This is a genomic window from Winogradskyella costae (assembly GCF_013403865.1).
Lineage (GTDB): Bacteria > Bacteroidota > Bacteroidia > Flavobacteriales > Flavobacteriaceae > Winogradskyella > Winogradskyella costae.
Genome location: NZ_JABFDK010000013.1, coordinates 1 through 57671, shown reverse-complemented (window position 1 = coordinate 57671; position 57671 = coordinate 1). Strand labels below are relative to the sequence as shown.

At 32.8% G+C, this 57671-nt stretch carries 62 protein-coding genes, 1 tRNA gene and 1 riboswitch (1 of these 64 running past the window's edge); of the genes, 20 read left to right on the top strand and 43 right to left on the bottom strand.

All coding sequences use genetic code 11. The annotated features are described in order from the left end of the window. The 6 genes in view from scpA to HM986_RS17065 are tightly spaced (at most 57 nt apart) and all read right to left on the bottom strand, a layout consistent with a single transcriptional unit that may run on beyond the window. Positions 1-1887 carry the 5' portion of a methylmalonyl-CoA mutase gene (gene scpA, locus HM986_RS17090; protein ID WP_179336262.1) on the bottom strand. It extends 237 nt beyond the left edge of the window, so only the first 1887 of its 2124 coding nucleotides appear in the window; the start codon lies at positions 1885-1887; its stop codon lies off the left edge, out of view. A gap of 54 nt (positions 1888-1941) precedes the next feature. After that, a complete protein-coding gene (locus HM986_RS17085) occupies positions 1942-3321 on the bottom strand; it encodes a methylmalonyl-CoA mutase subunit beta (protein ID WP_179336261.1) in 1380 nt (459 codons plus the stop codon). Next, positions 3314-3640 (bottom strand): FtsB family cell division protein, encoded by a 327-nt coding sequence (locus HM986_RS17080; protein ID WP_179336260.1) that lies wholly within the window; start codon positions 3638-3640, stop codon positions 3314-3316. The genes HM986_RS17085 and HM986_RS17080 overlap by 8 nt, the downstream gene beginning before the upstream one ends. After that, the gene (gene udk / locus HM986_RS17075; RefSeq protein ID WP_179336259.1) at positions 3640-4245 is read right to left on the bottom strand and encodes a uridine kinase; all 606 of its coding nucleotides are present in this window, start codon (positions 4243-4245) and stop codon (positions 3640-3642) included. Before udk ends, HM986_RS17080 begins: the two co-directional genes overlap by 1 nt. 57 nt (positions 4246-4302) lie before the next feature. Then, complete coding sequence (locus tag HM986_RS17070; protein WP_179336258.1) at positions 4303-4746, bottom strand: c-type cytochrome; 444 nt, start codon at positions 4744-4746, stop codon at positions 4303-4305. Beyond that, positions 4743-5843 carry a PQQ-dependent sugar dehydrogenase gene (locus HM986_RS17065; protein ID WP_179336257.1) on the bottom strand — a complete coding sequence of 367 codons (1101 nt, stop codon included), beginning with the start codon at positions 5841-5843 and terminating at the stop codon, positions 4743-4745. Before HM986_RS17065 ends, HM986_RS17070 begins: the two co-directional genes overlap by 4 nt. A 104-nt stretch (positions 5844-5947) precedes the next feature. Between HM986_RS17065 and HM986_RS17060 the strand changes: the two genes are divergently transcribed. Next, a tRNA-Pro gene (locus tag HM986_RS17060) sits at positions 5948-6022 on the top strand. A gap of 167 nt (positions 6023-6189) precedes the next feature. Here the strand turns inward: HM986_RS17060 and HM986_RS17055 are convergent. The 9 genes from HM986_RS17055 to HM986_RS17015 all read right to left on the bottom strand — a co-directional run bounded on the left by HM986_RS17055 (position 6190) and on the right by HM986_RS17015 (position 16552). Continuing rightward, positions 6190-7164 (bottom strand): T9SS type A sorting domain-containing protein, encoded by a 975-nt coding sequence (locus HM986_RS17055; RefSeq protein WP_179336256.1) that lies wholly within the window; start codon positions 7162-7164, stop codon positions 6190-6192. Then, the gene (locus HM986_RS17050) at positions 7161-8447 is read right to left on the bottom strand and encodes a YncE family protein (protein ID WP_179336255.1); all 1287 of its coding nucleotides are present in this window, start codon (positions 8445-8447) and stop codon (positions 7161-7163) included. The genes HM986_RS17055 and HM986_RS17050 overlap by 4 nt, the downstream gene beginning before the upstream one ends. 21 nt (positions 8448-8468) lie before the next feature. Then, entirely contained in the window at positions 8469-9557 is a 1089-nt protein-coding gene (locus HM986_RS17045) for a YncE family protein (RefSeq protein ID WP_179336254.1), read from the bottom strand. 3 nt (positions 9558-9560) lie between these two features. Further along, positions 9561-11396 carry a TonB-dependent receptor plug domain-containing protein gene (locus tag HM986_RS17040; protein WP_179336253.1) on the bottom strand — a complete coding sequence of 612 codons (1836 nt, stop codon included), beginning with the start codon at positions 11394-11396 and terminating at the stop codon, positions 9561-9563. A gap of 33 nt (positions 11397-11429) precedes the next feature. Beyond that, positions 11430-11660, bottom strand: a riboswitch (cobalamin riboswitch). Positions 11661-11828: 168 nt separating this feature from the next. Beyond that, positions 11829-12311, bottom strand: coding sequence for a DUF4625 domain-containing protein (locus tag HM986_RS17035; RefSeq protein ID WP_179336252.1), 483 nt, complete (start codon positions 12309-12311; stop codon positions 11829-11831). A gap of 57 nt (positions 12312-12368) precedes the next feature. Continuing rightward, positions 12369-13151: a DUF4625 domain-containing protein gene (locus HM986_RS17030; protein WP_179336251.1), complete on the bottom strand. Its 783-nt coding sequence runs from the start codon at positions 13149-13151 to the stop codon at positions 12369-12371. A gap of 52 nt (positions 13152-13203) precedes the next feature. After that, positions 13204-15573, bottom strand: a complete 2370-nt coding sequence (locus HM986_RS17025) for a TonB-dependent receptor (RefSeq protein ID WP_179336250.1) — start codon at positions 15571-15573, stop codon at positions 13204-13206. Between the two features lie 246 nt (positions 15574-15819). Then, the gene (locus HM986_RS17020; protein ID WP_179336249.1) at positions 15820-16113 is read right to left on the bottom strand and encodes a hypothetical protein; all 294 of its coding nucleotides are present in this window, start codon (positions 16111-16113) and stop codon (positions 15820-15822) included. A 58-nt stretch (positions 16114-16171) separates the two neighbouring features. Continuing rightward, positions 16172-16552, bottom strand: a complete 381-nt coding sequence (locus tag HM986_RS17015) for a MerC domain-containing protein (RefSeq protein WP_179336248.1) — start codon at positions 16550-16552, stop codon at positions 16172-16174. A 131-nt stretch (positions 16553-16683) separates the two neighbouring features. On the opposite strand from HM986_RS17015, the gene HM986_RS17010 reads away from it, so the two are divergent. Beyond that, a complete protein-coding gene (locus HM986_RS17010) occupies positions 16684-17058 on the top strand; it encodes a Fur family transcriptional regulator (protein ID WP_179336247.1) in 375 nt (124 codons plus the stop codon). Here HM986_RS17010 and HM986_RS17005 read toward each other — a convergent pair. From HM986_RS17005 to HM986_RS16980, 6 genes are all read right to left on the bottom strand, one after another. After that, on the bottom strand, positions 17055-18080 hold the full coding sequence (locus tag HM986_RS17005) for a cytochrome-c peroxidase (RefSeq protein WP_179336246.1): 1026 nt from the start codon (positions 18078-18080) through the stop codon (positions 17055-17057). The two genes, HM986_RS17010 and HM986_RS17005, sit on opposite strands and share 4 nt — an antisense overlap. A 78-nt stretch (positions 18081-18158) precedes the next feature. Continuing rightward, positions 18159-19028, bottom strand: coding sequence for an MbnP family protein (locus HM986_RS17000; RefSeq protein ID WP_179336245.1), 870 nt, complete (start codon positions 19026-19028; stop codon positions 18159-18161). A gap of 65 nt (positions 19029-19093) precedes the next feature. After that, positions 19094-19387 carry a hypothetical protein gene (locus HM986_RS16995; protein WP_179336244.1) on the bottom strand — a complete coding sequence of 98 codons (294 nt, stop codon included), beginning with the start codon at positions 19385-19387 and terminating at the stop codon, positions 19094-19096. A gap of 76 nt (positions 19388-19463) precedes the next feature. After that, positions 19464-21455 (bottom strand): TonB-dependent receptor plug domain-containing protein, encoded by a 1992-nt coding sequence (locus HM986_RS16990; RefSeq protein ID WP_179336284.1) that lies wholly within the window; start codon positions 21453-21455, stop codon positions 19464-19466. A gap of 2 nt (positions 21456-21457) precedes the next feature. Next, a complete protein-coding gene (locus HM986_RS16985) occupies positions 21458-22381 on the bottom strand; it encodes a hypothetical protein (RefSeq protein WP_179336243.1) in 924 nt (307 codons plus the stop codon). 301 nt (positions 22382-22682) lie between these two features. Beyond that, positions 22683-23048, bottom strand: coding sequence for a hypothetical protein (locus HM986_RS16980; protein ID WP_179336242.1), 366 nt, complete (start codon positions 23046-23048; stop codon positions 22683-22685). 249 nt (positions 23049-23297) lie between these two features. Between HM986_RS16980 and HM986_RS16975 the strand changes: the two genes are divergently transcribed. Continuing rightward, complete coding sequence (locus HM986_RS16975; protein WP_179336241.1) at positions 23298-24251, top strand: bile acid:sodium symporter family protein; 954 nt, start codon at positions 23298-23300, stop codon at positions 24249-24251. A 45-nt stretch (positions 24252-24296) separates the two neighbouring features. Here the strand turns inward: HM986_RS16975 and HM986_RS16970 are convergent, their stop codons facing one another. Both HM986_RS16970 and HM986_RS16965 read right to left on the bottom strand, forming a co-directional pair. Beyond that, entirely contained in the window at positions 24297-24449 is a 153-nt protein-coding gene (locus tag HM986_RS16970; protein ID WP_179336240.1) for a hypothetical protein, read from the bottom strand. A 12-nt stretch (positions 24450-24461) separates the two neighbouring features. Beyond that, positions 24462-25847, bottom strand: coding sequence for an NAD-dependent succinate-semialdehyde dehydrogenase (locus HM986_RS16965; protein ID WP_317167407.1), 1386 nt, complete (start codon positions 25845-25847; stop codon positions 24462-24464). A gap of 176 nt (positions 25848-26023) precedes the next feature. Here HM986_RS16965 and HM986_RS16960 point away from each other — a divergent pair, with 176 nt between their 5' ends. Genes HM986_RS16960 through HM986_RS16950 form a run of 3 tightly spaced genes read left to right on the top strand, consistent with a single transcriptional unit; the run spans position 26024 to position 26915 of the window. Continuing rightward, positions 26024-26356 (top strand): YtxH domain-containing protein, encoded by a 333-nt coding sequence (locus HM986_RS16960; protein ID WP_179336238.1) that lies wholly within the window; start codon positions 26024-26026, stop codon positions 26354-26356. A gap of 3 nt (positions 26357-26359) precedes the next feature. Then, complete coding sequence (locus HM986_RS16955) at positions 26360-26707, top strand: hypothetical protein (protein ID WP_179336237.1); 348 nt, start codon at positions 26360-26362, stop codon at positions 26705-26707. A 1-nt stretch (position 26708) separates the two neighbouring features. Further along, positions 26709-26915: a DUF6327 family protein gene (locus HM986_RS16950; RefSeq protein WP_179336236.1), complete on the top strand. Its 207-nt coding sequence runs from the start codon at positions 26709-26711 to the stop codon at positions 26913-26915. A gap of 23 nt (positions 26916-26938) precedes the next feature. Here the strand turns inward: HM986_RS16950 and HM986_RS16945 are convergent, their stop codons facing one another. Further along, the gene (locus HM986_RS16945) at positions 26939-27961 is read right to left on the bottom strand and encodes a helix-turn-helix domain-containing protein (protein ID WP_179336235.1); all 1023 of its coding nucleotides are present in this window, start codon (positions 27959-27961) and stop codon (positions 26939-26941) included. Between the two features lie 257 nt (positions 27962-28218). Between HM986_RS16945 and HM986_RS16940 the strand changes: the two genes are divergently transcribed. The 8 genes from HM986_RS16940 (at position 28219) to HM986_RS16905 (ending at position 35117) form a co-directional block, all read left to right on the top strand. Continuing rightward, a complete protein-coding gene (locus tag HM986_RS16940; protein ID WP_179336234.1) occupies positions 28219-28653 on the top strand; it encodes a hemerythrin domain-containing protein in 435 nt (144 codons plus the stop codon). 285 nt (positions 28654-28938) lie between these two features. After that, positions 28939-29388, top strand: a complete 450-nt coding sequence (locus HM986_RS16935; RefSeq protein WP_179336233.1) for a ferritin-like domain-containing protein — start codon at positions 28939-28941, stop codon at positions 29386-29388. A gap of 194 nt (positions 29389-29582) precedes the next feature. Continuing rightward, positions 29583-30287, top strand: coding sequence for an SOS response-associated peptidase family protein (locus HM986_RS16930; protein WP_179336232.1), 705 nt, complete (start codon positions 29583-29585; stop codon positions 30285-30287). 415 nt (positions 30288-30702) lie between these two features. Then, a complete protein-coding gene (locus HM986_RS16925) occupies positions 30703-30864 on the top strand; it encodes a DUF1328 family protein (RefSeq protein ID WP_047547597.1) in 162 nt (53 codons plus the stop codon). Positions 30865-31418: 554 nt separating this feature from the next. Continuing rightward, positions 31419-32402: a thioredoxin-disulfide reductase gene (trxB, locus tag HM986_RS16920; protein ID WP_179336231.1), complete on the top strand. Its 984-nt coding sequence runs from the start codon at positions 31419-31421 to the stop codon at positions 32400-32402. Positions 32403-32547: 145 nt separating this feature from the next. Next, positions 32548-33138, top strand: coding sequence for a YceI family protein (locus HM986_RS16915; RefSeq protein WP_179336230.1), 591 nt, complete (start codon positions 32548-32550; stop codon positions 33136-33138). Between the two features lie 39 nt (positions 33139-33177). Next, positions 33178-34455 carry a hypothetical protein gene (locus tag HM986_RS16910; protein WP_179336229.1) on the top strand — a complete coding sequence of 426 codons (1278 nt, stop codon included), beginning with the start codon at positions 33178-33180 and terminating at the stop codon, positions 34453-34455. 62 nt (positions 34456-34517) lie between these two features. After that, a complete protein-coding gene (locus tag HM986_RS16905; RefSeq protein ID WP_179336228.1) occupies positions 34518-35117 on the top strand; it encodes a YceI family protein in 600 nt (199 codons plus the stop codon). Positions 35118-35122: 5 nt separating this feature from the next. Here HM986_RS16905 and HM986_RS16900 read toward each other — a convergent pair whose 3' ends face one another. The 5 genes from HM986_RS16900 to HM986_RS16880 form a co-directional block, all read right to left on the bottom strand. After that, a complete protein-coding gene (locus tag HM986_RS16900) occupies positions 35123-35959 on the bottom strand; it encodes a GIN domain-containing protein (protein ID WP_218841462.1) in 837 nt (278 codons plus the stop codon). A 256-nt stretch (positions 35960-36215) separates the two neighbouring features. After that, complete coding sequence (locus tag HM986_RS16895) at positions 36216-36944, bottom strand: head GIN domain-containing protein (protein ID WP_179336227.1); 729 nt, start codon at positions 36942-36944, stop codon at positions 36216-36218. 102 nt (positions 36945-37046) lie between these two features. After that, positions 37047-38861 carry a PspC domain-containing protein gene (locus HM986_RS16890; RefSeq protein ID WP_179336226.1) on the bottom strand — a complete coding sequence of 605 codons (1815 nt, stop codon included), beginning with the start codon at positions 38859-38861 and terminating at the stop codon, positions 37047-37049. Continuing rightward, entirely contained in the window at positions 38858-39199 is a 342-nt protein-coding gene (locus HM986_RS16885) for a PadR family transcriptional regulator (RefSeq protein ID WP_179336225.1), read from the bottom strand. The genes HM986_RS16890 and HM986_RS16885 overlap by 4 nt, the downstream gene beginning before the upstream one ends. A gap of 161 nt (positions 39200-39360) precedes the next feature. Further along, complete coding sequence (locus tag HM986_RS16880) at positions 39361-39807, bottom strand: DUF4870 domain-containing protein (protein ID WP_179336224.1); 447 nt, start codon at positions 39805-39807, stop codon at positions 39361-39363. A gap of 146 nt (positions 39808-39953) precedes the next feature. On the opposite strand from HM986_RS16880, the gene HM986_RS16875 reads away from it, so the two are divergent. From HM986_RS16875 to HM986_RS16865, 3 genes are all read left to right on the top strand, one after another. Continuing rightward, positions 39954-40409 carry a DUF4442 domain-containing protein gene (locus HM986_RS16875; RefSeq protein ID WP_179336223.1) on the top strand — a complete coding sequence of 152 codons (456 nt, stop codon included), beginning with the start codon at positions 39954-39956 and terminating at the stop codon, positions 40407-40409. 172 nt (positions 40410-40581) lie between these two features. Further along, positions 40582-41406 (top strand): TIGR00266 family protein, encoded by an 825-nt coding sequence (locus HM986_RS16870; RefSeq protein WP_179336222.1) that lies wholly within the window; start codon positions 40582-40584, stop codon positions 41404-41406. 226 nt (positions 41407-41632) lie between these two features. Then, positions 41633-41830 carry a hypothetical protein gene (locus HM986_RS16865; protein ID WP_020896136.1) on the top strand — a complete coding sequence of 66 codons (198 nt, stop codon included), beginning with the start codon at positions 41633-41635 and terminating at the stop codon, positions 41828-41830. Positions 41831-41906: 76 nt separating this feature from the next. On the opposite strand, the gene HM986_RS16860 is transcribed toward HM986_RS16865, so the two are convergent. Further along, positions 41907-42845 carry a hydrogen peroxide-inducible genes activator gene (locus HM986_RS16860; protein WP_179336221.1) on the bottom strand — a complete coding sequence of 313 codons (939 nt, stop codon included), beginning with the start codon at positions 42843-42845 and terminating at the stop codon, positions 41907-41909. Between the two features lie 103 nt (positions 42846-42948). On the opposite strand from HM986_RS16860, the gene HM986_RS16855 reads away from it, so the two are divergent. Beyond that, positions 42949-43428, top strand: coding sequence for a Dps family protein (locus tag HM986_RS16855; RefSeq protein WP_179336220.1), 480 nt, complete (start codon positions 42949-42951; stop codon positions 43426-43428). Positions 43429-43504: 76 nt separating this feature from the next. Here HM986_RS16855 and HM986_RS16850 read toward each other — a convergent pair whose 3' ends face one another. The 7 genes from HM986_RS16850 to HM986_RS16820 form a co-directional block, all read right to left on the bottom strand. Next, entirely contained in the window at positions 43505-43921 is a 417-nt protein-coding gene (locus HM986_RS16850) for a DUF2141 domain-containing protein (protein ID WP_179336219.1), read from the bottom strand. 165 nt (positions 43922-44086) lie between these two features. Continuing rightward, the gene (locus HM986_RS16845; RefSeq protein WP_179336218.1) at positions 44087-45418 is read right to left on the bottom strand and encodes a DUF58 domain-containing protein; all 1332 of its coding nucleotides are present in this window, start codon (positions 45416-45418) and stop codon (positions 44087-44089) included. Between the two features lie 43 nt (positions 45419-45461). Next, positions 45462-46460 carry an AAA family ATPase gene (locus tag HM986_RS16840; protein WP_179336217.1) on the bottom strand — a complete coding sequence of 333 codons (999 nt, stop codon included), beginning with the start codon at positions 46458-46460 and terminating at the stop codon, positions 45462-45464. Next, entirely contained in the window at positions 46439-47665 is a 1227-nt protein-coding gene (locus HM986_RS16835; RefSeq protein ID WP_179336216.1) for a DUF4350 domain-containing protein, read from the bottom strand. The genes HM986_RS16840 and HM986_RS16835 overlap by 22 nt, the downstream gene beginning before the upstream one ends. Further along, positions 47662-48396 (bottom strand): DUF4129 domain-containing protein, encoded by a 735-nt coding sequence (locus HM986_RS16830; protein ID WP_179336215.1) that lies wholly within the window; start codon positions 48394-48396, stop codon positions 47662-47664. The genes HM986_RS16835 and HM986_RS16830 overlap by 4 nt, the downstream gene beginning before the upstream one ends. Then, on the bottom strand, positions 48397-49284 hold the full coding sequence (locus tag HM986_RS16825) for a hypothetical protein (protein ID WP_179336214.1): 888 nt from the start codon (positions 49282-49284) through the stop codon (positions 48397-48399). Positions 49285-49286: 2 nt separating this feature from the next. Next, on the bottom strand, positions 49287-50294 hold the full coding sequence (locus HM986_RS16820; protein WP_179336213.1) for a stage II sporulation protein M: 1008 nt from the start codon (positions 50292-50294) through the stop codon (positions 49287-49289). Positions 50295-50329: 35 nt separating this feature from the next. Between HM986_RS16820 and HM986_RS16815 the strand changes: the two genes are divergently transcribed. Both HM986_RS16815 and HM986_RS16810 read left to right on the top strand, forming a co-directional pair. Further along, positions 50330-51046 carry an RDD family protein gene (locus HM986_RS16815; protein ID WP_179336212.1) on the top strand — a complete coding sequence of 239 codons (717 nt, stop codon included), beginning with the start codon at positions 50330-50332 and terminating at the stop codon, positions 51044-51046. 292 nt (positions 51047-51338) lie between these two features. Beyond that, the gene (locus tag HM986_RS16810; RefSeq protein ID WP_179336211.1) at positions 51339-51965 is read left to right on the top strand and encodes a trimeric intracellular cation channel family protein; all 627 of its coding nucleotides are present in this window, start codon (positions 51339-51341) and stop codon (positions 51963-51965) included. 558 nt (positions 51966-52523) lie between these two features. On the opposite strand, the gene HM986_RS16805 is transcribed toward HM986_RS16810, so the two are convergent. The 6 genes from HM986_RS16805 to HM986_RS16780 all read right to left on the bottom strand — a co-directional run bounded on the left by HM986_RS16805 (position 52524) and on the right by HM986_RS16780 (position 57153). Further along, the gene (locus tag HM986_RS16805) at positions 52524-53087 is read right to left on the bottom strand and encodes a hypothetical protein (RefSeq protein WP_179336210.1); all 564 of its coding nucleotides are present in this window, start codon (positions 53085-53087) and stop codon (positions 52524-52526) included. A 139-nt stretch (positions 53088-53226) separates the two neighbouring features. Then, on the bottom strand, positions 53227-53466 hold the full coding sequence (locus tag HM986_RS16800; RefSeq protein WP_179336209.1) for a PLD nuclease N-terminal domain-containing protein: 240 nt from the start codon (positions 53464-53466) through the stop codon (positions 53227-53229). 160 nt (positions 53467-53626) lie between these two features. Beyond that, positions 53627-54550 (bottom strand): hypothetical protein, encoded by a 924-nt coding sequence (locus tag HM986_RS16795; RefSeq protein WP_179336208.1) that lies wholly within the window; start codon positions 54548-54550, stop codon positions 53627-53629. A gap of 171 nt (positions 54551-54721) precedes the next feature. Further along, on the bottom strand, positions 54722-55939 hold the full coding sequence (locus tag HM986_RS16790; protein ID WP_179336207.1) for a CotH kinase family protein: 1218 nt from the start codon (positions 55937-55939) through the stop codon (positions 54722-54724). Between the two features lie 184 nt (positions 55940-56123). Next, positions 56124-56732: a porin family protein gene (locus HM986_RS16785; protein WP_179336206.1), complete on the bottom strand. Its 609-nt coding sequence runs from the start codon at positions 56730-56732 to the stop codon at positions 56124-56126. Beyond that, a complete protein-coding gene (locus HM986_RS16780) occupies positions 56722-57153 on the bottom strand; it encodes a lipocalin-like domain-containing protein (protein ID WP_179336205.1) in 432 nt (143 codons plus the stop codon). The genes HM986_RS16785 and HM986_RS16780 overlap by 11 nt, the downstream gene beginning before the upstream one ends. Positions 57154-57671 lie beyond the last annotated feature (518 nt).

Sequence of the window (57671 nt, the reverse complement as noted above, 5' to 3'; positions counted from 1 at the left end):
TTCAACGGCTTGCTTTGCAGCTTCTTTTGGTGTTTGAAAGAGCGGTCCAATGTCTACATCAAACCCTACATCTGCATAGCTCGTAGCGACAACTTTGGCACCTCTATCATGCCCGTCCTGTCCCATTTTGGCAATCATAATTCGAGGTCTTCGTCCGTCTTGTTCTGCAAATTGATTCGCTAATTCTCTTGCTTTTTGAAAGCTTTTATCGTCTTTTATTTCTTTACTATACACCCCTGAAAATGATTTAATTTGTGCTTTGTATCTGCCAAATTCAACTTCTAGTGCGTCGCTTATCTCTCCTAAAGTGGCGCGTTTTCTTGCAGCATCTACTGCTAAATCTAGTAAATTTCCTTCACTTGTCTTTGCAGATTCTGTTAGTTTTGATAATGCTTCTGTGACAGCGGTTTTATCACGACTTGCTTTTATGCTGTTTAAGCGTTCAATTTGCTGTAGTCTTACGGTTTGGTTGTCTACCTCGAGAGTGGATATTGGGTCTTCTTGTTCTAAGCGGTACTTGTTAACCCCAATAATAATGTCTTGTGAAGAGTCTATTCGGGCTTGTTTGCGAGCCGCAGCTTCTTCAATGCGTAGTTTGGGTATGCCAGCCTCGATAGCTTTGGTCATGCCGCCTAGTTCTTCGACTTCCTGTATTAGTTTCCATGCTTCTTTTGTAATGTCGTTAGTCAATTTTTCAACATAATAACTACCAGCCCAGGGATCTACGGTTTTTGTGATGTGCGTTTCTTGTTGTAAATATATCTGTGTATTTCTTGCGATACGAGCTGAAAAGTCTGTTGGCAAGGCAATAGCTTCATCTAAAGCGTTAGTGTGTAGGCTCTGTGTGCCTCCAAAAGCGGCAGCAGAGGCTTCAATGCAGGTTCTGGCTACGTTATTAAAAGGATCTTGCTCGGTAAGACTCCAACCAGAGGTTTGGCAGTGGGTTCTAAGTGCTAACGACTTCTGATTCTTTGGGTTGAATTGCTTTACGAGTTTAGCCCATAGCATTCGTGCAGCACGCATTTTGGCAATTTCCATAAAGTGATTCATGCCAATTGCCCAGAAAAAAGATAACCTCGGGGCGAAGGTGTCAATGTCCATGCCGGCTTCAAGTCCCTTTCTGATGTATTCTAGTCCATCAGCTAAAGTGTAAGCTAATTCGATATCGCAAGTGGCTCCAGCCTCTTGCATGTGGTAGCCTGATATGCTGATACTGTTAAACTTTGGCATATTATTACTTGAGTATTCAAATATGTCAGAGATAATTTTCATGGATGGAGTAGGTGGGTAGATGTATGTGTTTCTAACCATAAACTCCTTTAGAATATCGTTCTGAATTGTTCCTGCGAGTTGGTTGGGTTTAACTCCTTGTTCTTCAGCTGCTACAATGTAAAACGCTAAAATGGGTAACACAGCCCCATTCATTGTCATGGATACTGACATTTTATCTAGAGGGATTTGATTGAAAAGAATTTTCATATCCTCAACCGAGTCTATGGCCACGCCTGCTTTTCCGACATCTCCAACGACACGTTCGTGGTCAGAATCATAACCTCTGTGTGTAGCTAAATCAAATGCTACTGATAATCCTTTTTGTCCCGCGGCTAGATTTCTTCTATAAAAAGCATTGCTTTCTTCGGCTGTTGAAAACCCTGCATATTGTCTAATAGTCCAAGGTCTGCGAACAAACATAGTTGAGTATGGTCCCCGAAGATTTGGCGCGATACCTGCAATAAAATTAAGGTGTTCTAAGTCTTGAATATCGTCTTTTGAATACGTTGATTTGACTCTGATATTTTCGGCTGTAAGAAAGTCTTTTTCTTCGCTTTGTTTCAAAGTTTGCGCTTCGTTTTTTAGTGCTATATGTTGAAGATTTTTTCTAGACATTCTTGATGTGTTTTAGAGATAAAAGAGAACTATAGGTTTTGTCAATACTGAGTTTTACTCGGTGCTTAATCTTTTGATTTCCAATTTTTCAGATAATCTTTTCTCAATAATTGGTTCAATCAATGTTTTGCGCTTTTCGATTTTTAAAAATGGACTAATTTCTAAATTAGATTTCATTTTGTCAGCGTTATTAGGATGTTTGTTTGTGCCTAATAAGATTAGTTTTTCAGCGTCAAAATCGGCCTGTTCTTTAGCAGCACTTTCTTTAATTTTCCTTTGAATTGTCCCTTCTTTCAATTGACTTAAAAAACCTCCGTTGGATTCAATATCTTTAAATAACTCAAGGGCTTTTTCAGCTAATTGTTCTGTTAAACTTTCGATGTAATAAGCTCCGTCTGCAGGGTTATTTACTTTGTCGAAATAGCTTTCATTTTTTAAAACTAAAAGCTGGTTTCTGGCAATACGATCTCCAAATTCATTTGGTATATGGAATAAGGCATCGTACGGTAAGTTACAAATTTCATTGACTCCACCAAGAATAGCGCTCATGCATTCGGTGGTTGTTCGCAGCATGTTAACGTTGTAATCGTATATGGTTTTATTACGTTTACTAGGTGTCGCAATTATTGTACAGTCTTCATTGACGTGATACTCGGAAGCTAGTGTGGTGTATAATTGACGTAAAGCTCTAATTTTTGCTATTTCAAAGAAGTAGTTTGAACCAATTGATGTATTGAATATTATGTTTATTTCGTTTAAGGACGTGTCTTTAGATCCGTCATAGTGATTCAAATACTCATTTGCATGAGCTAAACTGTATGCTAATTGCTGAACGCTAGAAGCGCCAGCATTTTGATATATACCCAAATCGATACTGATTTGATGGGTTGATTTTACAATAGTTTTTAGGTTAATGAAATCATCGTTAAGATTGTTGAACCAATTTCCTGTTTTAGCTAAATTACCTATGATGTCTGTGTGGATATATATTTGAGGCGCTTTAAAAGTACTAGAGGTAGTGGTTAATAAATCGTTAATGAAATCTTCTGAAAGAAAATTGCAGGTAATATGCACCTTTACGGTATCTAAATCGATATTTTGGAGCAAGTCTTCTGTTGAGGTGTCCTTGGAGGCTATATTAAATAAAATGCTTTCAGCTCCACGATAAATAGCATCTATGGCTTTTAAATTAGCTACGTTAGCGTCTGTAACTTCAATAGATTGTGCTATTTTCCATTTGGTTGCATTACTTTTTGAGACTTCGGGTAGGGTTTCAAATTCATCAGCATGATAAAATGGTTTAACATCAATGCCTTCATTGGTTTTCCAGATTAGGGTATCGTTGTAATCTGCACCTTTAAGATCGACCTGTATTTTTTGCTTCCATGCTTTTGAAGACACGGAATCAAAATCTTTAAATAATGATTTACTCATCTTGTTTGTTTTTTGGAATACTGTCTTCGTATTCAATAATGAAAATATCTTCGTTAGATTTCTTCATGTAGTAAGTTTCTCGTGCTGTACGCTCAATACCTTCGTCTGTACTTAATTCTTTAATGGCTTTGTTGTCTTTTGCCATCTCATTTTTATAGTGCTCTTTTTGGTATTCTAACTCGTTTATATCCGTATTTAATTCATGGTGAAATAACCACGAATGTGCATCAAAAAACAACATCCAAACCACGAAAACGACAAGAACTATAACATAGATATTCTTAAATGGCTTCAGATATTTTATATTGAATTTAGACATTATAAGCGTTCGTTAATTATTGTTTTAACGATATCTACAGCGACCGTATTGTATTTATTATTTGGTATAATAATGTCTGCGTATTCTTTCATAGGCTCAATAAACTGCTGATGCATTGGTTTTAATGTCGATTGATAGCGTTGGAGTACTTCGTTGATGTCACGGCCTCGTTCTGTGATATCGCGTCTTAAACGTCGTATTAGGCGCTCATCGGAATCTGCATGAACATATATTTTAATATCAAAAAGGTCTCGTATTTCAGCATGAGATAATATTAATATCCCTTCTACAATCATAACCTTTCTTGGTTTGGTAACAATTACATCCCCTGTTCGGTTGTGTTTAACAAATGAATACACGGGTTGATTAATGCTATGCCCTGCTCTTAATTCTTTGAGGTGTTGCTCTAGTAATTCAAAATCTATAGATCTTGGATGATCAAAGTTAATTTTAACACGCTCTTCAAAACTTAAATGAGAGGTATCCTTGTAATAGGAATCTTGGGATATTACTCCAACTTCACCTTCAGGTAATTCTTTTAAAATAGTGTTTACAACCGTCGTTTTTCCGCAGCCTGTACCACCTGCAATTCCTATAATAAGCATATTTAATTTAGTTTGTTTGAATGCTACAAATTTAATTATTTATGTAGTATAGTTCGTTTATAATTTGGAAACTTTCTCTGGTGTTACAAAGTTGTTAATCGCATTTCCCCAGCTATTATTGACGTAATTGATAACATCAGCGACTTCTTTGTCTGAAAGACCTAATGGCGCCATTGTGCTATTATAGGTGATGCCGTTCACTACAATTTTGCCAGATATACCGTATTTAGCAGCTTTGATGCTTTCGTTTTGATTTTCTCTCAAATAATCTGAGTCTGCCAATGGTGGAAACGCCCTAGGTACTCCTTTACCTTCTGGTAAATGGCAAGTGACGCACATATCATTATAGATAATTTTGCCACGTTCAATGCTAGCAATGAGTTTAGGATTATCTTGACTGACTTTTGTATAATTTTGAGCTGTAGTATTGGACTTTTTTGTATTTGAATTACATGATACAATCGTTAGTATCAAAATTCCGAGAATAATTATGTTTTTCATTTTCTTATCAATTTTACAATTCCTAAATTTTCTATACCAACGTAAATAAAACCATCCGGACCTTGTTCTACACATCTCACTCGTCCTAATCCATCTAGCAAGCGTTCTTCTTTTATGACTTTATTATCTTTTAAAGTGCACATATCTAAATATTGAAATTTTAGAGAGCCTACAAGTAAATTTCCATCCCAATCACCATACTTGTCACTTTTAATAAACGCCATTCCGCTTGGTGCAATTGAAGGATCCCAATAATGAATGGGTTGTTCCATGCCTTCTTTTTCGGTAATATCGGTAAATTTTGTACCAATATAATTGACTCCGTAACTAATTACAGGCCAACCGTAATTTTTGCCAGCTTTGATAATGTTTATTTCGTCACCACCTTTTGGGCCATGTTCGTGAGTCCATATTTGTCTTGAATCTGGATGGATTGTCATACCTTGAGGGTTTCTATGACCATAAGAATAAATGGCTGTTTTTGCATTAGTTTTATTAACAAAAGGATTGTCTTTTGGAATAGAGCCGTCATCATTAAGGCGATAGATTTTTCCGCCATCTCTAGTGATATCCTGTGGGTTCTCATCTCTATTTCCTCTTTCTCCCACGGAAAAGTACAAATAACCGTCATCATCAAAAGCCAAACGAGAGCCAAAATGTTGACCTTTAGTGGTGTCAGGAGAAGCCTTATATAAAACTTGTAAATTTGTTAAACTATTATCTTTTAGTTGGGCTCTTGCGATAGTTGTATTTCCACCTGAATCATCACCTTCAGAGGAGGCATAGGAAAAATATATCCAACCATTTTTATCGTAATTAGGGTGTAGAATAATATCCAATAAACCGCCTTGCCCACGAACATATATTTCTGGCAGTCCGGAAATATTTGTTTTTGTTTCATTCTTAAAATGAATAAGCTCACCAGATTTTTCGGTAATTAGCATCGAATTATCAGGAAGAAATGCAAAACCCCAAGGAATATTAAGGTCTGAGACTATAACTTCGTGTGTGTTTTCTAAATTTTTAGGATTTTGATCTTGTGCACAAGCTATTGTGCTAGAGAGGATTAATCCGATAATGATAGTTTTCATATCCATAGATTATTATCTAAAAAAAGATTAAGACTTTAAAGTTAGACAATTGTTGTTGGATTGTAAAGAAAAATTATATATTTGCAGTCCGAAATAGGGAAACCAAAATTCGGGGTGTAGCGTAGCCCGGTTATCGCGCCACGTTTGGGACGTGGAGGCCGCAGGTTCGAATCCTGCCACCCCGACTACTTTATCCCAAATAAAGAAACTCTGTAAGTCTAAAGATTTACAGAGTTTTTCTTTTTAATGTGATTCGGTGATTGTTAATGGGTAATATGCTTGTAGTTAACAGGTTTTTATATAAAAAAATGCTTTCCAAAGTAAAAAGGAAAGCATTTATATAAAATATCTACTAGTTTCTAATGAGTCGATGTTGACTTATTTTTCCATTTAGTGCAATTCTAACTAGGTAGATACCACTTTTAAGCTCTGATATTTGAATAGGATTATTGGAATCAACTTCTTTTGAAATTACCATTTTACCAAGTATGTTATAAATACTCACATTAACCTTTTCGGCAGAATTGATGTAAAATTCATTGGAAGCAGGATTCGGATATATAGAAATTGCTGAATATTCTTGATCATCAATACTTAATGATTGTTGATTAATAACACCGATGCCATCTAAATCAAATCCACTAGAATAAAAAGGGGTCGAAAAAGGGTCATTAATGGCGTTACCAAAACTATCATATCTCGCATAAGCAGGATCTATACTTCCGACAACATCTATAATTTTAATGTGTGTAATATTATTTTTGTTTAATAAAGCGTCCTCCTCTAAATCTGATAAGTCAAATGGTGTGCCGAATAATCCTCTATATTTTCCTGCGAGATTGTTGATATAAGTAGGGTCAACACTTCCAAATCCACCAACTTGTGTTTCTGATTGCGTTTCGCTATGAGAAGGAAATCTAAAATAATTAACACCATCTGAGCTCACTTCAACAAAAGCTAATTCTAGAAATGTATCACTAAAACTATTCTCAAAAACAGCAAAATCAAAGCCATCTTCATCAGCTATTGGTGTTTCAAACGTTAATATTGCTTCACCGGCATCTCCTAAGCTTACGACATTATTGGTTGCTATACCTAAGGCATCTTCGGCAACTCCATAAGTTGCATAATTACTACCTTCATGTTCTTGTGAAGGATTAGAAATGTTTACATACCCACGTTGTAGTTCTATACCAGTTGCCCAAGCTATAAAAACATCGCTGTCTGCAGCAATTGCTGTAGATCCAGTTTGTCCTGCGGCAGGAGCATAACTTTGCGCTTGTAATAAAAAAGTAGAAAACAGAAAGAGAAGGAGTGTTTTTATCATTTCACAATTAACTTTAAAGTTGTTGAATTTCCTTTTACTTCCACATTAACTAAGTACATACCTGTTTCTATACCGTCTAAAGCTATTGGCTGTGTATTTGTGTATTTTACAGCTTTTACTAATTTACCAGAGACATCATACATTTTGATATTCGCATTTTCAGTAAGGTTTAATTCAAAACTTCCTGATGCCGGATTAGGATATAAGGTTGTTGTTTCAAAAGCAAAATCATTGACACTTAAAGTTCCTTCGTTTTTATAAACTCCATTTGGTAATGGTCCTACAGTATATTCTGTTAGTAAACTTCCACTTTCATCATATACAAATACTTTTCCTGAACTTACATAGTCTATGGCATCTAATAAATAGAGTTTATCGTCAATCTTATCAAAACCATAAGAGAGTTGTGCGTTATTAGATGAGTTAAATGCTACAGTTGGAAGTGTCGTGTCTGTTGAGGCCATTTTATAAATGTTATTATTTAAAACATAATATAAATCAGTAGCATCTACTGCTAAAAAACTTGGATGTTCCGAAGTTTGAAAATCGATTGTAACATGGTTTTGGAAATCTGACAAATCTATTTTATGAATACTACCGAGAGTTTCATCACCTGTCCAAGCTTGTTTTCCACTTGCAAGTACATATAGGTAATCATCGTCAACTTTTATTGTTGAAGGCACATCTCCTACAGTGATTGATTCCACAGTACTCGTTGCTATATCAATTACGGAAATAGAATTACCATATCCGTAGCCACCTTGATGCGCTACAAACAGTTTTCCATCTTTCTGTACAATTTCTTCAGGACCTTCAGCTACAGAGATTGTTTCAGTAACATTATTTGTTGTTAAATCTATTACAGCAACAAAGTCATCGGTAGTATCAAATGGATCTCCCCAATTGGTGACATAGCCGTTTCCGTCATAAAAAGCAATATTTCGTGGTAATTCCATTTGATCAGTAATGCTAGCAGAAAAAGCAAAAGTCGTGCTGTTCATTACTTTTATTTCGTCGCTATAATGAAGTATTACATATGCAAAATCTCCATAGAAGCCCATTCCTTGTCCTGTATCTCCTAAGGTCATACTAGGATTTTGAGTGGTGAAAATATTATTTTCTAATGTTCCACTTGCATCAATATGTGAAACGGAAGCCGTATTTGTACCAAATAAACCTTCGTTTAAAATAAAAACACCATTAGAATAATCTTGTGCATAGCTACTAGCAGAAAGTAGAATTGCGGTTAAAATGTAAAATGTTTTTTTGTAATTGTTTTTCATAATTTAATTGTTTTTAGTTAGTTATAGATTGTTGAAGTAAAATGCATTTGGAATAATTTGAACTGAAAATTGGTTTTGTAAATCACCATTTAGATTGTAAATAAATGCTTCTCCGTTAGAAGTGTAATCTTTAGCATCAGCGATATAGATAGCGCCTTCATGCACCTCAAAACCATAAAGAATCTCAACACCATCTGCTGCTGTTGAAAAAGAAGGGGTTTCTGGAAGCTGAAAAACATTGCTGTCTAAACTGTATACAGCATTATCTATGGTGTAATACAATATTCCATTTTCAAATTCTAAATGACTAGGGTGTTGCTCTGTTGAAAAATTAAGAGTCGTTATGTCATTAATATCAGGTAGATTGATCTTAAAAAGTTTTGCAAGGGTTTCATCTCCTGTCCAAGAAGCTTTACCAGAGCAAATCACGTAAAGAAAACCGTTGTCAATTACCATTCCGTCGGGTACATCTGCAACAGTAATAGTTTTCAAAACATTTTGTGATGCGACATCAATAACACTTATAGTGTTGCCATAGCCATAACCTCCTTTGTGAGTTACGTAAAGTTTACCGTTATCTAGTAGTATCTTTTCAGGACCTTCCGCTACTGGAATTGTAGCTTCTATAAGATTTGTATCTAAATTTAAAACAGCAACATAATCGTCATTAACGTCATTTGGATCTCCCCAATTGGTTATATAACCTTTATTGTCACTAAATTCAATATATCTAGGATTTACAATCATATTGCTGACTGTTGCTATATATTCAAAAGTATAACGGTTAACAACTTCTATAGTAGCCGAATTATTTACTACGAGATATGCATTTTCACCATAAAACCCCATGCTTTGCGCTGTATCACCAAGACCCATTCCGTTTACTTCAGAATAAATAGAATTATAAACTTCACCTGTGTTTTCAAAAAATGAAACCGAAGCATTAGAGTATCCAAAACCACCTTCATTCAAAATAAAAATTCCATCGGTATAATCTCCAGATGGCGGTTGTACGGAAATAGGATCGTCTCTATCATCACTAGTACATGATGTCATAGTGATTAAAACTAACATTAGCAGACTTGCGAGTTTGTAAAAATATTTTTTCATTATTTAAAATTTTAGATGTAAATAGAAATTGAAATTCCGACCAGGCATTGGGCGGTTGAGAACGCTTTCGTAAGATTCGTTCCAGAAGTTTAATATTTGCGCTCCTATTTTATAGTCACGATTTTTTCCTAATGTGTATTCGGCTCCTAAATTAGCAACCATATAGCTGTCTAAAATATGTTCGGTAGCATGATCTGTGGTGGTAAAAACCTCATCGTTATTAAGGTATTGATAGTAGGCCGAAATTCTTTTATAATTATACCCAAAAGAAGTCGTGAATTTGTAAAACGGAACATAGATGAGCTGTTTCCCTGTTTCTTTATTTTCTGAAACAGTATAAGCAAAGGTTGCTGAACCCGTAAATTTGTGATTTCCAAATGATTTCTGAGCTGTAATGACAGATTCTAGTCCGTAAATCTGAACTTTATTAGTGTTCTCTGGTCTAAAAATACCAGAGCTGTCAGGCACCCAGCGTAATAAGTTTTCTACGTAATTATAATAACCTGTTAAGGAAATAGAAAGGTTTTTAAAATTGAAATTATTGCTAATTTCACCTTGATAAGATTCTTCTGGTTTTAAGTCCGAATTTCCAACACCTTGCCAATACAAATCATTATAAGTTGGGATTCGGAAGTTTTTAGACGTATTAACTTTTAGTTGATAAAAATCAGTAAGCTTTGTACTAAAACCTGCAGAATATAAAAGTGGATTTCCATATTGTTCATTCGTTTCTTGGCGTAATCCGAGTTCATAAAGAAACGTTTCTGAAAGTACATGTTTAAAACTGATTAAGGCAGCAGATAAGTTGCGTGTTTCTGAAGCAATATTAGAACCTTGACCATCATTGTGAGTGTAATTAACTCCTGCTGTAAGCAATATCTTATTAGAAAGGGCAAAGTCTAGGCCGTATTTAGAAATAAAACTCGTCACTTTTCCGTAGGTGTAAAAGTCATTGTCTATGTTACCGAAATAACGGTATTCTTCTGTTGTGGTTGCTATTTTTAGATTGGACTTAAACTTACTGAAATGACTTTCCCATTCTACAAGAGAGCGTGTGTTAAAATCAGTATATTTTGTTTTTAATGCGTTTGGTGTTGGTACTGAAAAATTTCGTCTACCATCATAAACATTCGCAAAAACTTTTAGGGTGTTATTTAAATTTAATTTCGAAGTTGCCGCTAAACTAATGTTAGTATTATGATACTGACCGTTAATATTGATGCGGTCTGTTTCTGGGTAGGGATAATCATTATCAGAAGCATTTCTGGCAATGCCTAAAAGCACACTAAATTTTTCTGATGAATAATTAGTTTGGTAATCTATGCCATAGGTGTTAAACTCTCCGTAGTTAGCAAAAAGTTCATTATGAAATCCTTTATTAAAACCGAGTTCATTTACCAGATTTATAGAGCCGCCAATAGCGCCACTTCCATCAGCAACACTAGAGCCGCCTGGTTTTATTTCTATTTTATTATAACCACGTGTATTTATGGTATTAAAATCGGTTTGTCCGGTGGTTTGTGAGTTAATGTTAATACCATTCCAAAGTACCGAAGTTTGTGATGCTGTTGTACCACGAAAAGAGGGTGAAGAAACCATACCTAAACCATTCTCCTTAAAATAAACCGTGCTATTAAAGTTTAGAAAATTAGTTAGAGAAGCTTGGTTTTGTTTTAAGACACTATCTTTTACAATAGTTACATTTCTTGTATAGGTAGAATCTTTAAGTCGGTAAGCAATAAGGCGTACCTCTCTCAAAGCCGTGATGGAGTCGGTTTGCGAATGAAGCATAGAACAAAAACCTATGCAAAACAAAATGGTGCATACAATATATCTCATAAACCCGTGCCTTTTACCCGAAAGCTACTGTGTTAATTGTTGGTAAAATTGGCAGGTCTCCTGACTTGTGTCCTACTAATGTTCCTTCCCATTCAAAAAAGAACAGTGGATGTTGAAGATTTTCATTAGAGGCATCCCAAAATGGGACTAAACTTACAGTTGCGGGAACAGCTCAGGATTATTAAGCTAATTACTTTTTTACCTGATTCCCTTTTAATCATGTCTATAAAATTATAAACATAAACCAATAAGGTGCAAAGATAAATAATTGCATTTTAGTTATATCAAAAATTCGTCTTTATTAGTGAGAATATTCAGTTTAATTAATTGGCATAAAAAAAGTGCTGACAGGTATTACGTCAGCACTTAAAATAACATCAAAAATCTAACCCAATTTTAATGTAATTTTCTAGGGAATCAAGTTGAAAACATCTAGTCTATAATTTTTATATCAATAGAGGTTCTACTTTGCCAACCAGTTACATCTGTCACGGAGTAAGCACAGTGGTAATCTCCGGTGTCAATATCATTAGGAATAGTTATGCTGATATTAATTTCATAAGTTGTTAATTCACCTTCAATATTAAAATTCTCCATATATATTAAAGGATTTACAGCTTCTTTTAGAGGCTCTAAATTACATGTTTCACCTTGGTCATCATGCGTGTGATGGTCAAAATTATGGTGAAGATCTAAGCTGTAAGAAGCTAACGCTCTGTTGTCTGTTACTAGTGCTTTAAAAGTGTAAGTTTCCCCTTTTATAAGTTGTTCGCATGCCTGTGGAAAACCTTCTGTGTAGTTAATCGTAATTGTTGGTTTTTCTTCATCTATATTAATGCTATCATCACTAGAACACGATGTAATTAGTAACATTATAGAAAATACGAAGTAAAAATAAGTTGATGTTAATTTCATTTTATAGAGTATAAAACCGCATAGCATATTTAGTATACTATGCGGTATAATAATGTATTAAGATGCTGTAATATCTATGTGTGTTTCGTATGATTTTGTATTTCCATCTTCATCCTCAACAGTAAAAGTAACATGATATTCTCCTGCAGGTGCAGTTGCTGGTACATCAATATGCTCATGGAATTCAACGTCTGTTAGGTCATGGTAACCTTCTGAAAATACAATTTCTTCATCCCATTCTATTTCACCATCACCAACAGGAAGATCATGAGCGTGAATATCTACCGTTATATTATGGATGCCGTTTAAAGCACTTATCATAAATTCAGCATGAAAATCAGCGCCTTTAGCAGCTGTAGTATCTACAGAGTAATCACTTAATGTAATGTGATCTAAAATTTCTAAATGACCTTCAATTTCAGTGCTATTCCCTAACTCATCTATTACAGTTAATTCAATATGATATTCACCAGCTGGTATATCTGTTGGTACATCTACATGTTCGTGGAAGGTTGGGTTTATTACTAGGTAACTAGCATCTGTGTATTCTTGGAAAAAATCCCACTCAACTTCACCATCTGCAAGCGTCAAATCGTGTGCATGGATAGAAAGCGTAATGCTGCTAACTACAGCTTCAGCATTAATTTCTGCTTCTAAATGAATGTCAGAGCCTTTAAAAGCAACTTGGTCTGTTGAGTGTACGCTGCCTTCACCGTATTCAAAACCAGTTATTTCTGGTGCATTAAGACTAGGTGATCCGTTATCATCATCACTGCTACATGAGTTTAAAAGGATTCCGAAAAAAGCGATAATTGCTAAAAATTTAAAATTTGATTTCATAATGTTTGTTTTAATTTTTGTTTTCATGGTTGTTAATTTATTATTGATTGTTTTAAAAGGTTTGTGTTAATGCTATTGAAATATTTCTTCCAGCTTCGGGCACATCGATTAAGCGATAAAAACTAGTGTGATCGAAATATTTAGTATCGAAAACATTATTGAGCTTAAATTTTACATCTAATGGACGTTTTGTTTTAAAGAGCTCAATTTGTGTTAAAAGCGACATGTTTAAGACTTGATAACCATCCGTTTTTTCTTCTGGCGGAACAATTTCATTTTGTTTTGCTGTAATTCTATAATCTGCTATAAGTTGCGGTTGTTTAAAAAAAAGAAAATCTTTAAATTGGTAATTAGCCGAAAATAATCCTGATAATGGTGGTGAAAACGGAATAGTAAAGCCTTCTTTTGGTCCACTAGTTTGTCTTGAGTAGACATATTCTGCAGAAGCATTTAATTGAAGATTGTTGATTATGTTGGTGCTTGCTCTTAATTCTCCTCCAGCTCTAAATACTTTGTTTTGAGTATACTCGTAAATTTGTAATGTCTCGTAATAGTTAGACGTTGGATTTAAATAAATAAAGTTTTCGAAAAAATTAACAAAAGGACTAATACCAAAGCTGTAGTTTTTTGTGGTATGATCTATGTCAATATCTAATTGATAAGATTCCTCAGGATCTAAATCTAGATTTCCTTTTTCATAACGGTACATGTGGTAATTAACACCATCAGAAGCTAATTCATTAGCTAATGGCATTCTAAAACTTTTTCCTGCATTTATTTTAAAAGTAGTGTTATTTAGAATATAACTTAAGCCTACAGAAGCGCTTACATTTCCAAAATTGAGCGTTTTATCTTGGGCGCGTTGTAAATAGATATATGAGGTAGAACCGTTGGCATTGTTGATGGTTGACGGATACCAATCAAAATAAGATTTACTATTTATTTGTCCATAATCATAACGTATACCAGCTAATAGATGTAAGTCTGAATTAATTTCATATTGGTCGAAAGCAAAAGCTCCAATAGTGAAACGCGTATACTCAGGTATTAAAAAACCCCAGCCGCCAATGTTGTTATCTTGAAATTCTAAATTGATACCGGCAACAATATGATGATCATCATTTAATGTAAAGGCATCTTTAACATTTAAGGTCAATGTGTTTTTTTGAAAACTACGTTCCTTACTGTTAGAAGGTGTTGGCATATACCCATGAGGTATCGGTTCGGAATGTTCCTCTCTTAAATTATTTTGAAAACCGAAATCGAGATTAATACTATGCTTATTTAGAGCTATGGATGTGTTATTCGTAATTTTAAAATGGTTCACCTTATGATAAGGAAGATCAATATCTCTATTAGATTGGTCGTAATCAATGCGCGATATTCTCACTTCTAAACCATGTGCATTGGCAAAAAAACCGTTTTTAGCGTTAACATTACTAATCGTCGTTTCTGAGGTGAATTTATCAGTGACATAACCGAGACTCAAATTAGCGTTAGCTTCTCGTCCAGCTGTATTACGTAAATTATTATCGTGTAACTCAAAGATATAATTCTCGTAATTTATTTTATCTGTGGGTACTTTGTAGTCGCCATAATCTCTGTATGTAATACGTCCACGATAAAACCATTTTTCTTTTCTGGCTTGGATTCCTGCTGAAATTCCTAATAAATCATTATTATTTTCACCTAATACATTTACTTCACCACTAAAAGAATTAATAAGGGGTACTTTATTTGGTTGAATATCTACTACACCAGCAATAGCATCAGAACCATAAACTAAAGAAGCAGGCCCTTTTACAATCTGTATATTTTCAATTCCATATTGATCAATTTCTAACCCATGATCATTTCCCCATTGTTGAGCTTCGTGTTTTATGCCATTCTGAACCACAGCCACTCTGTTAAAACCTAAACCTCTAATGACAGGTTTAGATTGTCCGGAGCCAATTTTAATAGTACTGACACCTGGAATTTTACTTAAGGTTTGCATCAAACTATTTTCTCTATTCGTCGTAAGAAACTCTTTGGTCACCACGTGAGAAACGACAGGTGACTCTTTATGAACTCTTTTTTTTGTTTTTCCGTTGACTTCTATTTCACTGAGTTTGGTGGTAGATTCCTCTAATAAAATTTTAAGGACTTTGCTGCTTGAATCTGCTTTAATATTAATTGTTTTAGAAGCGTAGCCTATATGAGAAATCGTAAAAGAGTAGTTGCCTTCAACAATAGCATTTATCGTAAATCTGCCAGAAGCGGATGTAATAGCATGAAGGTTTTTTCCGTTTATAGTGGCTCCTTCTATGGGTTGTAGCGTATTGTTGCTAATTACGGATCCTTTAATCTGAAAAGAATTTTGTGCAATAGCCATGGCGCTTAGGCTAAAAAAGAACCATAAACTCAGAGTTTTGTAAAACATAATGTGATACTAAAAGATTTTAATTACTGTTCTAAAAAGTGAGCAATTGCAAAATCTGTACTGTTTGTATTAAATAGGATTTTATATAACTAATTAAATCATTTAAATAGCGATAATTTATGAGCTTCATATATGATGAGAACTCAATTAGCCATTTAAATTATTGTGTCTCTAAATAATAATAAACTGAAGCGCTTAGTTATAAAACGGATTGGGTGCTTCAATAATAAAAAGGTATCGAGAAACTTATAAGAAGAAAGGTGGAGGTCTGGAAAATAGTTGACCAGAAGTAGTAGTGTTAGAGGTTATAAAACGGTAATGTTTTAAGTTATTTCTAATGATGACCAATTCGGTATTTTCAATGGAAAATTCTTGCAACTCTGGGGTTAGGGTAGGTGTTAAATTATGAATTGTAGCATAATCACAAACAGCGCAATGTAGAGCTTCATCTTTGTCATCGTCATGAGTTAAGGCGTGAAGCCCAACCATTTTAAAGGAAAGAAAAAGAATAATAAAGAAATATGTGATGCTGTTTTTCATTAAGCACAGATAATATTTATTGTTTTAAACTTATTTTATTATGTTGAGGTTGTTATAATTAATTCTGTTTATCTGCTATGCGCAATAACCTCCAATTAGAATAATGTGCTACAGCCAACAAGGTTGCTCCAATAACGGTATGACTCACTTCCCATAAATGCGTTAAATGAAGTCTTCCGATAGCTATAAATGTAAATCCTAATAAAGCAATTTTTAGAGGCGTCGTTTTATGGTGATTATTTTTATAACTTGGCCAAAGTGAGGTGAACAAAAACACAATGCCTAAACTTATGAATACCCATTCGATGAGTGGATTATTTAAAAAATATAAGCTACTTAGTGAAGAAAACGAAAGTACTATAGGAAATATAGCACAATGAGCGGCACAAATTAAAGAGCTTGATAGCGCTATAAGATCTAAGGCGTTATTTTTTTGCATATTCACTTTGGTTGGATTCATAATATTTATAATGGCGATTCAGTCGCATTAATAGGTTTTGCAAATATATTATTTATTTATAATATTGCAATGTTGTTGCAATAAATTATTGCAAATAAATCGCATTAAGGATGAAAAGAAGAAATACACCGACTAAAGAAGCTGTTTTGAGTGTTATTACTAAGGCAGGACAGGCGATGAGTCAGGATGCGATTGAAGAAAAAGTTGCAATCGATATTAATAGAGCTACAATTTATCGCGTGTTAAATCGGTTTTGTGATGATGGTGTGCTACATAAAGTTTTAGCAGAAGATGGTAAACAATATTTTGCCCTATGTGATGGCTGTGATGAAACACATCAAGAGCATCAACATTTTCATTTTAAATGTACAGTTTGTGAAACATTAGAATGTCTTCCTAATGCAGTTAATTATTCGATACCTGCTGGCTATCAGGTGGAAAATGTAAACTGTGTTTTAACAGGAGTATGTAAAAAGTGTTCTTAATTTTCCAAGCCTAAAAATTCAGTATCACTCAATGTTTTCATAAAAGCAATCAAACCTGTTTTTTCTTGTGAAGAAAGAGGTATTCTATTGTTATTGTCTTTTAAAATTGGGTCTAGGTTGTCCGCTTCTAAAACTCCAGAATCTAAATAATCGAGTACATCTTCTAACGTCGCAAATTGCCCAAAACTACCATAAGGTGCTGTATATTCAATATTTCTTAAACTAGGCACTCTAAAACGTAAATAATCATCAATAAGACCTGTGATTCTGGCGCGCCCTCCTTCTTCAGAATCAGGATTTACAGGAAATCCTATATTTCTAAAACTTTGATCGGTGAATAATTCTGTACTATGGCAGTTGATGCATTTATCTTGAAAAACAGCATAACCTTGCGCTTCATTAGATGTAAATGTTTCACCTTCATTCCGTTTTACTTTATCGTATTTGCTGTTACCCGAGATTAATGTGTATTCAAATTGTGCAATACTGTTATAAATTCCATCTGCAGTAATCCCTTCACCATTAAAGGCATTCTTAAATAATTCAATATAAGATTCATCATTTTCAATCTTACCAATAACTTCTAAAATAGAAGAGTCCATTTCTTCGTGTGTAATAATAGGGACTAATGGCTGATCTTCTAATTGAAGCTTATTTCCATCCCAATTATAAACTTGCATAAATGCCATATTTTGAACCGGTGGTGCATTACGAAGCCCTATTCGTCCTTCAATACCTATTCCTTTTGGATTATGATCTGCAAAAGCGCTTTCTTGAATATGGCAACTAGAGCACGAAATCGTATTATCTGTACTTAAACGTACATCCGTAAATAGTTTTTTACCTAACTCTACACCAAATTCTGTAGGTATATTGGTATAAAATGAATTGTTGAGTTCTGGAAAATCAATAGGAATATTTAAAGAAACTTCAGGATTGCTATAAGAAACAAGCTCTGAATCATCACTGCTACACGATGACAATAACAGTACAAAAAATAAGGTTCTTATGAGATTTTTCATTTGTAAGATATATGATGAACAATAGTTAAAAAGAGTCGGCTTGAGTTTTTCATCTAAACCGACTCATAAAATATAGATTTAGTTTTCTACAGACGTAATAGAGAACATTCCTGTAAGGTCTGTTGTACCATTACCACCGATATTATCTACAAACTTCTCCATTTCGGTAGCTGTATGTGCACTTGGTGTGGCATTGTTAGTAATATCTTCAGTTGATACTAAAGTTACCGTATGACTGTTTCCACTTAAGAAATAATCAAAATCAGCATTGATAGTTATAATAGGTGCACTACTTCCAACAGTAGCTGTAGTAGGCAATGCTAAAGTAATATCTCTATAAGCATCAACACCCTGAGTGTAATTATCCTCTTCACCTTCTAAAGTGCTTCCAGAATGGAAAGACAATGTTTTATTATCGGTATCATAATAGCCTTCAATTTTAGTAAAACGGTATCCTGTTCCCCATTCCCAGTGCATTTCAGTCTCATTTGAGCCTGCGTTATCATAAAATGTTGGGAAACTTACTTGGTCTAAAGTATTTAAATCAGATCGTACTCCTAAACCAAATTTTATTTCAATGTAATCTCCAACAGGAATATCACTTAATACATAACTTAATGTTTCTGTATTTGCCTGATTAACGACCGTTGCTCCTGTATCTAAATTGTTTACATTATAAGGAATTTCAGTTCCATCTGCTTTAATTAAACGAATGTTACTAATAACGTATTTAAGCTCTTCAAAATGGTGAATTTGTCCAGCATCAGAAGTGTTTGCAGTTGCAGAGCTCGATGTTGCATTTCCAAGTACAATAGGTGTGTCGCCAAAAGTGTTATTGAACTCTAAGGTGACGTTATTTGCCACTTTATTATTGTCATCATCACTACTACAAGACATAAAAGCAACTAATACGGCTGCTGATAAAATATATTTTTTAAGATTTTTCATTTTTTAAATTTTTATTAATTGGTATGTTGTGTTTTAAGTAAAATTAAGTTTGTTTAAATCTCCCTTTAAGATAGTGGAGGAGGCACTAAGATTTCTAAATACGGTTCGGTATGTTGAAATTCTTTATATGTCACCAATTCCCTTTTCTTTTTAACTTTTGGAATTTTTAATTCAAATATGAAATGAGAACTGAATGCCAAATCGAAATTTCTCGTATTAATAATTTTTTCCGAATGGTTGTCTTCAGTTTCTTGGAGCTCTTTGGTTAAGTGGCATTTTCCATTACATTGCAGTTTTGGTTTACTTTTATTGATGCAGAATTGAGCAATAATCGCTTGTTGGTTGAGTTTAAAGTTCATAATGACGACTGCTTGTTGCGATACAACAAACAGAAATAGAATGGTCATTATGAAACTAAAAATTCTGTGCATCCTTTTAGAAATTGAATTTTAAAGAAGTGAAAATATTACGACCCATTCTCGGAATGTTTCCCCAATCTGCATACGTACTGTAGTATTCGTTTAATACGTTTTCGGCACCAACTTGTACAACGGTTTTATGATTTTTAAGGCGAAACGTGTAGTCGGCAGATAAATTCCAAATGGTATAAGACGGGGTTTGATCCTCCCCATACTCTGGACTGTAATGAATTTGTTCTAAATCACCATTTATAGACGTTTGAAAACTTAATTTATGATACTGATAATGAAGCGATGTCTGATAACTTAGAGGTCTAATAAAAGGTAGGTTATTTTCATTCTCATCTTTTCCGCGTGCGTAAGTTAAGGTGCCGTTCCAATGTAAGTTGTCTAAAATGGAGTAACTGCCATTCAATGAGAAATTAAATAGGGTAGAATAATCTAGAGAGGTGTACCCTTTAACGCCAATCGATTGATAATTCATTGGACTACCTAAACTTAAAATTCGGCCAATAATATAATTCTCAATGTAGAAATAATTCACATTGGCTTGAATAGTAAATTTATCATCTTTATAACCAGCACTGGCGTTGCCTTCGTATGATATTTCATTATCAAGATCAGGATTTCCAATATAATCGTAGCGGTCAAAACTATTATAAATATAGTACCCATAACCTTCGGAAACCGATGGTGCCCTATGTCCATAGCCACCTCCTACAGAAAAATTAAAATTATTGATGTCTAATTGATAGCCTGCGTGCAAACTAGGTAATATTCTTGTTTTTTCTTGTGGTGTGCCTGGGTGAAATATCCAGTTGAATTCCACATATTTAGAATGGTTATAATTGATGCCTAGAGATCCCCCAAAGTTCAGTTGGCTTTTGTCTGAAATTTCCCAAGCGTTATTTATAGAGAGTCCGGCAAAAGTCGTTGTAACACCGGGCCAGCTGTAAGCAAACATGGTACGCTCACTTCGGTCTTGTGGGTACATACGCATTTCAGCTGTAGATAAATTATTATAAGCATTTAGTTGAATTTCTGAACTAAAACGATTCTTTTTAATGTTAGCTTTAGAGAGTAGACCATACGTGGTACTCCAGCCAGGCATATCCATATGAACTAAATTTTCAGGACGTGTGGTATCATCCATATAATGCTCAATAGCATTAAAATAAATCTTGGTGTCTAAGGCTTTAAATAACCCGTTCTCAAAAACTTGTTTGTACGTTGCAGAGGTAATTAAGGCACGTGATAACCATAAATCCATTGGCAATGCAGGGTAGCCAACATCTTTGGCTTCATCATAGATGGCTTCTAACTTTACAGAAGATAACGCACTTGTTTTATATGCTAATCCTAATGACGCATTGAATTTAGTAAATTGTGAATGGTTGACTTCATCATTATTTCCGTCACTATAATTTTCAGCATTTCGGTATGCTAAACTCCCATCGGCAACAAACTTATCACTAGAGTAAGAAGCGTTTGCAAGGTTAAAAAAGTGCTTGTTATTAAATTCATAACCTGTTTGATAGGCACCATTCCATTTTTTTGATAAACCAAAAGGTGTGCTTTTTCGTTTCAAATCAATACTTCCGGCTACGGTTGCACCATGCATGTTGCCCTCTTGTCCAGATTTTATATCAATCGCAGACAAGTTGTTACTCTCAACATAAGAAGTTATTGGATCCATTTTATCGGTACAAGCTCCAAACACATGCATGCCATCGATAGTTATTGTGGAGCGTTCAGAACTCATGTTGTTTAGTAGAGGTTCCCAAGCATACGCACCGCGCTTAATAAAACTGATATTTTCTGAAGAAGCTAAAAACTCATCCACAGAAACGGCCATTTTCATTTCGGTTTCAATCTTCTTTTTAACAACAGAAATCAGTTTTACTTCACTAAGTGCTATAACACTGTCTTTTTCTTTTTCTCTTTCTGTGTTTTGCGCGTTGGTAAACAACCCAACAAAAAGTAATAATATAAAAGCTAAAAGTCTCATCATTAAAATAATATATCGATATGTAGATCGCTCCGTGTCCCTTCAATACCTGGGGTAAATTCTGTTGAAACTTCTGTTCCTTTTAGGATTTCTCCATATTGATTTTGCATTCTAAAATTTAAGGTCCAGTTTCCTGTCATTGTGTAATTAACTATACCATGATATAAGCCATCATCGTCTTGTAATAAATCTTCATTATTTGGAGAAGAATGATTTCCCATGGAAGGTTCTGGCATTCTTGGATCTAATAATAAGGTGTAATCGGATACTTCAGAATAGGAAAACTGTGATGGATCAGGAAATGTGCCAGCTTCGTCACTCGGTTGATCATATCTATAAATACCGGCTACCAATTCGTTTTCTGCAATTCTGGGTTTCTGTGGTGCTATTAACGCGATGAAATATTGCTCACCATCACTTCCTGTAAAGGTGGTCATGTTTAAATTCATATTAATTTGTTCTTCTACAATAATCTCCTCAGCGATAGTATAGATTTGGTCATTGTCGGTAAAGGAGAGGTGCAATTTCCAGTTTTCTGAATCTGTACTATAGCTTGTAAAAACAGCATAGCCAGAATAATATTCCTCTGTGGAATTATAATCTAAATTGTAACGATGTGGGCATGAAGAATTATTGCCATTATAATTAGTGATAACGGGTAAGAATGTCACTTCCGAAGTATTTAAACTTTCGTTAGTCTGAGTGTTAATGATTTTTAAACGAAAGTCGTTAAAACCTTTATAGAAGGTTCCGTTTAAGGCTTCAATACTAATCTGATAATCATTTTTATTGAAGGATACAACTTCGCTATATTCAAAATGCTCTGTAACTATAGTACTTATTTCAGATTCGTAATCGGTTTTATCTAGGGTACACGAAGTAACCGCAATAAGTATTGCAGTCACGAAAAAAATGCTTTTTTTCATCACTTATTAGTGTTTTATTAAAATAAAAATAAAAAGTGTAGCTCTATCTATTTTAATACTTAGAGGCTATTTGGAAATTAATAGCATTAGTACCAAACGAGTAGTGTAGAAGGGCAGCAATTGCCATTGTTACTGAAAGCTACATTTAAGAAACCTTATGCATTTAGAATAGAATGTATAGCAAAAGTGTTAGACTTTTTAATAAGCTATAATTAAAAATCTACAAGTGCTAGTGCATAACATAATAGTAAATATTACGCTAACTAGTAATTCTATACGTTGCGGTGTTTCTATTTTAAAACTAAGTGAGCGGGGGATGGAATATAAAATTCATAAAATTGAATTTATAAATTTTATGATATGAAGCATCTATTTCAGAATTGTCTTCTTTTACGATGGCATCTAAATTACTAATAAAAATATCTTGGAAGAAAACAACTTGATGTTCTGTGCCAGAAGATTGGTTTTTGTCACTACTTTTTTCAGAATCGGAAGCCTTAGCTAATTCCTTTTTTAAATAGCACTTACCATTGCAGCCCATTTCTGGAGTGTCTTTATTAACACACAGCTCATCTTTAATGTAGTCATAAAAAGCAGCATACTCCACGAATGGAATAGTCGGTTTTAAAAGCATAAATAATGCTAAAAATAGTGTCGCTGTTTTCACGACGTAAAGGTCATTAATTATTTTAAAATTTCCTAATAAATTAAGGTTTGAAATGCTAGTTTATAAGGATATTTAGTAAAAAATACTGCTGTCTGTTTATGACATTTCAATTGGAGATCAATCGGTTTACAATATTTGAAAAAGGATATAAGCGTTTTAAAGAATCGAATTCAATTTTTTGACATTATTTTTAGAGTAATAATTAAAAAGAGTATTTAATTTAGCGGCAAGAATTGATGTGATTAAAAAATGTATATGAAGATTGATAAATTTGTTCTATTTATTATAGGAATTATAATATTAGCTTACTTTTTCCCACAATGGGGAATAGAAAACAGTATAGTTCCTATAGACACGATTAGTGCTATAGGCATTTCGCTTATATTCTTTTTCTATGGACTTAAATTACATCCAACTCAGATAAAATCAGGACTTAAAAACTGGAAATTACACCTTTTAGTCCAAGGTTCTACGTTTTTAATGTTTCCGTTGTTGGTGTTATTATTACATCCATTTATTCAAAATGAAGAACAAGAAACGATTTGGTTAGCTTTCTTTTTTTTGGCAGCATTACCATCTACGGTATCATCGTCTGTTGTAATGGTGTCAATGGCGAAAGGAAATGTACCAGCAGCAATCTTTAATGCTAGTATTTCAGGAATTATTGGTATTGCTGTGACACCAATTTGGATGGGATTGTTTATAGACAGCACACAAACTAATTTTGATTTTACGGACATTTACCTAAAACTTATAATTCAAATTATTATGCCTGTATTATTAGGACTCTTTTTACAGCGTTATTGGGGGGATTTTGCACGTAAACACAGTAGTAAATTAACCTTATTTGACAAGTCTATTATTCTATTAATTATTTATAAAAGCTTTGCAGCCTCTTTTTATAACAAAATGTTTAGTGCTGTTTCACTTTCCGATTTGATCTTACTTCTAATAGGCGTTATGGCTCTATTTCTCATTGCTTTTGTGTTGACAGGCTTTATGGCTAAAAAGCTTGGACTTAATCGAGAGGATAAAATTACAGCGCAATTCTGTGGGACTAAAAAATCATTGGTACATGGTACCGTTTTTTCTAAGATTCTCTTTGGTAATATGGCGACTATTGGCGTAATTCTTTTACCACTAATGTTATTCCATGCTATACAGATACTGGTTATAAGCGTCGTTGCATCAAAAGATCGCTAAACAATAAAATTGTTGCACCTATAGCATAAATTTAATTACAGGTAATTAAAACCACTTGAAATGGATTCCTGAGATTGCTACAGCTGCGACTAAAATTATTAATACAATAATTATAAACCAGGCCCCAAATTTAGTTTTAGCATCTTTTTGAAAAACATAATCTCTTCTTTTTTCTTCTTCTTCTTTTACAAATTTCATAATTTCTTTATTTTACTTGTTAATATAAGTTGTCTTAATGTTTACGAAGGACAATATGCCTTCTTTGGATAATTCGCGACCATAACCCGAAATTTTGGTGCCACCAAAAGGAAGTCTAGGATCTGATTTCACCATAGAATTGATAAAAAAGCCACCATCTTCAATATTTGAAACCCGTTTTGATGCAGCCTCATAGTTTGAAGTGAATACCATAGTTCCTAACCCAAATTTAGAATTTGCTGCTGCCTCGTAGGCTTCATCTTCAGTTTTTACTTTAATGATAGCTGCAACAGGACCAAATGTTTCTTCATTAAAAACAGGCATCTCGGTTGTAACTTCTGTTAAAATTGTAGGGGGATAATAAGCTCCGTTTCTTTTGTGACCTTCGATAATTTTAGCGCCTAAATCAATAGACTTTTGAACTTGTTTTTCCAAAGTTTCAGCTAAATCTTCACGTGCTAAACACGATATGGTTGTCTTTTTTTCTAACGGATCACCATAGTTTAAGGCTTTTACTTTTGAAGTAAATTTTTCAATAAAATCATCATAAATAGCCTCTTCAACTATAAAACGTTTAGCAGCAATACAACTCTGGCCTGAGTTTTGCATTCTCGCCTTTACGATGGAGTCCATGTGTTGATCTAAATCAGCATCTTTTAAGATGATACAAGCATTATTTCCACCTAATTCTAATAGCGATGGTTTTAAATTTTTACCAGCAAGTTCTGCAATTTTTCGTCCTGCTTTTTCACTTCCGGTTAAAGACACCGCTTTAACAATATCGTTTTCCATGAGATTTTCAATGGTTTCATGATCTGTTATAAGTGTTTGAAAACATCCTTTTGGGAATTTAGCATCGAGGAAAAGTTTTTCAATGGCAATAGCACAACCCGTCACATTAGAGGCGTGTTTTAAAAGTCCTACGTTTCCTGCGGTTAATGTTGGTATCGCAAATCTAAAAACTTGCCAAAAAGGATAGTTCCAAGGCATAATAGCTAAAACACAACCTAATGGATCGTAGCTTATGAAGCTCTCATGTGCATCAGTTTTAATAATGGCATCCTGTAAAAATTGTTCTGCATTTTTAGAGTAGAAGTCGATGAGGTATATACACTTATCAATTTCAGCTTCGCTTTCAAGAATTGGTTTTCCCATTTCTTCAGTCATAAGTTGACTCAATTTCTCCTTATTTTTAAATACCTCGTCGGCTAAATTTTGAAGTAACTCAATACGCTCTTCAATTTCAATTTCTTTCCAAGTTTTGAAAGTACGCTCTGCCAATTCCAGCTTCTCTTTTATTAACGGTTCTGAATCTTGTTTATAGGTCTTAAGATGTTCACCATTAAATGGATTATATGTTTTTATAGATTTCATAAATTGTGTATATAAGTGTTTCAAATTTAAATAGGTTAAGTTAAATGCGTTAATTCTATCACTAAAATGTTTACCTCTAATAATAAATAGCATTTCAGCTAATATTACTTTCTAAAGAGTCAAATTGTAGCTTGCAATACGTATATCTTTGTAACACAGCAACGTGCTGAAATTTAAAATTAATTATAAAATATAACATCATGAGTAATAACGGAAATACAGTTTTAGGAATATTAGCAGGAACAGCAGTAGGAGCAGTTTTAGGGATTTTGTTCGCACCTGATAAGGGAAGTGTAACAAGACAAAGAATTGCAGATGAAGCGGCAACAAAAAGAGATTTAATGGCCGAAAAAGCAACTGAATTAAGAGATTCTTTAGGTCATACTATTTCAACACAGAAAGAAAATCTCGATGAGCAAGTAGAATATATCGTTTCTAATGCGAGCTATAAAGCAGAAGATGTGATTACCACCTTAGAAGCTAAATTGAAAGACTTAAAAGAAAAGAATAAAACTTTACAGAAAAAAGCATAATCCATGAGTGTATTTAATGATATAAATCACACCACAGAAAAAGCTTCCCATATTGGTGAGCGCTATATAAGAGCGTCTCACCAATATTTTAAATTGAAGGTTTTTCAGCAGTTAACCCTTTCACTTAGTTTGGTGACAAAGGTTTTTGCTGTTGGCAGTCTTTTGTTTGCAGGCTTGATTTTCTTATCTATTGCAGGTGCTTTAGAATTAGGTAACGCCCTTAATAGTTATGCGCTAGGATTCTTATTAGTTGGTTTAATATACGTAGTTATTTCGATTCTCATCTATTTACTTAGATCTAAATTTAATGCGTACATTATAAAGAAAGTAGGAAATAAATTTTTTAATTAATATGAAGACATACACTACATTTGAAGATATAGACAACGATTTAAAACGTCATAAACTTGAGCGCGATATTGCTTGGGAAGAACTGAAACTAATTAAGTCTGAGTTTAAGGAAGATTTACAACCTTTGAACTGGATAAGTACAGCATTAAAATTAACGGGTAAGTATAGTTTTATTGCTATGATTAGAAATTGGTTCGTTAAGAAATAACTTTAAAATCAAAATTGTAAAATTTAAACTTTAACGGCAATTTGCTTTTTGAATTCATTAGGCGAAATGCCGAATTTTTCTTTAAATATTTTAGAGAAATAACTTCTACTTGTGAAGCCTATAGAATATACGATTTGAGAAATATTTAAATCGGTAGTTTTCATTAGGTTTCGAGATTGCTCTAGGCGTATATGGCGAATAAACTCTGTAACCGTACGCTTATACAAAAATTTAAATCCATCTTGAAGCTTAGCCTGAGATAAGCCGTAATCTATAGACAATTGGTCTAAAGAGTATTGCTTTGCAGGCTCTTTTTGTATAAGATCGCTAATCCTTTTAATAGTCTTTAATTCCTTTTTTGATACCGTTGTAGGTAGCTTTTTACCTTTAGTTTGTCTATCGTGCTGCTGAATGTGTAAAGAAAGAATTTCGTAAACTTTAGCTTCAATTTTTAGAATTCGAAGCATACCATTAGATTTAATCTTATGAATGGACTTAACATCATCTGACATTCTTAAATTTAATTCTCCAAAATGCGAAAACCTATTGTCGTGATCCGTATCTACAAAAACTTCATACAACTTCTTATTAAGAGAAGAGACATTTGTGGTGCGTTTCTTTAAAAACTCTTTTCGTGCAATTTGAATAGTGTTGATTTGTAACTTTTCGTTTTTTGGGAAGTGAATATAATTGACACCTTCAGACTTATTAGCAATAATTATAGATTGAAATTGCTCTGTTTTATATTCTGTATTTTGAACTCCAAATCGGTGAGAAAAATACCCTTGAAGATTGTACATAAAACGAATAGGATTAAATGCTTCGCCGTCAATTTTTAGTATAAATTCTTTGTGAAATTTAATATCAAAATCTAAGAGATTAACGCCCCAATCAAAAGGAATATAGATGATCTTGCCTTTAGCATTTGCATTATCTATAGTCATGGTATATTCTCCCCAATGTTCTTCAATTTGCCCATCGAGGTGTTCGTTAATTTCAGTAAGAATGTCTCTTGTGCTAGTTGGATTTATTATAATTTCTATCATAGGGAAGCTTCGCTAGTACTTGGTTAACTAATTACCTTTTTAATCACAATTAGAAAGTTGTAACGGATTGTGTTAGCTGTAAAAATAGATGATTAATTATTGAATTTGGGCAATGTTTTTACAAAAAGATTAAATCATTCCATTTTAATCCTGCAGGTGTGTGAATAAGTTAACCTTTTAATTATTTGAGCAAACTACAGCTTAATTCTATGATTATTTTTGTTAAATCATTATAAATCAACTAAAAACCCAACCCAATGAACATATATGAAGCTATAAGGAAAGATCACGATATTCAGCGTAATTTATTGGATAAGCTAGTGGATACTTCTGGAGACACTAAAACGCGCCAAGATTTATTTAAGGAGTTGCGCAAAGAGTTAACGCTTCATGCCAATGCAGAGGAGCGGCATTTTTATAAGCCTTTAATTCCAACAGACATGATGCAAGAACATGCCAGGCACGGTATTGCAGAGCATCATGAAATTGATGAACTAATTGAGCAGTTAGAAAAAACAGAAATGGATTCTTCGGCATGGCTAAAAGTAGCAAAAGATTTAAAACATAAAGTAGAGCACCACTTAGAAGATGAGGAGCATTCGTTTTTTCAATTGTCTGGAAAAGTGTTTAACGATAAAGAAAAAACGGCATTAGCTACAAAATATAATGCTTATATGGATGAGCATAGGTAATTTAATCTTACTAAGACTAAAAAGCTATCTTTTAAATTTAAAGGATAGCTTTTTTTTGTTTGAGTATTGTTGGTAGTGAGAGATTTAATATTTTATTTATCTTGTTTTTCTTAAAATGTGTTAAGATTTTCGGAGGTAATTAATTGGGTTAATCTCTTAAGTAATTGAATTAATCAACCCTTAAAAAGATAGGTACATTTGATTATCAATTAGCAGTGAAACGCTAACGATGTAAAAAGGTAAGCATCTAGGGAAAATTACCTTAAAATTAAAAATTAAAAAAAAATGGCAACATACACAGAAGAAGTAGGAAATAAACTTAATGGTTTATTAGAGAAAAATTACGACGCAGAAAAAGGTTATAAAAAAGCTGCCGAAAACACAAAACATACAGGATTAAAAACGTATTTTAATAGAAAAGCAATAGAGAGAAAAACTTTTGGACACGATCTTAAGTCAGAGATTAGAGCTTTTGGTCAAGAAGTAGATAAGGGAGGGAGTCTTACAGGATCAGCACATAGGACTTGGATGGACGTTAAAGCTATGTTTTCAGCCGATAATGAAGAATCCATGCTAGAAGAGGCCATTAGAGGCGAAAAAGCGTCTGTTAATGAATACGATGAGGTATTGCAAGAAGCAAGTTTGCCTAGTAGCACAAAATCAATTCTTTTATCTCAGAAAAACCAAATTGAAACTGATTTATCTAAAGTAAAGTCTCTAGAGAATTTGAGATAGAAATTTATTCAGAATTTTTAAACATTGAAGGAAGAGCGTATTCTAAATTATAGAATACGCTTTTTTAGTTTTCATTTAATCCAAAATTGATTGGGAGTGTTATTTATTGTCATCTTGTTTGTATGAGATAGTTTTTTAAGTGTTTAGGATAATGATGATCCGTTATTATGCCTTACTTGCAAATAAAAACGCTTATGTTTTATAAACTATCAAGCACCGCTAATTTAAAAGATATTGAATCTGTTTTTAATGCACAATTTAGATATCCTTTGCTTTACAATTCTAAACCAATAATTAATGGTTTATCTGAGCAATCACTTCCTATAATGCGTATGAATAATTCAAATGTTATTGAGTATGCCATATGGGGAATGTTGCCCGATAATTATAATGATGGTTGGGATAATTTTCAGAATTTAACAAATACATTAAATATATCAATTGATAAAATCAACGAACTAGATTGGATGAAAAGCAGCCTTGTTAACAAACGTTGCGTTGTTATAGTTTCTGGTTTTTTTGCGTCTTATTTATACAATGGGGAAGTATACCCTTTTTACGTTTATGCCAAAAATCGCCAGCCCTTTACTTTAGCTGGCGTTTATTCTAGGTTGGCAGATGGTTTTATGACGGTTAGTTTAGTAACTACCACCGCAGGAAACGGATTAAAACACGTACACAATTTAGGTCAAGATTTTCCTATTTGTATGAGTGCTAATAACTATAAAGAGTGGTTAAATATAGATTTAGCTAGGTCCACTGATAATATTGAAAACATTAAAGTCGCCGACTTAAAAGCGCATACCATTTCAAAAGAGTTTTATAAAAACGATATTATATTTGAATCAGTTTTAGATCCGGCACATTATAATGATTTACCCCTGCTTAGTATAAGTTAAATTGATAATGTCTTTAAAGTGCTACCGCGAAGTATTTCAAGAAAGGAACGCTCTAGTTTGATAAAGACATTCAAAATTTAGAAAGTTAGAAAGTGTTACATAAATCTAAATTTTCAAACCTATTTTATTGCGTTAATAACTGAAGTTTATGAGTTAAAGCTGATACATAATAAGGTTTATCTTCGTAGTATATTAATAGTAACTTAAGTTTAAATACTTTTTTTAGTTTAGTATAGGTTGGTTACCTAGTGTTAAAGCGAGTTCTCCCTTAGAGAACTCGCTTTTTCTTGTGCCTAATTTGAATGATCAAAACGGTTAATATCAATAGTATATGAGCAAAAGACTCTTCTAAATATAAGCCATCTTTGTAATGAGGGTTAGAGGTTCTAACCTAATAACTAAAAACCAAAAAATTATGTTACGTTGGACAATCACATTCGTTATAATAGCAATCATAGCAGCAATCCTTGGATTCGGAGGAATAGCAGGAGCAGCAGCAGGAATTGCTAAAATTATCTTCTTTATTTTTATAGTACTTTTTGTACTGTCATTATTAAAAGGAGTTATAAAAAAGTAAAAGAATAATATATAAATGTTTAATGGCCTTGAGAAATACAATTTCTCAAGGCCATTTATTATAGCACGCTACACGTCTCTAATTTTCAGGATAGATAGTGTTACCCACTTCTTTAATTTTAATTTTTTTTTAAACGAATTCTCAACACTTTTAGTCTAAAACTATCAGGATACGTTTTACTTATCTAGGGACACTGTTGGTTAAATAAAACAATCTAACATTACATTATGCCAATTGTTGTAATACCTAACTAAGTTCTACACGTCATTAAGATTTTATTGTGTTCTTCTAGAAATTCTTCTCTAACAATATTTTCAATAGGGGTTTAATTTAATTTCGATCTGTAAGATATAAACACGACGAATAAACTTAATATTAGAATTTTCACCATATAAATCGTGACATTTTACTTTTAAACACCTTTGAATTACGAAATTATATGTTGAATCCCTTTAGATTCATAAAATTTATAATGGTATAAGTACTGTTAATAACTTCATTGTAAGGATTTGCACAAAAAACCTACTTTTGTTTTATATAATAAAATACAAGATATGTCTGATACAATTGAAAAAGTAAAGTGTTTAATTATAGGATCTGGACCTGCAGGATACACAGCTGCAATATATGCGTCTAGAGCAAATATGTTTCCTGTTTTATATCAAGGGGAGCAGCCTGGGGGGCAGTTAACGACAACCAATGATGTTGAGAATTTTCCGGGTTATCCTGAAGGCATAACTGGGCCAGGAATGATGATTGAGTTACAAAAACAAGCTGAACGTTTTGGAACAGATGTAAGGCATGGTTGGATTACTAAAGTTGATTTTTCTGGTGACATCCATAAAGTTTGGGTGAATGAAGAAAAAGAGATTCATGCAGATACTATAATTATTTCAACAGGAGCTTCTGCTAAATATTTAAACTTACCCTCTGAACAAAAATATTTAAAATTAGGTGGTGGCGTTTCAGCATGTGCCGTTTGTGATGGATTCTTTTATAGAAATCAGGAAGTTGTGATTGTTGGAGCAGGCGATTCTGCCTGTGAAGAAGCACATTATTTATCTAAACTTTGTAAAAAAGTAACTATGCTGGTAAGACGCGATGAATTTAGAGCTTCTAAAATCATGGCAGAACGTGTACAAAAAACAGAGAATATAGATATACTTTACAATACTGAAACCGATGAGGTTTTAGGTGATGGGCAAGTGGTTACAGGTGTTCGTGTTATTAATAACCAAACTAATGTAAAGCAAGATATTGAAGCTACTGGTTTCTTCGTAGCTATAGGTCATAAACCTAATACGGATATTTTTAAAGATTATTTAGATTTAGATGAAACAGGTTATATTATTAATGCAAAGCCAGGAACAAGCAAAACTAATATCGAAGGTGTGTTTGTAAGTGGTGATGCCGCAGATCATGTTTACAGGCAAGCGATTACAGCAGCAGGTACTGGATGCATGGCGGCATTAGACGCAGAACGTTATTTAGCAGCTAAAGATTCTGATTTTGAGGTTGCGACTTCTACTTATAACTAAATTAATTCTTACATATATGGGGAGCCGAAGTTTAACACTTCGGCTTTTTTTTGTGCATTTTTTTTAGGAAAATTGGGTATATGACTTTTGTCATAATTTAAAAGGCTTTTAATGGCAATCTTTGTCGAAACATTAAAACTCAATTATGAAACATTCTTTTAAACTCCCGGTATTTTTTCTAACAGTTTTCTTAAGTAGTCTATTTTCTTTTCAGACTGTTTTTTCTCAAAATTATACTTTAATTAATTCTTCTTCCGTGTTAGAAGTGCATGGAACGTCTTCTTTACATGATTGGACATTAGAAACGGAAAAGCAATCAGGTAAAGTTGTTATTGCTAACTCAGAAGAACTAGAGATTAGTAGTCTTAATTTTTCTGTTGAAGCAGAAAGTCTTAAAAGTGGTAAGTCATCAATGGATAAAAACACTTATAAAGCTTTAAATACAAATGATCATAAAACAATGGACTTTAGTCTTACGTCATTAAAGAAAGTTACTAAGTTATCTGATCAATCTTTCAAAGTTTCTGCTTTAGGGAAAATGACTGTGTCTGGTGTTACGAAATCAATTACAATTGATATGACTGTAAAATTAGAAGGAAATAGGCTTTTACTTAATGGTGAAAAATCATTTAAAATGACAGATTTTGGTATTGATCCACCTAAAGCTTTATTAGGAACTATTAAAACAGGTAATGACATTACAATTGAATTCAAATCCGTATTCGAACAGAAATAAATAAAACATAAAATCAATTCAACCTTAAATTTATAAATTATGAAATCAATATTAAAACTCGTAGCACTTGTCATTGTTATGACAATGGGATATTCTATATCTGCACAGACAAAAAATCCAAGAGATTTTGATAATTACAGACAACCAGATCAAAGAGGTGTTAATGTTTTTGAAGCAAAAAAAGACACTGTCACGGCTTTTGAAGAACTTCATGTTAGGATAGGAGGGTCATTTGCTCTGCAGTACCAAGCCTTAGATAATGAGAACTCAGGCATTACACCGTTATCAGAAGTTGGTAGTAACTTTAACCTAGCGACTGCTAATTTAGATTTAGATGTGGCGCTTTACGATGGTGTAAGCATGCATTTAAGAACGTATTTGTCATCTAGACACCACCACGAACCTTATGTAAAAGGGGGGTATTTTAAAATAGATAAATTAGATTTTATCTCTAAAGGATTTATGGAAGAGCTTATGAAGCATACGACTATTAAAATTGGTCATATGGAAAATAACTACGGAGATGCACATTTTAGAAGAAGTGATAATGCGCAGGCAATTTACAATCCATTTGTAGGGAATTTAATTATGGATTCGTTTACTACAGAGGTTGGTGCAGAGGTATATTATACAGCCGATAATGGATTTTTTGGTATGGTCGGATTTACTAATGGTAAATTAAACCAAAGCACTACCGTATCTGATGGTTCAACTGGAGGAGCTGCATTCTTAGCAAAATTAGGCTTCGATAAGCAAATCAATGATGATTTTAGATTCAGATTAACAGGATCGTTATACAATACAGGGTATGCTCCAAATGTATATTTATATTCTGCAGATAGAGCTGGTTCTAGATATTATAATATTATGCAAGATGCTACAGCAACTAGCGATAACTTTAGATCTGGTCGTTTTGATCCTGGTTTTAAAAATCAAATTACTGCAGTAATGATTAACCCATTTGTTAAGTATGGTGGATTAGAATTTTTTGGAACTGTTGAGTTAGCTTCAGGAAAAGCTTTAAGTGAAGCCGATAGAAGAAACGCAGATCAATATGCTGGTGAGGTTATATACAGATTTGGGCAAGCAGAAAACGTATATTTAGGTGCACGTTACAACACAGTAAGTGCTGAGTTAGCAAGTGGTGATGATGTTAGTGTTAATAGATTTCAACTAGGCGCAGGTTGGTTTTTAACCCAAAATGTATTATTGAAAGCCGAATATGTAGTACAAAAATATGAGGATTATCCAACCGGAGATCTTCTTGAAGATGGTCAGTTTGATGGGCTTATGTTAGAGGCAGTTATAAGCTTTTAAGTATTAGTTTTTAAGACCTTCATCTTTCCGGATGGAGGTCTTACTTTTTATTTTTTTTAATTATGGTTAAGACAGGATTATTTATCAGTTTATTTTTCTTGGGATCTGTGCTATCTGCTTTTTTTGACGTCGAAGCACTTGAAACTAAAGAATCAACTGTGGTTTTATCTTCTGATAGTTTTTTAAGAATTAAAGGTAAAACTAATGTGAGTACGTTTGAGTGTCAATTTGATATGACTACAATTTCTGAAGCAATAAGAATTAGTTATATAGATTATGACAAAAGGATAGAGTTTAAGGACACGAAATTAACACTTCCTAATTTAGAATTTAATTGTGGTGGTAAGGCTATAAATAAAGATTTCAATAAACTATTGAATACCGAAGAGCATCCAGAAATAATTCTCAAGCTAAAAGAAATTTCTAAAGCTAAAAAAGAGTCTGGGTTCATTACAGCGACTATAGAAATAACGATTAGTAATATTATGAGGGCCTATACAGTTCCTATTACTATAGCAAATAGTGAGGGTTTACAGGTCAGTGGAGTAATGCCATTAGACATTAATGACTTTAAATTAACTGCACCTACCAAAATGTTAGGTATGGTTAAAGTTTCACCCGAAATTGAGATTCAATTTTCTCTTAAAATTAAAGAGTCTTAGTGTTTTTAGCGTTGTTTCTTTTGCAACTTAGCTGTGTCTTCAAACTTAGTAATAGTAATTACAGGACTACCAAAAAGATAAATTTCGCTATCACCAGAAGCAGCGATAGTAATATTTTCAGTTGCAGAAATAGTTAAATCACTACTATCTTCTAATGTAACATCAACACTTTTGACATCAAATTTTGCTCCATCAAAATTAGTAGAACTATCAAGTTGAAATATAGAATTATTCGCTCTTCCTTCAATAACAGCATCTGCACGTTGGTATAAAATAAAACCTGCAGTTTTACTATTAATTAAAGCATCCAATTTGCTATTATCGCTTAATTCAATCTTAGAAGTATCTGCAGTAAGATTTAAGCGTGCTTTAGACTTTCCTGAGCTTTTATAGTTAAATGTTTTAGAGTTAATGTTTAGGTATGCTCTAGAATTATCGGAAGTTGTTAAAGTAACATCACCAAGTTCCATAGACGTTAAAGATCTAATTTCTCCATCACCTCTCGTTTCTATGGTACTGAGGCCATCACCATAATTTACGGTAATATTTAATTTCTTTTTTGACGAAATACGAACGGTCTCAGTAAACGTTAAGACACCATCAACAACATTAAACTGAATAACATCATGTAAATTGTCATCAGCTTCAATGTTTACTGAGGGCTTACTATTGTAAACGATTTCAATTGAAAAATCACCATCAACTATAATTGAATGAAAATTATCAATAAACGTCTGTTTTATAGTCACATTTCTATCTCCTTTAATTTTATCGTCAGACTGTGCATGTAGTACAGGTAAGGCAGCAATGATTAAAATTAGAGTAAGTATTATTTTTTTCATGTTCTATTATTTACTGTCTTTTAAGAGACACAAAACTTCTAAAATAAGTCACTATTTATAATAACAGGCGACTGTGTGAAGTTTCGATTGTCAATATTAAGGATTTCTGTTTAATATTGACCAATTAAAAGTTAATAAACTAAGATAAGCAAAAACCATCCCAAACTCTATTTAAAGTTTAAGATGGTTTTTATGTATTTGATTAATAGGTTCTTAGTAGCTAAACTAAATAGGTGCTCATTGCTGTATAATGTGTTTATTGCTGTTTTACACTACCCGCAGAAGTATCAGATTTATTTACTTTTTTAGGATTTCCAGAATATCTTATATCTCCACCACTAGTTGCATTTGCTGTCAGCTCTTTTGAAGTGTTTACAGAAATGTCAGCTCCGCTTGTCGCTTTTACATCAGATGTATCGGCTAAAAGGTTAGACGCATCAATGTCGCTACCGCTGGTGGCCTCTGCTATTAAGAATTTCGTAGTTCCGCTTACCTTAATATCGCTACCGCTTGTAGATTTACATTTTAAGGTTTCTGTAATCACATCTAAGGTTATATCCGCTCCACTGGTAGTGTTAATTTCTAAACCAGGAACCGATATCGTATTAGTAGAATATACATCGCTTCCGCTTGTAGCTTTAAGTGCTGAGATGGTTTCAATACTTAATAGTACTTTTTTAGAACTTGCTCTTCTTATGTTTTCCGTAGCGTATATATGTAAGATACTATTCTCTACATCTGTCATAATTAAATCTTGAAGATTTTCATCGGCTTCAACACTAAGTCCAATTGCATCAGATTGGGTAATGTATAGGTCTATACCTTGGCTAACTTTAATTTCATTAAAGTCTGGTGAAATATCACGATCCATAGTAACAACCTCTCCATTGCCGTCAACACCTTCCCCAAAATTCATAGAGAAGTTGCAAGAGAGCATTAATAAACTAATAATACTAATGATAATAATTCGGGTTAGTGTAGTCATGATTTCTGTTGGTTTTTTGATTGATGAATTGTTATGATATAAATTTAAGCTGATTAAGCTTGGTTACATGTTTTAAAATGATGAGCTGTAGAATGATTCGGTTCAGTTGTCATTAACTTCAATACTCACTCCGTCTTCATGATTAATTTTAATGTTAACTTCAGATTTCTTATCTGTGTTTTTAAGCGTTCCTATTTCTTGCTCATAGATATCTTCAACGGCCTCTTCAAAGACATTTTCAATATCTTGTTCTTTGATTTCTTCAATACAGTCTAAACATCCAATGGCATTCATATCAACTTTATAATAGTGATTATCCATTTCGCGTGTTAGTAAATTATCTGGTGCATTATAATATTTTGAAAAGCGCGATACATAATTGTCTGTTTGAAATACTGTACCTTCAGGTAAATAGATATAAATCTCTACTTGCTGCTCGCTAAATTTATTAGATCCTTCTGTGGTAAAATAAGAATCCATTTTTAGTTCGTTTTTATTCAATTCATACTTATAGTTTATGTTTTGCGCGCGTTCTCTAGCTAAATCGTAATTGCTACCACTAGCCAGTGAGTGAATTTTAATGCTTGCTAAGGAATCTGAAGTTTGTTTTATTATTAATCTAACATCAGTACTAGATATTATTCTCTCACCGTTATTTATTGGGCTGATCTTGTAATTTTTATAATTTCTAATAAAATTTTGATTATAAATATCATGACTCAACATTCTTAATTTCAACGTGTCTTTTGAGGTGATGTTTATTTGCTTTTCTACTTTTACAATGGTCGCATCATAAGCGTGCTCTGTAGCTTGTTTTACACCAGTGATGACTAAGCCAATTATAGCCATTATCCAAAGCCCTAAAAGTGTAAATTTCGCAATGTTACCAATAGATTTAAGGTTGTTTATAAGAATTTTTAATCCTAAATAAAAGATAAAGAAAAAAGGAATTCCGACCACAAAGAACAATAACATTGACATTAACCACATTGGAATATTGGCTGCATTTGAAGCATCAATAAAATCCATACCAGGAAAATGAACGGCATTGGTAACCCCAACGGTAAAAAAAGCAATTATGAGTCCGATTAAGGCACTTATACCTACGATTATTAAAATTATACCGATGAATTTCGCAATTACTTTTAAGAAAAACATAATGATAGAACCGATCGTTTCAAAAAAAGATTGCGAACTCGATTTTAACTTACTGCCTTGCTTCTGAAAATCGACATTTTTTACAGTTTCGGATATGTTATCTGAAACATGATCAAACCCTTCTTTTAGTTTGTCTCCGTGTTTTTTTAAGTCTACATTTTTAAAATTTTCGGATACGGTATCAATACCGTCTTTAATTTTTTTTTCGATATTACTAATGTTTACGGCGTCACCTGTCATGGTGAGTTTTTCAGCAGTAGTTTTGGCTTCAGGTATTAAAGCCCAAAGTAAAATATAAAGTAAAAATCCTGTACCAGCACCAAACATTAAAATAACCCATAACAAACGAATCCATAATGCGTCAATTCCAAAATAATGACCTAAACCAGCAGAAACACCACCAACGTACGAGTTGTCTGTATCTCTAAACAAACGTCGCGTTGCACCAGATTTTTGCTTGTAGTGCTGTTTTGGTTCATCTTCAAAAATTTCGTCATCGACTAAGTAGTCTTCAGGTTGCCCCATAATGGTAATCACCTCGTCAACTAACTTTACGCCAACAACTTGTTTTTCGTTTTGAATACGCTCTGCAAATAATTCTGCAATTCTAGCTTCAATATCTGAAATGATTTCTGAGCGACCTTGAGAATCTGTAAATGAACGTTTTATAGCCTCAAGATAGCGTGATAATTTGAGGTAAGCATCTTCGTCTATATGGAAGAATATACCGGCTAAATTTATATTGACTGTTTTATTCATTTCTTTGATGTTTTTGTAGTGGTTACTAGGTTAACTGCATTTTGTAATTCGTTCCAAGTAGTATTTAATTCTGTTAGAAACAGTTGCCCTGTCTCTGTAAGTCCATAATATTTTCTTGGTGGTCCCGATGTAGATTCTTCCCATCGGTAATTGAGTAATCCTGCATTTTTTAGCCGTGTTAAGAGGGGATATATAGTACCTTCTACAACGAGCATTTTTGCGTCTTTTAGTGTGCTTAGAATCTCTGCAACATAAGCATCTTCGTCTTTTAAAACGGATAGAATGCAATATTCCAATACACCTTTTCGCATTTGTGCTTTTGTGTTTTCTATCTTCATGTGTGTTTTCTGTTTTTTATTAAAGTCACATGCAGTTCGCGCAAGAAACTTAATTTGTTATACGGTAATTTTGTCTGCGCTCGTGTCATAGGATGTAATTCTTAAATTCGATTAAACTGTTCATTTTTTGATTGATTTGATTATTGATGATTACTTGTTACTTACTTTAAAAAGTTGATAGTTATTGGATATTTAAACGTGTTGCCATCTCGTGCTGATAAACTAGCTTTAACAATAAGGGCTAATTCAATTATAAAAGCAACAATTGCTAAGACTCCTAAACCGCCACCTATATAAAGGAAAGGAGAAGGCTCTCCGATGTTAATATGAAAATTATTAAAACCGTTAAAGTCTAAAATATCCATCCCTCGGAATATCTTAAATATAAAAAACGGTACGCTTAACGTACCTATAATAATGGCATAGAGTAAAACGCTAATTTGAAAATTAATAGCCTGTTTTCCATGCTGATCTATAAATTCGGATTTGCTTTTATTAGCAGCCCATAATACTATAGGACCAATAAAATTTCCAAAGGGTATTATAAATCTTAAAAACGTTGACAAATGTATAAATGTCGCTAAATTTCTGTGATGATTATTTATCATTTTAAAAAGTATATAATAGTTGCTTATACAAATATATGTCTTTAAAAAGGTATTGTGTTACGCATAGTACTGTAAATTAACATTTTTTTAACATTAGTTCAGTTGAGTATTTTCGATTATTTTAGTACAAATTATTGTTGATACATATGAATATAACACCATCTAAACTTAATAAATATCTAATGTTTAAGCTACCTGCAGCCTATTTTACAGGTGTTAGAACAAAAGAACTAAATGAAAACTCTTGTGTTGTAACGGTGAAGCATCGTTGGGTAAATCAAAATCCTTTTAAATCTATGTTTTGGGCTGTACAAGGCATGGCAGCCGAGTTAACAACTGGGGCATTAGTCATGAAAAAGATTAAAGAAAACGGTAAAAAAATATCTATGTTAGTAGCTTCTAATAATGCTTCATTCACAAAGAAGGCTACAGGCAGAATTACGTTTGTATGTAATGAAGGGCATAAAATAGACAACGCTATAATTAAAGCTATTGAAACAGGAGAGGGTCAAACAGTTTGGTTAAACGCAAACGGTATAAATAAGGATGGTGTAGAAGTGTCTTCCTTCAATTTTGAATGGACTTTGAAAGTTAAGAATTAAGAGTTGAGAGTCAAGAGTTTAAAAATGGAAAATTGTCATAAAATTATGAGAAATGAATTTATACTATTTGTTTTAAAAAAAATATGTAACAAAATTGTAACTATTTCAACATATAGTTGAATCAATTTATGCAGAACTTGTTTCAGCGTCAAAAACATTAAATACATCAACTATGGAAAAATTACCAAATTATAACGACAGAAATGCTCACGAGATAGATTACCGTATTTACGGTGAAGAAATGCAATATGTAGAAATAGAATTAGATCCACAAGAAGCTGTTATTGCGGAATCGGGAAGTTTTATGATGATGGATGATGGTATTAAGATGGACACTATTTTTGGCGATGGCTCACAAAAAGATACAGGAATTTTAGGTAAAATCCTTGGGGCTGGAAAACGTATTCTTACAGGTGAAAGTTTATTTATGACGGCTTTTTACAATGACCTTACAGGAAAACGTAATGTGTCTTTTGCATCTCCATATCCTGGAAAAATAATTCCGATTGACTTATTAGAGTATGGTGGAAAGTTTATATGCCAGAAAGATGCCTTTTTATGTGCTGCAAAGGGAGTGAGTGTTGGTATTGAGTTTTCTAAAAAATTAGGACGAGGCCTTTTTGGAGGAGAAGGCTTTATTATGCAGAAGTTAGAAGGTGATGGTATGGCATTTGTGCATGCAGGAGGAACAACGGCTGTTAAGACTTTAGCAGCAGGAGAAACGCTACGCGTAGATACAGGATGTATTATTGGTTTTACTCAAGGCGTTGATTATGATATCGAATTTATTGGTGGTATTAAGAATTCAATTTTTGGAGGTGAAGGTTTATTTTTTGCAAAACTTCAAGGGCCAGGAAAAGTGTATATTCAATCCTTACCATTTAGTCGATTAGCCGGCAGAGTTTTAGCATCAGTACCTAGAGGTGGAAAATCTAAAGGTGAAGGTAGTATTCTTGGTGGATTGGGTGATTTATTAGATGGTGATAATCGGTTTTAAAATTTTAGTTCTTAATAGTCTAAATTTTAGACTGTTAAAGGATTTTGATTTCTGCTTGAAAAAGATAGGCTTCATTTCATAATTTCAAATTTTTAACATAAGAAGCTGTTAAACTTTTTATGAAAATGATTTTCATTATGAATTTTTGCTATCTTTAAAACTGAATTGAAACGATAGCGTATAGAAAAAAAATACTTTTTGTTAACCTAAAAACTTAAAAATAACTATGGCGCGAGCAATGTACGAGTACACTAAAACTGTACTTAGCAAAGTGAGTTTTGATGCGACATTATTCTGTAAGGAAGTGCAAAAAGCAGTAAGACGTTTACTGCCTCACGAACTTGAAGAATTAAGAATCTTTATTCAGTCCTTAATCAATCAAAACCCAGATTTAAATCAATGCTTGATTTATTTAAAAGCATAATATCAAACAAGCGTCCTGATAACCGTCAGGACGCTTGTTTTGTTATTAAAGTACTATCTCGGCAGACGTTTGTAATCTATTTTGCTTTCGGACTGATAATTTCTACATTCTGAAACGCTATCGCACCACGAATTATACCAGATATTACGTTATGCATTGCATCTATAATTTGCATTTTTAATTCGCTCTTATGATAAATAATACTAACTTCTCTCGCGGGAGACGGTTCTTTAAAGTGTCTTAAATTAGGGCTTAGTTTTTCCCTAACATCTAAGGTGTGTAAGTAAGGCAAAAGCGTCATTCCCATACCTTCGTTAGATAATTTTATTAACGTTTCTATACTACCACTTTCAAGTTGGAAAGTCTCATCCATTTGATCTTTAAATGTCTTACAAAGATTAATAACTCCATCTCTAAAACAATGTCCATCTTCTAATAGCAACATGTCATCGATACTTAAATCAGAAACTTCAATAACTTTTTTGTCTTTTAGACGGTGATTTTCAGGGATGTAAGCAACAAAAGGTTCGTAGTATAGAACACGTTCTTTTATATTATCACTTTCTAATGGTGTCGCTGCGATCGCTGCATCTAAATGACCGTCGCTAAGGCGGGTTAAAATTTCTTCGGTAGTTAACTCTTCAATTTTTAATTTAACTTTTGGATATTTTTTAATAAAGTTTTTAAGAAACATTGGTAGAAGTGTAGGCATTATCGTAGGGATAATCCCCAATCTAAACTCACCTCCTATAAATCCTTTTTGTTGATCTACTATATCTTGAATTCTATCTGCTTCATTTACTATATTTCGAGCCTGATATACAATCTTACGTCCAACATCAGTTAATTCTATAGGCTTTTTACTTCTATCAAAAATCGTGATATCTAATTCGTCTTCTAACTTCTGAATTTGTGTACTTAAAGTGGGTTGCGTTACAAAACATTTTTCTGCTGCTTTGGTGAAATTTTTATGCTCTGCAATAGCCAAAGCGTATTTTAATTGCGTAATTGTCATAACTATTAATTTAGGCTATAAAAGTATAAAAACTATTCATAAAAGCTATGCTGAAGAAGGCTTAAATATTTCGTAAATTTGATTAAACAAAAATCAACATATTATGAAACTAAATAGCATAGGTTTAGATACCGTAAAAACAAAAGGATTAGCTGATGATTTAAATCAATTACTAGCAAATTTTCAGTTGTATTATCAAAACTTAAGAGGTATTCATTGGAATATTAAAGGGCGTGGTTTTTTTGACCTTCATGTAAAATTTGAAGAATTATACACGGATGCCAATTTAAAGGTAGATGAAATAGCTGAGCGTATTTTAACATTAGGTGAAACTCCTTTACATACATTCGAAGATTATACGAAAGCAGCCAAAGTTCCTGTGGGTAAAAATATATCTAAAGATGAAAAAGCAGTTGAATTAATTGTAGATTCGCTTTCAGAACTATTAAAAATGGAACGTTCTATCTTAGAAGCTGCAGGCGATGCAAATGATGAAGGTACGAATTCAATGATGAGCGATTTTATAACCGAACAAGAAAAAACGGTTTGGATGATGAAAGCTTGGTTAGGTGAAACAGTTTAAGACTGATTTATTTTTATATCATAAGAAAGACTGCTATTTAGCAGTCTTTTTTTGTTTTGATTATGTGTATTTTATTCTAAAAACGAATATTTAAGTTGAGGTCTTTATCTTCAACTATAAATTTAGCTTCATCGTAATTTGGTGGGCCAAATGACATTACGTTATTAGAGATACCATAAGATTCTAAAGGCATTCCGTTGTCTTGAAAGTCCATTCGCTTATTATCATTTTCATCGTGTAAAGTCATTATCGCATATTCTCCTGGGACTACGTTTTTAAAGATTATTGTTACTTTTCCATCTTTAATTTCTGTTTCAGCATCCATAATCCCTTTGCCTTTCATAAAGGTTTCAGACGAGTGTAAAGATGTTAATACTTTTCCATTATCATTTGATACATTATCAATGGTAATTGTGATTGTTGTCCCTGTATCTTGAGAGAACCCAATGATTGAAGTTAAAGCTAATGTGAATGTTAAGATAAATTTTTTCATGATGTTGCGTTTTTAATGGTTAATGTGAAATACTGTTCTTCTTTGTTGATGATTCAAATATCTAAAAAAGATGCAAGTATATAAAAACACCTTTACTGAATTGTAATTTTAGTAGGATGGACTGTTGTTTAATTAGAAATTAATGGGTTAACCAAGAGCCAACGACTATAGCAGTCCACGTGCTTTGATCTCCAAATACTTGTTAATAGTGTTAATGGTTAGGTTTTCGGGCGCTGTTAAAATAGATTGAATACCATGCTTCTGAAGTTCTTTTACCATCAATCGTTTTTCGAAAGCAAATTTTTCAGCGATGGTTTTGTGATAAATAGATTGTAAATCCTCGGCATTTTCATTTAGAATGGTATCTAATTCTGTGTTTTCGAACAAAACAACCACCAACATATGCTTTTTAGATATGGCCTGTAAATAAGGCATCTGACGTTTCAGAGCACTAATGTGTTCAAAATTTGTATAAAGTAGAAGAAGGCTTCGATGCGTCACTTTTCGTTTTAATTGTGCGTAGAGCAAACCAAAGTCACTATCATTAAATTGCGTATCTATATTGTATAAGTTTTCTAAAATACGATTAAGATAGGTCAATTTTTGAATGGCAGGTAAAAAGGATTCTATCTTTTTTGAGAAGGAAATCATACCAACTTTATCGTGTTTTTTTAGCGCCACATTACTAAATGCCAATGTTGAATTAATAGCATAGTCTAACAGCTTCAGCCCGTTGAAAGGCATTTTCATTATTCTGCCAGTATCGATAATAGAGTAGATGGGTTGCGATTTTTCATCTTGATATTGGTTCACCATCAATTGACCTCGTTTTGCTGTGGCTTTCCAATTTACAGTTCTAAAATCATCACCAGGAATGTAATCTTTTATTTGTTCAAACTCTGAAGTATTACCAATGCGTCTTATCTTTTTTAAACCAAATTCGGTTAAAGAATTGCTTATCGCTAAAAAATCGTACTTCTGCATTTGAATAATGGAAGGGTAGACCATTACCATTTGCTGGTTTTGAAATTGATATTTGCGTTTTACAATTTTTAGAACAGAAGACACAAATATGTTAAGATGTCCAAAATAATACTCACCACGATCTACAGGTCTTACCAAATATTCGAAGTCGTGATTTTGATTGGGGTTTAAATTCGTTTGGTACAGAAAATCGCGTTTCTGAAATTGTACAGGTAGTTCATCAATAACATCAATATAGGTTTTAAAACTGTACTTATTGGAGATTGTAATGGGTACAGGGTTATTATCACTATTTGAAAATTTATCAGGTAAAATCCGTCTGGCTTGTATAGCATTTTTCGGTTGATAGAGTAGAAGTAAATCTATAAATAGCAGAACAGCTATAATAATTGTTAGTATCCAAGCAACGGCATATAATGTCGGCATCCAATACGATAAAAGAAAGCATACCGACGCCATAGCTATATAGATGTAGAGCTGTTTATGGATATACAATGATTTTAGAAATTTCATACTTGCTTACTGCTTACTGCTTACTGCTTACTGAAAACTGAAACTATCTCGGCACTTCAACCGACTGTACTATCATTTCAATTACATTTTCTGTGGTCATACCTTCCATTTCGCGTTCTGGTGTTAAAATAATACGATGGTTCAAAACAGGATTCAATGATTTTTTCACATCTTCAGGAATTACAAAATCACGACCATTGATAGCGGCAAAAGCTTTAGCGGTATTTAATATCGCAATAGATGCTCGTGGTGAGCCACCAAGATATAAATGCGGATGATTTCGTGTTTTAGAAACGACTTCTGCGATGTATTTAATAATCTTCTCCTCAACAAGAATCGCTTGTGTTTTTGTTTTATATTCTTCAAGCGCTGCTGTATTTAAAATGGCGTTGATTCTCTCTTGTGGCTTTTCACCCTTACGCTCGTGATGTGAAGCTATAATTTTAATTTCATCTTCTAAAGACGGGTAATCGACTTTAATTTTAAAGATGAAACGGTCTAATTGTGCTTCTGGTAAAGCATAGGTGCCTTCTTGCTCAATAGGGTTTTGTGTGGCTAAAACCATAAACGGATTATCGAACTTATAGGTAAATCCATCAACAGTAGCTTGACGCTCCTCCATGGTTTCAAATAAAGCAGCTTGCGTCTTTGCGGGTGCTCTGTTGATTTCGTCAATCAAAACAATGTTAGAGAAAATAGGACCTTTTTTAAATTCGAACTCTGAAGATTTCATATTTAAGATCGACGTTCCCAAAACATCACTAGGCATTAAATCTGGTGTAAATTGAATTCGACTAAATTCCGTTTTTAGAACTTTAGCGAAGAGTTTTGCAGTTACTGTTTTTGCAATGCCAGGCACACCCTCAATTAAAACATGGCCGTCGGCTAATAAAGCAACAATAAGTAATTCTACAAAATTATCTTGCCCAATAATGACTTTTCTCAATTCGTTTTTAATGCTTTCTACGGCATTTTTTAAATCTTCCAATTGAATGCGATTGTCAAAATTTAAGTCGTTGTTTACTGTTTCGTTTTCTTCCATTGGTTATGGGATTTAAATTGTTCTATTAAGGTGTTTAGCCTTTCTAATTCGATATTGCTGATGTCGTTTTTCTGATTCAGGCTATCTATAAGTTTAAATAATGTTTGCGTGTCTTCAACCGTATTATTACTTCTGGCAGCTAAGTTGGATATAAAGCTGGTGTTTATTTCGGAAGTTGAAAGGTGCAGGGTGTTTCTAATATACTCTAAAAAATGATGTACTTTATGTAGTGAAATGTCTTTATGTTTTCCACTTTCATAATACATATTAGCAATGGTTCTTGTAAAATCTACAGTCTGATTTCGCAATGGTTTTACTATAGGAATAGCTCGTTGCTTCCGCTTCCCTTCAAAAATAATATAGATTAAAGCACCAATAAGCACTAAATAATAAGCCCATTTTAAGGATTGAGTATTTAAAAAGAGATACATTGGAGATGTGTAAAATGTCTTTCCTGTTTTATAATAGGTATCTACGTAAACGGGTTTGGAAGTGTCGATATAAGATAAAAGTCCGGCTGTATAGTTTTGATTAGGAGATTGCAGCATAAAGTAGTTGGTAAATGCCTGCGGAAATGTACTGAGTATAATTTCACCGTCACCAAAGGGTTGTTTAATAGTACTAATTAAAGTGTCTTCCATTGATGTGTTTTCTCCTCTATAAGTATCGATTAAGCCAATAACTGAGGTCTTTAAGGTGTCAATTTTATTAAAGTGGAAGAATGTATTAGAGCGATCGTACTTGTATGATTTATCAGCGCCTATAGCTGAATTTACGAGTTTAACTTGATATTCGTTATTAAAATTATCAAACGTATAAACAGATTGCGTATTTAGGTTTAAAGTGTCTAATAATTTTTCTTCAAAATCTGCAGCAGCTACTACGAGTGTATTACCATTAGATACCCAATCTAAAAGACTGTTAAGTTCTTCTTTTCCAAAGGCAATACCTCCGTTATAAAAAAGATATGTACCATTAACGGACTTGTTTTTTAAATACTCAAAAGGAGGACGGTCTACAATAGAAACTGAATCTACGATCCGTTTGAGCTGGTCGTTAAAGACATAAGTTCCAAACGGGATTTTATGATGCGTTGCATATGACGGAAACCAATTTATAGCCTTCGGTTTGTTCATCTCTAGAACAACGATAGCCAAGATTGTGAATGCTAAAAGTATGATGTATATTTTTCCTTTTTTACTCAACGTTTTGTAATTGTATTATTTAAATGTTCAAAAGGACGTTTTAGGGTTTCAAACTTAATTGCATCGACATTAAACTCTCCATACCATACATAATCATAAATTCTAGTAATATTTTTAAACTCGACTTTGAGATGGTCTTTATCAATTTCATTGATGTAATCTTCATTAGTTTTTTGTGGTTGCCATAAAATGCTTTCGCTCTCGGTTAAATATTTTAAAGATAATAAGTAATAATACCGAATGGCTAATCTGAAGTTCTTCTGATTAATAGCATCATTTATTAGCGCAGGAATATCTTCATTTTTAATAATTTGTTCTTCTTCAGAAAATAAAATAGAACCTTGTTTTTTTGTTTTGGTTATTAAGTTATTAGAATTTACTTTTAAGAAAAAGCGAACGAGTAAAAAGACTAAAAATCCTAATAATAAGTAAGGCAGAATTTTAAAAGCAAAGTACAGAAAACCCGAGGCTGTGCCGACTCCAAATATGGCTTCCCAAAATTTTCTAATTATATTTTGCAGCCAACGGTAGGCTTTATCTAAAAAGTTTTCTTCGGGTTCAGCTTCGGAATAGTTAAATTCTTCGTTCGCTTTATAGGACTTTAAGTCGTCTTCGGTGATGTCTTGCGTTTCAAGTATACTATCATCAAAATATACGGATTGCTCGTTTTGCTGCGCAACGGAAAGTTGCCCAAAACAAAAACAAAGAAATAGCAAACGGTATACAAGCATTTAGTCTTCTGATTTTCCTATTTCACTAATACGGTCATATGTACCCGTAAAATTTACTTTTTCATGCAAGTGAAAGTAAATTACAGCACCTGCAACCATTAAAATGGTGTTTAACAAAAACTGAAAGAATGTATTAAATACGTTGAGTATGATGACGACAGGATCTGCAGAAAAACTATTTAGGTTAGCCGGATCAATTTCTCCGGAAAAAATGCCTGTACTCACTAAAGCATAGATAACGGAAGGAATTGATATCACCATAAGAAGAATGTAATAAATGATTCCTAAAATGATAAATACTCCAAAGGCAGTCCAAAAATCTGCATTTGCCAATTTAAAACTTTCACTAAAAGCGTCTGAAGTGGAGCGTTTAGGCTCAAAAACATATATGCTAAATACAATTGCCATAGGCACCATAGCATATAGCACAGGTACAAAGCAAAGCATCATGGCAATAACAAGTGTTATACCTTTTAAAAAACTAAGTCCAAAAAACGACCAAAAGGATTTAAGCACATTAGTTTTTATTTCCGCAGCGTTAACATTGCCTTTATGATCTACATAAGATTTAATATAGAACAGTACTGTAGAGGCCGTAAGAATATAAGCCACCATAGCTGAAACGAAATAAATAATGACAACGCTAATAGTTACAAAGATATTAGTAGAGTTAAGGCTAGGTTCATTAAACCTAGTGAGATTAAACAAATCGCCAGCAATATAGTTGTAGGCTGCTAAGGATAGCATAAAAACAACAATTGCAGGACCTGCAATATTAAAAATACTTCGTATAAATGGTTTAAATTCATTTCTGATAAAACCAAAGGTATCAGTGAGTATGCTACTGAAATCTCTTTGCTTTCTAAATTCTATGTAGGGTTTATTCATGTTTAGTTGGTTGAATTATGGTTAAGTTCTATGGTGTTTTTTAATGTTGTATTCGCTTTTAATCTTCTATTTAATTGAATAGGGTAAATTACGTAGTAAAATAGGATTAATGCTAACGAACTAACAATAATAAAAATAGCTAGCCAATCTGGCATTTCGGTATGTCTGGTTACGAAACCTTCTAAAAACCCCGCAATTATAAAGAATGGTATGGTGCTCATTAAAATCTTTAAACCATTTATAACACCACGTTTAAAAGCTTCGAGCCGTGGTAAGGTTCCTGTAAATAACATGCCGTTTCCCATTACAAGACCAGCGCAACCGGCTATAATTATTACTGATATTTCAATTGTTCCGTGGATCCAAATGGTACGTGCAGATTCCCATAGTAAACCTTGGTCATAAAAGAAGTATTGAAAACTGCCCAACATAATACCATTCTGCATCATTATGAATAAGGTACCAACGCCGAGTAGAATACCATATCCAAAAGCCATAAACGCTACTTTGATATTATTAAGTGTGATGCCCAAAAACATATTAAACTCTCCCTGTTGCTTGTAAACAGCCATAGGGTCGCCTTTTTCTATGTTTTCAATCGTCATGTTAACATAGCCATCACCAAGAAAAGATCTTACAAAATCATCTTCACTAGCGGCAGAAAATGCGCCGACCATTACAAAGAGTGTAAATGTAAGAAAGGTTATGAGAAGTTCGCGATGATGCTGATAGAACATAGAAGGGAACTCAGTTTTAAAAAAGGAAATAAGTCTATTTTTTGACTCTTTCTTTGTTTTATAAATATGTTGATGTGCGTTAGAAGCTAATTGATTGAGGTAGCGTTCTGTATTACTATTAGTATAAAATGTTTTCGCGTAGCTTAAATGGTCGGTAACTTCAATATAGAGGTCAGAAAGTAAATCGGGATCTAATTGCGTTTTATTTGCAAGAATGTTTTCAAATTCTAACCATTTATCTTTATTTTGCTTTACAAAAGCTGCTTCGCGCATTATATTCCCTTTTAGACTTTCAAAGAAAAGAAATTATGGATGAATTTCAAATAGAAACTGCCCAAAATGTGGGGATTAATCAAAATGTTGCTAGTATTGGTGATAGAATGCTGGCTTACCTTATAGATAGTGCTATTATTCTGTTGTATGGTATTGTTGTAATACTCCTTTTAACTACGTTAAATATGGATATGGGAGATACTTGGGCCATATATCTATTAGTCTCGTTACCTGCATTTTTATATTATGTACTGCTTGAAACATTTTTAGACGGAAAAACGGTTGGGAAAGTGCTTATGAAAACTAGAGTAGTGAAGTTAGATGGCTCTAAACCTAGTTTTTCTAATTATTTTGTCCGCTGGATTTTACGAATTGTAGATGTGGTTTTAACCTCGGGAGGTGTGGCTGCATTTACTATTTTGATTAAAGGCAATGGCCAGCGCTTAGGTGATATTGCAGCAGGTACGACGGTGATAAGTGAAAAACAACTATTAACGATTCATGATACGCTTATAAAAGATATTCCTACTGATTATGTACCAACTTATAGTCAGGTTACAATGTTAAATGATAAGGATATGCAAACGGTGAAAAACTTGTATGATAATGCGGTTAGAAACGGACATCATAATATTATTCTGAACTTACATCATCGCTTATTAAAAATTATGATGATAGAAACTACTGATAAACCTGTCGATTTTGTGTCAACTGTCATAAAGGATTACAATTATTACACACAAAATATGTAAGCAGAGAACCACTTTTTTTATAGAAAAAGTGAGAGAATCGCTTATCCCAAGTTCGTTTTGGAATCTCAGTGAACCGCTTTTTGTTATTTGGAAGGATGCGTAAATAGCTCACAGTGAGTGTTATTGATGTATAGGCTATGTTTCATTTATGAAATGGCAAACAACATATGAGGAAGCATCAAATAAAAAGTGAATAATCGCTCGTTTTAGCGCTTTAAATTTATTTATAATCTAAATTGATAATTAGATTCCTACCTTCGCAGGAATGATAGGATGTAAATATAATTAACCCATGTTTTTTCAATTTATAGATATATTAGGGACTATTGCTTTTGCTATTTCAGGCGCATTGGTGGCCATGAATAAGCGCATGGATCCATTTGGAGTTTTAATAATAGCCTTTGTTACAGCAGCTGGTGGAGGAACATTACGTGATGTAATGATTGGTATAGAGCCTGTATCGTGGATGAAAAACATGACCTTTGTGTATGTTGTTATGAGTTCTGCGTTTTTTGCTGTACTCTTTAGAAAACGAATTAACTACCTAAGGAAATCACTCTTTTTATTTGATACTATAGGTATTGCACTTTATACAGTGGTCGGCGTAGAAACGGGCATTATAGCAGGCTTACATCCTTTAATTTGTATTGCATTAGGTACTATGACAGCTTGTTTTGGAGGTGTTTTAAGAGATATGTTATGTAACGAAATTCCTGTAGTGTTTAGGAAAGAAATTTATGCTACGGCTTGTATCTTAGGGGCAATTACATATGTTGTACTTTCTTTCTTTTATGAGGATAAGAGCATTTTGTATGTCATCTCAGGTTTGGTTGTTATAACAATAAGATTAGTTGCGGTTCGCTTTCAAATTAGTTTGCCGACATTATATAATGAAGAGGAAGGTAAGGATGCATTATAACATAGCTGTTAGTTCCTTGAAATGTCAATTCGCTTCAAAAAGTGATTAGGTAGTGTCGTGAAGATTTATTTTATGAAAGTTCAGGTTGACTTTCTTTAAAATTCATAATTTGATTAATTAACTCAGTTTTACTGAATTTAATATTCATAACAATGGACTAATATTTAGTTCCCATTGTCTATCCGTGTGCGGTAAATACACTTATCCCTATTCTTATTTTGTATTGAATTTGGTAGAATTAATGTGATCAAATAGCACTTTGTCGCTACTTATAAAACTGTTAGATTCTGTATCACACATGCGAAGTTGTCTTTAGATTCGGTTTAATGAAATTTTAATGTCTGAACTTTTCTAATTTTAGAATATTTTGTAATTCTAAGTCCGCAAAGGTGATATAATCATTAACCCTCGCTTTGTTAGAAGCGTCGGTTACTCTTTTGGTTTTGAGATAGAATAAATTTGTTCTAATAAAGTTAGATTTATACTTGTTTCCAGTATCAAATATTAATGGGTATAATGAATTATTAATTTACGGTTTTATAATCGTTGCATTAATAATTAATTATGTGTGGTATTATTCTTTGTTCCTATTCGCTTAAATTTAATGTTTCGTATATTTCTGTATCCACCTGCCACCATTAATATCATTGCTTCGTTAACACTGCCAGAAACTAAAACTAAATTTCCATTAAAATCATTTCCAATAATTGTTTTAGTTTCCTTATTAACATAATATATGGGAACAAAAGGATAGAGAGTCAGTTTTCTGTCGATGGTAAAAAAGTCGTCTTTAATTTTGCCATCTAGGCTAAATTCTTCAATGACATATTTGTCTGATTTATCTAACAATTGGACATTTAATTTTTTATTATCTACTAATGTCAATTTTACTTTGTTGCTGTCTAAATTTATGGTCACGACTCTATCCGTATAACTCGATTTTAATACTGTCCATAAATTTTGTGGTGTACTATCATTTGTACTATTATCGTAAATTCCATTTAGCTTGTGATGATCAAATTCGGACGTGACAAAACTATTTTTTCGTATAAGTCTTTTTGTTGAATAGCAACTTGATAGTAAAACAATATAAATTAGTAATATTAGTCTTTTAAGTAGCAATTTTAGTTGTTTTTTTGTTGATTTCAGGACATCTAAGCATGATTCGGGGGCGGGATTCGGCAACTAAGTTAGTATTTAATTACGTAATAAAAAATAGGATATTTTTTTTGTAGTAGGACAGAAGTTTAACGTAATTTATTTAAGACATACTAGTTTTATTAGGCGTTGATAATTTCTGTTTTCTTCCAATTATAAAATATAAAACAGCGCCTAAAAAGTTTTCGAGTAATATGACTAAAATCCATGCAATTTTATTTTTTCCATAAAATTCATTTCTTAAAACATCGATGAGTGCAATGATTGTAGGTATTATTCCAAGAAAGACAGCAATTAATATTAAAATTATTTGCCAGGCTCCAATCATTAAAAAATAGTTCATTGTGTAAGTTTTATGTGTGATTTTTTTAGCATTACTTATTGTATATGTAATAGCGCATAATTTAGCAAACAAAATCGAACGCGGTAAAATTCCGAAGGAATTTTACAAATAAGCACTTGACAAAGCAATTAATGATACAACGTGTTGGCAATTGGCTTTTTTAGTCAAATTTCGATATTACTTTGTTTTTGTCCTTTAGAAAAATACTTAATTCGTTTCGGTTTCTAAATGGATGGAACAATACTTTATTTCCAAAATCCATAATTATCAATGGTGAATAACTTTTATTATCCATTCTTATCAATTCTTTTTTCTCATCATTAGTTCCATCTAAATAGTAAAATGAGTTTTTGTCCACGAAAATCAAAATATCATTTACGTTTAAGTACTTATGATAAAAATAGTCTTTTAACTCAAAAATAAATTCTTGTTTATCACTATGAATATGATTGTATTCGAAAGTAAATTTATCATTTTTCCAATAAATTTCGATTCCATAATTGTCTTGTTCTTTAACTAAAACCCGTTCATTAATTAACTCCTTTATTAATTCGGATTCTGAAGAATAAATCTCATCAATTATTTTGTCATCAGTCGCAATCGAATTCAAAGGTTGTTCCTTATACCTATTAAAACCAATTTCTTTTTTGGTCAGATAAGAGTTTGTTTTTTCTCTATTAGTTATAGTAAATTCTACAAGTTTTAAAATCTCAACAACATTAATTCGGTCAGCATAGATTCTAACAGATAATCCTGAATTGTTTGACTTAATTGTGTATTCAGATTTTATTCCACCGATTATTTTATAATTGGAATTATTGAATTCCAATATATATAAATCATTATCATATTTGTTTGTGTAGTCTTGAATGTATTCGATAAATATTGTGTCCTTGTAATGCAAACGTTCAGATAACTTTTCTGATAATTTACCGACGATTTGAATTTTATCGATGTCAGAATATTCAAATCCTGTTTTCATATAGATTTTCACATTACCATATGTTTTTCCGATTACTTTGTCTTTATGAGCAAAGCAATTAAAAGAAAATAATAACGCTAAAATTCCAATTTTAAATTTCATTCTCTGTTTTTCGTAGCTGACGCACAACGTGCTCGTATAAGAATGGTAGCGGTTTATATACGCTTACTTTTCGATTAAACAAGGACTTTTCTTATATTCACTCTCTATTATTTTTAGAGATAAAACCGCTATTATTTTTATACACTGTTAGCAATAGTTGTTTTTAATCAATTATAATTCATTTAAATTATTATTCAACCACTCTAATCTATCATTCAGCCAATCTTTTAGATATACTACTTCTTCATCATATGTCGGAAAAAAGACATTATTGGGCCAAACGTAAGTTCCTAAAATAGGCCATTTAAAAAAATTTCTTTCTTGTGATTGGCTTAAGGATAGGGCACTTGAATCAATATGTTCTTGGAATAAATTTCTATTATCATAAAAATAATTGAATCTTGATTTAACTTTAGATACGAAGTTTGGGTCTTCAAATAGACGAGAATACCAAGTTGCATTTTTGATCCAAAAACCGTCTGTGGTTTCATTGTTATTGTAGTTAATATTTCCCATGCTAATGTCATAATCCCATACAGGACCCATTTTTAATTTGCCTCCTGGGGTATAATTCATATAAACACTAGAGTAAAATATTGCATCATTATTTTTGGTTATTTCGTTTATAAGATACCAATCTATAAATGAATCTACATCAATATACTTTACGTACCCTTCTACTGGGTCTGTAAAATTATCTCCAAGCAATATGTTTTCGGTTAGTTGTATGTAATTATTTATAATATTGTACTGATCATCTCCTGCATCTAGATTAGGCTCTTTTATATTGAATAAATAATTATTGGTTTCAAAATAAACATCGTCTGGATCTAGCCTTGAAAGTTGATCTACTTCTAGCAAATACCCATTATCCCCAATATCAACTCTGTTAGAAGATTCTTCTACTTTTTGTACAATTTGATATACTCCTACATACTCATTATTAATAAAAAGCTCGACTGAACGAGCATCTGGTGTCCAGTCTAAATCACTAAACCTGCTTAGGTTAAAAGCTACTTCATTTCTTAGCATAGTTTTATCACTATAATTGGCTAGCAAAACCCATTTTTTATCTTTAGCCATTCCCAAAATTTTTTCTTTATCATCAAATTTTATTTGATATGGTTTTTTAGGAAATTGCCAAGTAGAATTTCCTCGACCTCTAATTTCAAGGCCAAGTACTAAATTTTCATCTTCATTACTACTAGTTATCTCAACCTCTCCAGTTATATAATCATCTCTTGAAATGACAGGTTGTAAGTTTTCTGTCATTATTGATATAATAGGAAGTTCAGGAAGTACTACTTCTTCTATTTCAATAATAGTTTCATCTTTACTACAGCTATATAATGCTATTAAAAGAATTGATAATAAAAATGATTTTTTCATATTTTTTAAAAGTGATTTTTTTAGCGAAATCTTGTTTTTAATTATTGCCAACGGTTTTGTGTATGGTTAGTTGCGTGGTTAAGCGAGTAAATTAGCAAATAAATACCGAATAGAAAATACGTGAGTATTTTCGTAAGTATGCAAGAACCAAGCAATTAATTATACACGGTGTTACAAACAGTTTTTATTTCAGATTATACCCAATACTAAAATTTAAGTACGTACTTCGTACATCAACAATATCATCGCTAAACTCTTTCTCGACTTCGAGTAATGTACTAAATCCTTGATAAAAAGTTATTTCTATCCTAAAATCTTTAATAGGATAACCAATTCCTAAATTACCTCCAATATCAAAACTTGATTTTAAATCTCCTAAATCCAGACTTTCATTATTTTGAGATATTAGAATTCCAAATTGTGGTCCTATTGTTAAGTATGGTTTACTAAAAAATTTGAAATTTAATGGAATCGATATATAATCTAACTTGTAATCTATAGTGCTAATATCTAATCCACGTCGTTCTACATTGCCGAAATCTTTTTCTCTGTCTCCAATTTGATTATAAATAATTTTGGGATAAAAATTGATTTTTTCATTAATATTAAATTCAGCGAAAGCTCCAAAGCTAAATCCTATTGATGAAGAATTGATATAAGAACCATTAACAGGTCTGAATTCGTCAGTAAAACGTGACGTGTTTAATCCAAATATAATTCCAAATTCTGTTTGCGAGTAGCTTGATGAAGCTAAAAGTAAGAAAGTTAAAAAAAATAATATCCTATTTTTCATATTTAAAGATTTCTTGTTCATTTTGAGGTACTGCTACTCCGTCAATTTCTGTTACTACGATTTCTAAGGTGTTTTCAGTAATTAATAATATTTCATTTAAGAATGTTCCCTCTTGGTCAACTACAACTATTATTTCGTTTCCATTTCTTGTCCAATTAAAGGGAACAGTAAAAAAATCACAGGGCGTTTGAGTGATTTCCTCTGGTGCTTTTTCTGTTCCAGTATTGTTTGCAGTAAAAATAATGTTTTGTTCAATTTGGCAGTCAACTGCTGTTATATCATTTCCTTGATTTTCAACAGATACTAAATTCCAGATACCTATAAGTTCATCTTGATTTGATTCGTTTGAGTCATCGTCTGATGAACAAGAGAATAACATAATTGCAATTAAAATTCCAAGTAGTAAGTTCAGTTTTTTCATTTCGTAGTTTTTGGTTAAAATTGTTTGTAACGGTTTATGTATGGTTAGTTGCGTGGTTAAGCAACTAATTTAGCAAACATTTACGAACCCGTGAATATTCCGCAGGAATATTCGCAAGTAGGCTAGAACCAAGCAATTAATTATACACGGCTTAAGTTTACAATTCATTAAATTTAAGGATAAATCAGAAAAGACAAAAGAGAGGAGTAAGGTTAATATACACTCAGAAGCTTAAGACTTCGTCAACATTGAAAATCCCCTCTCTTTTCTACACAGATTTCGTACAGTTCTATGAGGCTTTAAGACCTCGATTTTAAGTCGTTGAAACTCGGGTAGATTGTCCTTTGAAAAAAAACATTTTCTTATGAATAAAGATATTAAATATTTTGAACTGCGAAGCACATCATGAATTCCTATTAATAAAATAATAAAAGATGAATAAATTGACATTAGTCATTTAGTTTTCGATGTCACCGATTCTGATGGTAATTATTATCAGTTTAAAAACAATGAATTTG

Coding starts and splice junctions, on each gene's coding strand:
- HM986_RS17000 (WP_179336245.1), bottom strand. CDS start 19,028: ATGAAAAATCTTAAAAAATATATTTTATCAGCAGCCGTATTAGTTGCT.
- HM986_RS16885 (WP_179336225.1), bottom strand. CDS start 39,199: ATGAAGATAGAAAACACAAAAGCACAAATGCGAAAAGGTGTATTGGAA.
- HM986_RS17085 (WP_179336261.1), bottom strand. CDS start 3,321: ATGAGTAAATCATTATTTAAAGATTTTGATTCCGTGTCTTCAAAAGCA.
- udk (WP_179336259.1), bottom strand. CDS start 4,245: ATGCTTATTATAGGAATTGCAGGTGGTACAGGCTGCGGAAAAACGACG.
- HM986_RS16840 (WP_179336217.1), bottom strand. CDS start 46,460: ATGGAAGAAAACGAAACAGTAAACAACGACTTAAATTTTGACAATCGC.
- HM986_RS16910 (WP_179336229.1), top strand. CDS start 33,178: ATGAAATCAATATTAAAACTCGTAGCACTTGTCATTGTTATGACAATG.
- HM986_RS16890 (WP_179336226.1), bottom strand. CDS start 38,861: ATGAATAAAACAGTCAATATAAATTTAGCCGGTATATTCTTCCATATA.
- HM986_RS16945 (WP_179336235.1), bottom strand. CDS start 27,961: ATGATAGAAATTATAATAAATCCAACTAGCACAAGAGACATTCTTACT.
- HM986_RS16815 (WP_179336212.1), top strand. CDS start 50,330: ATGGATGAATTTCAAATAGAAACTGCCCAAAATGTGGGGATTAATCAA.
- HM986_RS17020 (WP_179336249.1), bottom strand. CDS start 16,113: ATGAAAAACAGCATCACATATTTCTTTATTATTCTTTTTCTTTCCTTT.
- HM986_RS16940 (WP_179336234.1), top strand. CDS start 28,219: ATGAACATATATGAAGCTATAAGGAAAGATCACGATATTCAGCGTAAT.
- HM986_RS16875 (WP_179336223.1), top strand. CDS start 39,954: ATGAATATAACACCATCTAAACTTAATAAATATCTAATGTTTAAGCTA.
- HM986_RS16860 (WP_179336221.1), bottom strand. CDS start 42,845: ATGACAATTACGCAATTAAAATACGCTTTGGCTATTGCAGAGCATAAA.
- HM986_RS16820 (WP_179336213.1), bottom strand. CDS start 50,294: ATGCGCGAAGCAGCTTTTGTAAAGCAAAATAAAGATAAATGGTTAGAA.
- HM986_RS16900 (WP_218841462.1), bottom strand. CDS start 35,959: ATGAAAAAAATAATACTTACTCTAATTTTAATCATTGCTGCCTTACCT.
- HM986_RS17045 (WP_179336254.1), bottom strand. CDS start 9,557: ATGAAAAAATATTTTTACAAACTCGCAAGTCTGCTAATGTTAGTTTTA.
- HM986_RS17035 (WP_179336252.1), bottom strand. CDS start 12,311: ATGAAATTAACATCAACTTATTTTTACTTCGTATTTTCTATAATGTTA.
- HM986_RS16785 (WP_179336206.1), bottom strand. CDS start 56,732: ATGAAAAATAGGATATTATTTTTTTTAACTTTCTTACTTTTAGCTTCA.
- HM986_RS16985 (WP_179336243.1), bottom strand. CDS start 22,381: ATGAAAAAAAGCATTTTTTTCGTGACTGCAATACTTATTGCGGTTACT.
- HM986_RS17050 (WP_179336255.1), bottom strand. CDS start 8,447: ATGAAAAACAATTACAAAAAAACATTTTACATTTTAACCGCAATTCTA.
- HM986_RS16990 (WP_179336284.1), bottom strand. CDS start 21,455: ATGAGACTTTTAGCTTTTATATTATTACTTTTTGTTGGGTTGTTTACC.
- HM986_RS16880 (WP_179336224.1), bottom strand. CDS start 39,807: ATGATAAATAATCATCACAGAAATTTAGCGACATTTATACATTTGTCA.
- HM986_RS16830 (WP_179336215.1), bottom strand. CDS start 48,396: ATGCTTGTATACCGTTTGCTATTTCTTTGTTTTTGTTTTGGGCAACTT.
- HM986_RS16970 (WP_179336240.1), bottom strand. CDS start 24,449: ATGAAATTTGTAAAAGAAGAAGAAGAAAAAAGAAGAGATTATGTTTTT.
- HM986_RS16915 (WP_179336230.1), top strand. CDS start 32,548: ATGAAACATTCTTTTAAACTCCCGGTATTTTTTCTAACAGTTTTCTTA.
- HM986_RS17015 (WP_179336248.1), bottom strand. CDS start 16,552: ATGCAAAAAAATAACGCCTTAGATCTTATAGCGCTATCAAGCTCTTTA.
- HM986_RS16955 (WP_179336237.1), top strand. CDS start 26,360: ATGAGTGTATTTAATGATATAAATCACACCACAGAAAAAGCTTCCCAT.
- trxB (WP_179336231.1), top strand. CDS start 31,419: ATGTCTGATACAATTGAAAAAGTAAAGTGTTTAATTATAGGATCTGGA.
- HM986_RS16845 (WP_179336218.1), bottom strand. CDS start 45,418: ATGAAATTTCTAAAATCATTGTATATCCATAAACAGCTCTACATCTAT.
- HM986_RS17070 (WP_179336258.1), bottom strand. CDS start 4,746: ATGAAAAACATAATTATTCTCGGAATTTTGATACTAACGATTGTATCA.
- HM986_RS16825 (WP_179336214.1), bottom strand. CDS start 49,284: ATGAATAAACCCTACATAGAATTTAGAAAGCAAAGAGATTTCAGTAGC.
- HM986_RS17040 (WP_179336253.1), bottom strand. CDS start 11,396: ATGAGATATATTGTATGCACCATTTTGTTTTGCATAGGTTTTTGTTCT.
- HM986_RS17005 (WP_179336246.1), bottom strand. CDS start 18,080: ATGAAAAATCTCATAAGAACCTTATTTTTTGTACTGTTATTGTCATCG.
- HM986_RS16870 (WP_179336222.1), top strand. CDS start 40,582: ATGGAAAAATTACCAAATTATAACGACAGAAATGCTCACGAGATAGAT.
- HM986_RS17055 (WP_179336256.1), bottom strand. CDS start 7,164: ATGATAAAAACACTCCTTCTCTTTCTGTTTTCTACTTTTTTATTACAA.
- HM986_RS17080 (WP_179336260.1), bottom strand. CDS start 3,640: ATGTCTAAATTCAATATAAAATATCTGAAGCCATTTAAGAATATCTAT.
- HM986_RS16950 (WP_179336236.1), top strand. CDS start 26,709: ATGAAGACATACACTACATTTGAAGATATAGACAACGATTTAAAACGT.
- HM986_RS16850 (WP_179336219.1), bottom strand. CDS start 43,921: ATGAAAAAATTTATCTTAACATTCACATTAGCTTTAACTTCAATCATT.
- HM986_RS16995 (WP_179336244.1), bottom strand. CDS start 19,387: ATGAACTTTAAACTCAACCAACAAGCGATTATTGCTCAATTCTGCATC.
- HM986_RS17065 (WP_179336257.1), bottom strand. CDS start 5,843: ATGGATATGAAAACTATCATTATCGGATTAATCCTCTCTAGCACAATA.
- HM986_RS16855 (WP_179336220.1), top strand. CDS start 42,949: ATGAAACTAAATAGCATAGGTTTAGATACCGTAAAAACAAAAGGATTA.
- HM986_RS16790 (WP_179336207.1), bottom strand. CDS start 55,939: ATGAAAAAATCATTTTTATTATCAATTCTTTTAATAGCATTATATAGC.
- HM986_RS16810 (WP_179336211.1), top strand. CDS start 51,339: ATGTTTTTTCAATTTATAGATATATTAGGGACTATTGCTTTTGCTATT.
- HM986_RS16960 (WP_179336238.1), top strand. CDS start 26,024: ATGAGTAATAACGGAAATACAGTTTTAGGAATATTAGCAGGAACAGCA.
- HM986_RS16975 (WP_179336241.1), top strand. CDS start 23,298: ATGTATATGAAGATTGATAAATTTGTTCTATTTATTATAGGAATTATA.
- HM986_RS16935 (WP_179336233.1), top strand. CDS start 28,939: ATGGCAACATACACAGAAGAAGTAGGAAATAAACTTAATGGTTTATTA.
- HM986_RS16795 (WP_179336208.1), bottom strand. CDS start 54,550: ATGAAATTTAAAATTGGAATTTTAGCGTTATTATTTTCTTTTAATTGC.
- HM986_RS16930 (WP_179336232.1), top strand. CDS start 29,583: ATGTTTTATAAACTATCAAGCACCGCTAATTTAAAAGATATTGAATCT.
- HM986_RS17010 (WP_179336247.1), top strand. CDS start 16,684: ATGAAAAGAAGAAATACACCGACTAAAGAAGCTGTTTTGAGTGTTATT.
- HM986_RS16865 (WP_020896136.1), top strand. CDS start 41,633: ATGGCGCGAGCAATGTACGAGTACACTAAAACTGTACTTAGCAAAGTG.
- HM986_RS16905 (WP_179336228.1), top strand. CDS start 34,518: ATGGTTAAGACAGGATTATTTATCAGTTTATTTTTCTTGGGATCTGTG.
- HM986_RS16895 (WP_179336227.1), bottom strand. CDS start 36,944: ATGACTACACTAACCCGAATTATTATCATTAGTATTATTAGTTTATTA.
- HM986_RS16800 (WP_179336209.1), bottom strand. CDS start 53,466: ATGAACTATTTTTTAATGATTGGAGCCTGGCAAATAATTTTAATATTA.
- HM986_RS16925 (WP_047547597.1), top strand. CDS start 30,703: ATGTTACGTTGGACAATCACATTCGTTATAATAGCAATCATAGCAGCA.
- HM986_RS17025 (WP_179336250.1), bottom strand. CDS start 15,573: ATGTTTTACAAAACTCTGAGTTTATGGTTCTTTTTTAGCCTAAGCGCC.
- HM986_RS16780 (WP_179336205.1), bottom strand. CDS start 57,153: ATGAAAAAACTGAACTTACTACTTGGAATTTTAATTGCAATTATGTTA.
- HM986_RS17030 (WP_179336251.1), bottom strand. CDS start 13,151: ATGAAATCAAATTTTAAATTTTTAGCAATTATCGCTTTTTTCGGAATC.